Below are 56,968 nucleotides of genomic sequence, written 5' to 3'. Positions count from 1 at the left end.
GTCGAAGGGCGCTCGGCGGTGGAGGAGTCGATGATCAGCGGCGAGCCTCTCCCCGTCTCGGTGGAGCCCGGTTCCCTCGTGGTGGGCGGGAGCCTGAACACGACCGGGGGCTTCGTCATGCGCGCAACGCGAGTCGGGTCCGAGACCACGCTGGCCCGCATCGTCGCGATGGTCGCCGAGGCCCAGCGCTCGCGCGCGCCCGTCCAGCGCCTGGTGGACGATGCGGCGGCCTGGTTCGTCCCCGTGGTCATCTCCGTCGCCGCCTTCGCCTTCGTCGCCTGGATGGCCTTCGGGCCGGAGCCACGCTTCACCTACGCGCTCCTCGGGGCGGTCGCGGTCCTCATCATCGCCTGCCCCTGCGCCCTCGGCCTGGCGACGCCGATGTCGATCATGGTCGGGGTCGGTCGCGGCGCCCGGGACGGGGTGCTGGTCAAGAACGCCGAGGCCCTGGAGCGGTTGGAGAAGGTCGACACGCTCGTCATCGACAAGACCGGGACCCTAACCGAGGGCAGGCCCAAGGTCACCGGCGTGCTCCCGGCCCCCGGTTTCACGGACGCCGACGTGCTGCGCCTCGCCGCCGCGGTCGAACGCGCGAGCGAGCATCCCCTGGCCCTCGCCATCGTCCGGGCCGCGGACGCGCGCGTCGTCCCGGGCGCCGTGGCGTCCGACTTCGAGGCACCGACCGGCAAGGGGGCGCTCGGCACGGTCGAGGGGCGTCGCGTAGCCATCGGCAACGCGCGTTTCCTGGAGGAGCATGCGACGGACGTGGCGCTTCTCCAGGCGCGGGCCGAGAAGGTGCGGAGCCGAGGCGCGACGGCGGTCCTCGTCGCCGTGGGCGGGAAGCCGGCCGGCGTCATCGCCATCGAGGACCCCATCAAGACGAGCACGTTCGAGGCCCTCCGACGGCTTCGGGAGGAAGGGTTGCGCATCGTCATGTTGACCGGCGACAGCCGGACGACGGCCGAGTTCGTCGCCAAGGCGCTCGGCATCGACGAGGTCGAGGCCGAGATTCTTCCCGACCGCAAGGCGGAGGTGGTCAGGACGCTCCAGGGTCACGGCGCGGTCGTGGCGATGGCTGGTGACGGAGTCAACGACGCGCCGGCCCTAGCCGCGGCGGACGTGGGCATAGCGATGGGCGGCGGCGCCGACGTGGCCATCGAGAGCGCGGGCGTTACGCTGCTCCGCGGGGACCTGTTCGGCATCGTCAGGGCCCGGGGCCTGTCCCGGGCAACGATGCGCAACATCCGCCAGAACCTGTTCTTCGCCTTCATCTACAACGCGCTGGGCGTGCCGGTCGCCGCCGGACTGCTCTACCCGTTCCTCGGCATCCTTCTCTCGCCGGTCATCGCGGCGGCCGCGATGGCGCTCTCGTCGGTCAGCGTGATCGGCAACGCCCTGCGCCTGCGCGCGGCGCGGTTCGGCAGAGACGCGGCCGTGACCTGCGCATCGCCATCCTTCGCCGACGGACCTCGCCCAACCCGCGGCGTGCAGGCCCGGCGCAGTCGAAGCCGGGGACGTGCCCCCTCCCCCTCCGAGCAACCGCATGAGCCCGTGGAGACCGTGACCACGCACCCGCTCGCACTCGGCGTCGCGGACGCCTACCTCGCCCTGGTCGATGCCGTCGTCCCGGAGTTCGTCGAGGCCTTGTACCTCGTCGGTTCCGCCGCCATGGGCGACTTCCGGCCCCCGCTCAGCGACGTGAATTTCGTGGCGGTGTCCCTGGCTCGCCCGGGGCGGGGGGGAGCTGGCCGCCCTCGCCGAGGCCCACGCCGACCTCGCGCTCGGTTGGCCGGCCCCGGCGCTCGACGGCATCTACCTGACCTGGAACGACCTGCGGGCCGGCCCGCTTGCCGTCCCGAACAGCCCCTGCGTCCAGCGGGGGCGACTTTTCGAGTCCGGGTGCCACGACCAGCATCCGCTCACTTGGAGCGTCCTAAGGGCCAGCGCAGTCACCGTTCGCGGTCCACTCTGCGCGGGCACCGGGCTCTGGCGTGGTGCGGCCCATCTCGAACGATGGGCCCTGGCCAGCGCCAATGGATGCTGGGGCATATGGCTCGGACCCGATATGGCGGACGAGACACTCCTCGCGGCGGACGGGGTCGAACGGTTCGTCCTCGGTATGTGCCGGCTCCATTACGTACTCGCAACCGGGGTCGTACCCTCGAAGAGCAACGCCGGCCTGTATGGGTTGATCACCTTCCAGCCGGAGTGGCATCGCATCATCGACGAAGCCCTACGCGTCCGTAGGGAGCCCGAGGCGGCCGGCCTCTACGGGACGCTTGGAGAGCGCGGCCGCGACGCGTTGGCTGTTGTCCGCATCGTCGCGGACGATGCACGAACGCTCGTCGTCAGTCCTGGCGGTTCCAGACCGGGCTGAAGGGGCTGGTCCCCAAATCGCCCGGTCGGGAACGGCCGCGCTGCGGTTCGCGGTAGCCTACGCCGTCCAGAGCTTGGCCGTTACGCCAGGCATGCGGGCGGGCCGCGGAAAGGGAGCCAACGTGATCGGCCTTCGTTCTGCCGGACGCCCCTCCGGCGTTCCCGGGAGAGGCAGGCCTTAGCCTATTCGGAGGTATTCGGGCTAGGCGCGCTGCGCCCTTCTGCCCGAACAACCGCCAGAGCCTTGTCGCCAGGAGTACCCGTTGCTTACCCCGCCAATCATCCACGACCTGATCCATCAGACGTTGGGCCTCGACCACACCCGCACCCACTGGTGGGTGGACCTCGTCACCGTCCTGGTCCTCGTCGTGGCGCCTGGCTGGACCGCTTGGCTCGCTGCCCGGTCGGGCCTGCGCTGGGCCGCCGCCCGGTGGCATCGCACCCGCGGGATGGCGGCGCTTCCGCCACCCGCCGCGGCCATGGACGAGCCGGGACGGCCGAGCTCTCGTCCGGCCGTGGCGGCGCGGCTGGAGTCCTACGTCGTGCGTGCGACGTCGCGGCTGCAGGTCCGTCTCGTGCTCCTCTCCGTCCTGACGCTGCCGGCGGCCTGGCTCCTCCTTGAGATCCCCAAGCACATCATCAACCACGCCCTTGCCGATGACGCGGGCGACGGTCACCCGAAGATGGCCTTCGTCGGCCTCCATCTGGGCCGCATCGAGCTGCTGTTCGCGCTGTGCGCCAGCTACCTGGCCGTGCTCACGCTCAGCGGTCTCGCCAAGTACGCGGTCAGTCGGGTCCGGGGGCGCGTGAACGAGCGCCTCGTGCGCCGCCTCCGCCTCGCCGTCGTCCGTCGCGCGCGCGGCGAGCGCTCCCCCGAACGGGGGGCCACGCTAGCCGCCGTCGCGGTCCAGGAGATCGAGCCCATCGGCTACTTCGGCGGCAGCCTAGTGGTGGTGCCGCTCGTCCAAGGTGGCACGCTCGTGACCAGCATCGTGTTCCTCCTCCTGCAGAACGCCGCCCTGGCCATGGCAGCCCTGATCATGCTGCCGGTCCAGCTGAGTATCCTGCCGCGGTTGCAGGGGCGGTTGAACGCGAAGGTCCGGCAAAGGGTGCATGCCACGCGGGAGCTGGGGGCGCTCCTCACCGCTCCCGCGCTCGCGCGGCAGGCCGGCCGCGAGGCGTGCGAGCCCTCCGACCTGAGCCGGCAGATGCGGCAGGCCCGGAAGCTTGAGGGGGTGCGCATCGAGATCAACGACCTGAAGGGCCGGCTCAAGGGCCTCTACAACTACACCTCAAACCTCACCCCGTTCTTCTTCTTCTCGATCGGCGGCTACCTCGTCGTGCAGGGTCAGCTCTCGCTCGGCGCGCTCGTCGCAGCCCTGGCCGCCTACAAGGAGATCGCCCCGGCCATGCGCGAGCTGTTCGACTTCGCCCAGGCCTGGTCCGACGCGAGCGCGCGCTTCGAGGAGGTCACCAAGGCCCTCAGGCCGGCGGGGCATGGGGATCACGCGACGGAGAGGTCGGCGCGCGACCGGACCGTTCGGGCGGCCTGAGCGAAGCCGGCGAGCGCCGGAGCCTCGCGAGAAGGCGTCCGGCCCCGCGCGACGACGCCATCCCGCATGGCCGGGCGCCCCTGGGAGGCGGCACCTCCCTCACCCTCCGGCACGGCCGCTCCTACCGCAGCAGCGTCGCGCCGAGCTGTGCCAGCCCGCGCCCCAGGCCCGGCGCGATGCCGAGGCCCAGCGTCCCTGCCGTGCACAAGCCGAGCGCCCATGCGTAGCCGGAGCCGGATGCCGGCCCCTCGGCACGGTCCGGGTCCCTGAAGTACGTCTCCGCGATGACGGCCGCGTAGTAGAACAGCGCCACCGCCATGTTGGCGGCGGCCACCACGGCCAGCCAAGCGAAGCCGCCCTCGATGGCGGCCACGAGCAGGAAGACCTTGCCGGCGAAGCCCGCCAACGGCGGGACGCCCGCGAGCGACAGGAGGGCGAGCGCCAGCGCCGCCGCTGGCCCCGGCGCCCGCCGTCCGAGGCCGCGGATCGCGGCGAGGGCGTCGCTCCCGGTCATGCGCTCGACCTGCGCGACCACCGCGAACGCCGAGAGGTTCATCAGGAGATAGGCCGCGAGGTAATAGCCTATGGCCGGCAGGGCGTCCGGGGCCTGCCCGGCCACCGCAACCCCCATCAGCACGTAGCCGGCCTGGGCGATGCTCGAATAGGCCAGCAGGCGCTTCAGGCTCGCCTGGCGGAGGGCCACCAGGTTGCCGAAGGTCATCGTCGCGGCGGCCAGGAGCGCGAGCACGGTCGGCCAGGCGGCGAGGCCGTCCGGCATCGCTGCCAGCAGGAAGCGGATGAGGCCGGCGAAGGCTGCCACCTTCGGCACGACCGAGACGAAGCCCGAGGCGGGGGCCGTCCCGCCCTGGAACACGTCCGGGGCCCAGACGTGGAACGGCACCAGCGTCATCTCGAAGCCGTAGCCGACGAGGACCAAGCCGAAGGCCAGCGCCACCCAGGCCCGGTCGGCGCCGGCCAACCCCGCCCCAATGGCCCGCAGGTTCAGGCTGCCGGTGAGGCCGAACAGGAAGGTGAGGCCGTAGGCCATCACCGCCAGCGCGGCGGCGCCGTAGAGGAAGTACTTGAGCGTCGCCTCCTGGGCCGGTCCGTCGCTCCGCACGAGCAGGACGAGCAGGTAGGAGGGGAAGCTCACCATCTGCAGGAACAGGATGATGAGGCCGAGATCCGTCGCCGCCGTGAGCCCCATGCCACCGACGGTCGCCATGAGCAGCGCGACCGGGTGGTGCGGTTCCTGCTCGCTCCCGCGGAAGTGGGACCCGAGCGCGAGCAGGCTCACCAGGGCGCCGGCCTCGATGACCAACTGGTAGAAGCCCCGGAACGGATCGACGGCGTAGGTGCCGCAGAAGGCCTCGCGCGGCGGGGCCGTCAGCATCGGCGCGGTCAGGCCCATCGCGACGAGCAGGGCGAGGAGCGCGACGGCGGCGGGCAGGCGGCGCCACCGGCCCCGGACCCAGCCGGCAACCGGGACCAGCGCGAGGGCGCTTCCCGCCAGGACCATCTCGGGCGCGACGGCGCCGAGATCCATGCAGCCGCCCATCGTCTGCCCGCCGGTCATGGAAGGTGCGCCAGGGCTGCGGTCGTGCCGTCGAGCAGCGCGACGAGGACGGCCGGCAGGACGCCGATGCCGACCGCCAGGGCCGCGAGCGCCCCCGCCGCGCCCGCCTCGGCCGCCGTGAGGGGCGGCAGCGCCGGCATGTCGGGCGGCGCCCGACCCATCAGCAGGCCCGTCATCAACCGGAGGTAGACCGCGGTCGTCACGACGAGCGCGAGGACGGCGAGCGCGGCGACCCAGGCGGAGAGCTGCAGGGCGGCGCCGATGGCCTGGAACTCCGCGATGAAGCCGGACAGGCCCGGGAGCCCGAGCGAGCCGAAGGCGAGCAGGCCGAACAGCCCGCTGAAGGCCGGCATCGCGCCGATCAGGCCGCCGAAGCGGGCGAGTTCCCGCGTGCCGGCGCGGTGCTGGAGCATGCCCACGAGCAGGAACATGCCGCCGGTCAGGAAGCCGTGGCTGACCATCTGCACGGCGGCGCCGTTGAGCGCCAGCCGGCGCACGCCCTCGTTGCCGGCCAGCGCCGCCACCGCGACGCCGAGCGTGACGAAGCCCATATGGTTGACGGAGGTGTAGGCGACGAGCCGCTTCATGTCGGACTGCGCCAGCGCCGCCAGGGCGCCGTGAAGGAGCGAGGCGAGCGCCAGCGCGACGAGGAGCCAGCCGAACCGGGAGGCGGTTTCCGGCAGGACCGGCAGGAGGACGGCGAGCATGCCGTAGCCGCCCATCTTGAGCTGGAGACCGGCCAGCACGACGCTGCCCTCGGTCGGCGCCTCGACATGCGCGTCGGGCAACCAGTTGTGCAGCGGCACCACCGGGAGCTTCACCCCGAACCCGAGGAGGAGGGCCAGGAAGACGAGGCCGCCCGCGAGCGGGGTCCGGTCCAGCGGCCGCGCCTGGACGATGGCCGGAAGCGAGAAGGTGTGGGGCTCCATGGCGAGGTAGAGGGCGAGGAAACCGAGCAGCATGGCGAGGCTGCCGGCGCGGGTGTAGAGGAAGAACTTGAGCGCCGCGTACCGCCGCCGCTCCCCGCCCCAGATGCCGACGATGAAGTACATCGGTACCAGGCCGACCTCGAAGAACAGGTAGAACAGCAGCAGGTCCTGCGCCGCGAACAATCCGATCAGCCCGGTCGCGAGCAGGAGGAAGAGGAAGGCGTGGGCGTGCGCCCGGTCGTGCTCGCCCAGCACGTAGACCATCACCACCGTGAGCAGGAGGGCGGTGAGCAGGATCAGCGACAGGGAGAGGCCGCTGACGGCGACGTCGTACGCCGCCCCGACCGACGGGATCCACGGCAGGGTCGCCCGCCATTGCAGGCCTCCCCCTGGCTCGAATCCGGCCCAGAGCGCCAGCGCCGCGGCGAGCGTCAGGATCGCGCCGCCGAGAGCGACGTGACGCGCGAGACCCGGGCGGCCGCGCGGCAACGCCAGCACGACGAGGCCCGTCAGGAGGGGGAGGAAGATCGTCGCCGTGAGCATCGGGTCAACTCGGGTTCAGGGCCAGAGCAGGAGGGCGCCGGCCGCCAGGGCGGCCGTGGCCCAGGCGAACAGGCCGAGCGTGTAGAGGTAGAGGCGGCCGGCTTGGAGCGCGCGGAGCTGCTCGCCCCCGGCGGCCAGCCAAGCCGCGAGCCCGTCCCCCAGGCGTGCGAAGCCGCGCACCTCGATGCGACCGGCCGCCTCGCCGGCGCCCCAGGTCCACCCGGCGACGCGTCGGGCTGCCGCGTCGAGCGCGTCCTCAAGGGGTCCGAGGCGCCGGGCGAGCTGCGTCGTCCAGCGTGCCGGGGCCGCCGTGGCCGCCGAAAGCCCGGCGGCGAGCCGAGCCGGCCACGGGCCGAGCGCGGGTGATCCGCCCCTTCCCCTGGCAACCCCGATGCCGAGGCCGAGGAGGCCGGCCGCGATGCCGAGGTTCCGCCAGGAGACCTCCGCCCCGGGGTCGGCCTCGATCGGCAGGAGGGCGCCGAGGCTGCCGGCCAGCAGCCAGCCGAGTACCGCCGCGGCGAGCGCCAGCGCGAGCGTGCCCGCGCGCATCGTCCAGGCGGTCTTGCCGGTCCCGGCCCGGTCTCGGCGCCGGCCTAGGAAGGCTGCGGTCCCCGCGCGACCGATGTAGGTCCCGCCGAGAAGGACGAGCAGCACAACGAGCGCCCCCGCCCCCGGACCGTGTTGCGACGCGACGGCGAGGATGCCCTCCTCGCTCCAGAATCCGGAGAGCGGCGGAACGCCGGCGAGTGCGAGGGCCGCGACGAGGAAGGCGGCTCCCGCGAGGGGCAGGGCGCGGAAAAGGCCGCCCAGGCGGTCGAGCGCGCGCGTGCCCGCCCGCTCCTGCACGATGCCCGCCGCGAGGAACAGGGTTGACTTGAAGGCCGCATGCACCGCGAGGTGGAAGGCCGCGGCGCGGGCGCCGCCGAGGCCGAGCGCGACCATCATCTCTCCGAGTTGGGAGCAGGTGGACCAGGCGAGCACCCGCTTCAGGTCCGCCTCGGCGGTCGCGACGAGCGCCGCGAAGACCGCCGTGACCGCACCGACCCAGAACAGGGCAGCCATCGCGAGCGGGGCCGCGGCGAAGACCGCGTCGAGGCGAAGGACGAGGAACACGCCGGCGGCGACCATGGTGGCCGAATGCAGCAGGGCCGAGACCGGGGTGGGCCCGACCATTGCGTCGGGGAGCCACGCGGAGAACGGCAGCTGGGCGCTCTTGCCGAGCGCGGCGGCGAGCATGAGGAGCGCCATCGCGGTCACCGCGCCGGGAGCGACCCTGCCCGCCTCGACGGCCCCGGCGAGAGCGCCAATGTCCGTGGTCCCCGTGGCTGCGAGCGCCAGCAACCATCCGAGCAGGAGGCCGACGTCGCCGGCCCTCGTCATCAGGAACGCCTTGGAGGCTGCACCGGCGGCCCCCGGCGCGTCGTGCTCGAAGCCGATCAGCAGGAAGGACGCCAAACCGACCATCTCCCAGGCCGCGAACAGGAGCGCGAGGGAGTTCGCCAGGACGAGGGCCAGCATGGCCCCTACGAACAGGCCGAGTTCGGCGAAGAAGCGGGGCCGGTCCGGGCGGCCGCCCATGTAGCCGACCCCGTAGGTGGCGACGCATACGGCGACGCCGGCGACGACCATCGCGACGAACCGGGTGAGAGGGGTCGCCGCGAGCCCGACGGTCAGCCGGTAGTCCCCGCTCTCGAACCAGCTCACGGTCATCGTTGCCCCGGTCGGGACCAGCGCGAGCGCGACGAGGGAGAGGGCGACCCCGGCGACCACGAGTTCGCCGCCGCCCCATGGCAGGCGCCGGCCGGCGGCGAGGGCCGTGACTGCCGCGAGGAGCGGCAGGAGGGGGATGGCCAGGAGCGCCGTCATCCGTTCAGGTCGGTGTAGGCGTCGACCTCGACGGTCCGGCGCTGCCGGTAGAGCAGCAGTACGAGGGCGAGACCGATGGCCATCTCGATAGCCCCCACGGTGACGACCAGGATGGCGAGGACCTGCGCGGAGTAGTCGGTCGGCGCGGTGAAGCGCCAGAACGCGACGACGTTCAGGCCGATGGCGTTGAGGAGCACCTCGACCCCCATCAGGACCATGACCGCCGAGCGCTGGGCGACGACGGTGTAGACGCCGATGGCGAACAGGAGCGCGGCGACGACGAGATAGGCGGTCAGCGGCACGGTCATCCGACGTGGTCCTCGTGTCCGTGGTGGCTCCCGTGGTGCTCCGGTTCGGGCGCGCCGCCCGCTTCCGCGAGCGGAGCCAATCGGTCGTCCCGGATGGCCTCCGGCTTCGCGTCGACGGCGGCCTTTGCGGCGCGCGAGGGGTCGTCCGGGTGGGTCGAGGGCCGGGCAAGCAGCACGGCGCCGAAGATGCCGATCAGGATCAGGAAGCCTGCGCCCTCGAAAGCGACCATGTACTTGTCCATGAGAAGGTTGCCGACCCGCCGGGCCGAGTCGGGATCCGGTACCGCGTCGGTCACGGGCCAAGCCGGCCGCAGGAACAGCATGCCCACTAGGACGACCCCGGCGGCGGCTGCGAGCCAGGCCGCGAGGGGGCGCACGGGCGTCACCATGGACATGTCCATTCCGCCGTGGCCGCCATCCCCGTGCTGGTGGTCTGCGTGCCGGTGCTCCGCATGTCCGCCGTGGGCGCCGTGTGGCATGGCACCACCCCCGTGGTCGCGCGCGTGGCCGTGCCGTCCCTCGCCGTGCGGCATGGCATGGCCCTCGTGCCGGTTCCCGGCGTGGCTGCGGCCCTCGCCGCTCGCAGGGTCGTCCTGTCCCGCGCTTGTGGCCTCGTCGCGCGGCACCAGGCCCTTGCTGAACCAGCGCTCCAGCGGGGACAGCTCCATGCCGGCCATCATCGCCCCGCCGGGATCGTGCATGACCAGCACCATGAACAGGATCATGACGAGGAAGCCCCCGATGTACATCATGACCTGGAGCAGCCCGATCAGGTCGGCCGACAGCAGGATGAACAGGCCGGCGACGCCGATGAACGAGGCCATCAGGAAGATGCCGGAGCGGAACATACTCATCGTCGTCGCCATGCCGAGCGCGCCGGCGACGGCGACGAAGGAGCAGGCCCCGAAGGCAAGGATATCGAAGGCGGCCATCATGCGCCGGGCCCCACCCCGAGGAGGATCAGGCCGCCGACGAGGAGCACGTTGACGAGGCCGAGCGGGATCAGGATCTTCCAGGAGAGGGCCAGCGTCTCCGCCGTCGAGAGCGGGCGAACGAGGCGCCCGAGCCCGAGCATCAGCGCCATCAGGCCGTACGTCTTCGCGAGCATCCAGGCCCATCCCGGGAGCCAGGGACCCGAGGGACCTCCCAGATAGAGCACCGCCCCGACCGCGGCGACGACCAGGAGCACGCCGGCGAGCGCTACCCGCCAGACGAGCGCGGACCAGCCGCCAGCGACACCGAGCACGCCGCCGCCCAGCGAGGCCGCGAACGGCTCCAGGAACGGGGCGCGATACGACTGCATCAGCCCGGTGACGACGTAGAGCAGGAAGCCCAAGGGCTGCAGGACGACGAACCAGAGGCCGCGCTGCGCGTCGACCACCGCCACGGTCGACAACGAACGGGCCATCATGATCACGCCGACGTAGGCGAGCCCGAGCGGCACGACGTACGCCACGAGCTGGGCGACGATGCGGTAGCATGCCTCGACCCCCTCGGGGGTATTCGCGCCCCAGCCGGCGAGAGCCAGGCCCAGCACCACGAAATCCACGACGACGATGACGTAGAAGAGGCCGATGCCGAGGTCCCTCCCGATCAACCCGGGGCCGAGGGGCAGCACGACCATGGCGAGCGCGACGCCCGCGAGCGCCACGACCGGACCGGCCGGCAGCAGCCATCGGTCGGCGTTGGGCAGTTGGAGGTTGTGCCGCAGCTCGGTGTGCCGCGCCGGGCCGGCCTCCCGGTCGATGCGAACGAACGCGTGCTCGACCGCGAGCGTCAGGGCAGCCCCCCCGAGCAGGGCGCCCAGGACCGCCAAGGCCGCCGCTACTCCCATCGCAGCCCGCCCATGCCCCAGGCGTAGGCGATGCCAGCCGACAGGAGCGCGATGAAGACCAGCATGTCGAGGAAGGCGCTCATGCCGATGTCGGCGAAGACGACCGCCCACGGGTACATGAAGATCATCTCCATGTCGAAGGCGAGGAAGATCAGCGCGTAGACCGCGTAACCGAAGCGGAACTGCGCCCACGCGGGGGGAGCGCGGACGGTCCGCGTTGGCGCGCGCGCGAACGCGGCCACGGCCAGCAGCGCAAGGCCCATGGCCATGAGCAGCACGAGGGCCACGAACCCGAAATCACCCAGGACTGGGCTTTGCGCCGGCATCCGCTCCATTCCCTTCTCCTGCTGACCGCCCCCACCCGAGGCAGGGCCCCTCCGTGGCCTGGGACGCCTAGGCGACGTGGCCCGCATGTCGACGGCGTCAATCCTCCGCGAACGCCCGCCCCGCATGGTCGTCGACAGGCGGAGGAGGTTGGCGAAGGCGCTGAGCAGACCGACCGCGGGAAGCGCGGCTTCGGCCCCGCGGAGCGGGCCTTCCCCCCTCCTCCCCGACCTCGGCACCCCCGGGGGTGGACGAACTCTCGATGCGGCTCATCGTGGCGGCCCTGCTACGGGGTGGTCCGGGGATCCAGGCCGGCGTGGGAACGCACGGTCCGGCGGCTCGGGGAAGTGGTCGGGCGCTCGCGGCCGTGCCGCGGGCACCATCCTGCCTCAGACACCGTGGCAGGTGAGGCTCGCCAGCCGCAGGTATCGCCGGCTATTGAAAGATGAGCTGGGAGCCGACCGACGTGATGGCCGGGTCGTTCACGAAGGCGCCTGCCCGTCCGTCGTCCGCGTTGAACATGAAATCGTCCTGGGCCATCTGGCTCTTCGTCAGGCCTTCAAGGAAGATCGACCCGTTGCCCTGGTCCGTCTGCCAGCTGACCAGGAGGCCGGTGTGCCCATCGTCGTGCGCCGAGACCCCGTCGGCAACGGTGACTTGGCTCGGCAGGATGTCCCGGAACGCGATATGGTCGAAGGCGCCCGGGCCGGCGTCGAAGCCGCCGGTGACGACGTCGTTCCCGGTATCGGGTCCCACGATGAAGGCGTCGGCGCCGTCGCCGCCGTTCAGCTCGTCGTTCCCCTTGCCGCCGTCGAGCATGTCGTGGCCGGCGCCGGCGTAGAGCTTGTCGTTGCCGTCCTCGCCCATGAGGTTGTCGGCCTGATCGCCGCCGTACAACCGGTCCGAGCCGGCGCCGCCCCTGAGGTCGTCCTGGCCCGCACCGCCGTCGAGGACGTCGTCGCCGGCATCGCCGCGTAGATCGTCGTCCCCGGCAGCCCCGAACAGCAGGTCGTTCCCGCCTAGGCCAAAGTAGTAGTCCCGCTCGCCGGTGCCTTGGAATGTATCGGCTTGGCTGGAGCCTTCCCTTACGTTGAACTCGTCGAAGCGGAACGTGTTTGCGGAACCGGTGTCACTCCCCGGGTTCGGGGCGCCGAGGTTGAAGCCCTCGTCCTTCGCGTAGCTCAAGGCGGTGACGTGGTCCGCGTCCGCGCTCGTCGGCTGAATGAGCATCCTGTCGTCCGTGAACATGAAATCGTCCTGCGCGAGGTCCGTCTTCCGGACGCCCGCCAGCAGGACCGAGCCCTCGCCCCCGGTCACGTCCCAGCTGATCTTCACACCGGCGGAAGTGTCTTGGAACCTGAGGTCCTCGGGCGCGAGGTCCCGTACCGCGAGGTGGTCCAGGATGCCGGGACCGGCGGAGAAGTCGGTGATGACGTCGTTGCCGCTGTCGGGCGAGATGACGAAGGCATCGCCTCCCGGACCGCCTGTCAGGATGTCGTTGCCGGGACCGCCCTCAAGATCGCCGTGTCCGACGCCCTCGTTGAGATAGTCGTTCCCTTCGGCGCCACGCAATGCGTCCGCGGCCCCGCCGCCGATCAGGACGTCGTTTCCCTTGCCGCCGTCGAGGTGGTCCATGCCGGCGCCCCCCAGGAGGACGTCGTTGCCCTTGCCGCCCTGCAGGTCATCGTCTTGGCCTCGGCCGGCGAGATAGTCGCTCCCGCCTCGGCCGAAGGCGATGTCCATCCGGCCGGTGCCGGGGTAGGCGTCGGGATCTCGCTCTCCGATGAGCAATCGGTAGTCGCCGAAGTCCTCCTGAACGTTGTGGTCGTTCGCAGGGACTTGGTGGTGCGAGCGATGCGACATGAGGGGTCTCCTGCCGATGAGCCAAGAATCGGAAGCCAACCCGCCCGGGTTGCGCATCCGCCTATACCCCATCGGGGTAGGCAGGCTTCCAACACCCCGCCCGCGAAGCTGTTTCATCCCTACCGCGGCGCGGGGCGGTTTGACGCAGGCCCCGCCGTGCGCTCCGCGTCGGAACGGATTGCCACGGTCCCGCCGCTCCGGACGCCTTGACACCTGGTTCCAGGAAACGGGCAGGTGTTCGGAATACGTGTCCCGAACCCCCTCGGGGTATATCCCACTCCCGAGTGGGCCCTTCGTCGCGGCGGGGTGCTGACGGCGTCGACCACCGGGGTGGATGCCCGATCAGGTTGACCGCGGAAAGCTGGCCACCGGCCCAAGGCGGTAGTTGTCCGCATCCCCCGCGATTTGCCCGGATGCGCCTTACGAAGCAGCCGGGGCCAAGCGTAAGTCAGCGTCGTCGAGGGGACGGGGTGCCCGAGTCGGCTTTGGCCGGCGCGGCCGGCACGAACGCTCGTGATGTCTCACTAGGCCGGAGAGAGGGGCCGCGCGGCCTGGACATCACCTGGGCGCGCCGACCGGCCGTGCGATGGCCAGCACTCCCTTGAGGCCGGTTCCGAAGCGCGCGATGGTCTCGCGATGCCCCCGCAGCTCGCTGTACGGCAGGTAACGAAGATCCAGCTCGCTCACACGCGAGAAGGCAGGTCTGGCGAACTGCGCCCGGACGTCCTCCTCCCTGTTGTCGGGCGCGACGAGGAAGAGGTTGCGGGCCGTCCCGCCCTCGACGCCGAGCGCCAAGTCGAGCATCCGCACGATCCCGGAGTATATGCTCGTCGTATGCTCGACCTCGAAGGCCGCCGCCACGTCCCCGCTCGCCTTTTCGAGCCAGATCACGTCGATGAGCCGGACCGTTTCGGCCGTTCCGTTGGCGGTGAGCCGTTCGGGTAACCGGTCGAGGCAGCCGTCGGACAGCCTGCCGCCTGCGTAAGGACGGCCCCCGTCATTCGAGGCGACCCAGACGTCGAAACCGAGCGCGAGCCCGAGGTCCCGGAGCCAGCCCTGGATCTCGGTGTGGGTATGGTCGGCCTCGCTTGCGGCCTGGGCCGCCTTCGAGGCGGCGCCGGCCGCCTCCGCCCGCACGCGTTCGAGATCCTCCCGCCATCGCTCCAGCGCCCCGGTGGCATCCCGCTCGGGAAGCGGGTAGCGCCCCGACCCGACGTCGAACAGGAAGCCGGCTACGGCGCCGAGGTCGTTCGACAGGAGCGTCCGGTGGGCGGCGTTGAGGGCAAGGATGCCTTGGCGCATCGCGAGGTACTCGTCCCACCTGCCGAGCTTCACGTTGGCGCCCATGAGCGCGTTGAAGCCCTTGACGATGGCGGTGTTGAACGGGGAGGCCACGGTCGGATGCAGGAAGTACAGCAGGTTCGCCGCGGCCGGGCCAAGCCCTTTAATGCGCGACTGGTCGAGCGTTCGGATGGCCGCCAGGACCTGCGCCTCGGCGTTGCAGCAAAGGCAGGCGTCGAGGAAGCGCCCAAAGGCCAGCTGGTTGGCCCGATCCTCGTAGATGTCAGGGATGCGAAGCTTGGGCTTCCAGAGGAAGGCATGGTCGGCGCCCTTGAACACCTGGCGCTGCTCGGCGATGGAGGAGACGATGGTCTCCAGCGAGGAGCCGCGGTAGGCGTTGCCGAAGGTGTCGGACCGGATCTCGTCTATGACCGCCTGGATGCCGCGCCGGATCGAGCGGAAGTTCTTGATGCGCTCCTCCCACAGGAACCACGTTCTGTAGGAGGCGCCTGGGTCCTCGCGCCAGTGCCGGATGAGATTGACGATCCAGGCGTCGTTCACGTTCGTCATATTCGGGGGCTTGGTGGTCGTGGCTCCCGAATATGCCTGGTCGGGGTATCAGGCACCACAGGGCCGTGGACGCGCAGGCAGGGTTTCCGATGATGGCGGGAGGGTGTCGCAACCGTGCAACAGATGCGAGAGGCGTCGGTGATGGCGGGGCGCACGCGCCCAGGCGGCATGCCGATAGCAGCTCCCGGAGATCAGTGCCGCGGCTCATCCCGTGAAGCTTTTCCTAACCGGCGGTCCCGCACACATGAGAAGCGGACTGCCGTGGGCGAGTCCGCGGCGCAAGGTGACGGGCGCACTGCGGCCTGCGTCCGTTGCGCATCAAGGCCGGGGCCGACGGCGCGAGACCCGGGGGCCGCCCACGGCGACCGCCACGCAGGCGAGGCGGTCCCGCCGCGCCGATTGGTCCCGCCCATCCGCATGTTCTGGGCCCGGGCGCTGACGGTCCGGCACCGTGCCTGTACGTGCATCGTCGGCATGCGGGGATCTCGCCCCGCGCGGGCCGGCGGTGCGCTGGCCGTGGCGACGCCGTTCGAGGACGCTGCGCCGCCAGTGGTCCCAGCGGCACGCGGCACGAGCTGGTCGGCCTTCCTCGCAATTCCTCCACGCCCATGAAGGCGAGCGGGGAGCCTCTGGGATGCCGGAGAGCCTGGCGCAGCCCGGGGCCAGCCCGGCCCCGACAAGGATGGCGTCCGACGAACCGATGAACTCGCCGCGAAGCCTGGTGGATCCCTCCGGCGGACTGGCCGGCTCGGCTGTCCGGGCGCGGGGGCAGTGATATGTGCCATGAGGCCCGACGCGATTGCACCTGACACCTCCCAAGCCGGCCCGGGCAGGGCATCGGTCAGAAGGGCCGGCGGGACAACCGGGACGAGGCGGCGCGCAGGGAATGCCGCCGAGCGGCCGTGTCCTGAGCCGCCCCGGACGAGCGGTTCAGGCCGCCATCTTCCGACAGCTTTCCGCGCAGCGGCGGCACTGGTCGACGCAGTGCTGCATATCGCCCACCTGCTCGCAGCTCCGCGCGCAATCCTCGCACACGTCGGCGCACTCGCGGCAGGTGTGCTTATGATGGCTCGTGCCGAGGAGCATGAAGTGCGCCGAGGTGCGGCAGATCTCGGCGCAGGCGAGCATGAGGCGAAGATGCTCCGCCTCGACGTGCTTCCCGCCGGCGGGCAGGCAGTGGTTGGATGCCATGCCGAGGCAGGTCTGGTAGCAGCGCAGGCACTCGTCGATGCATGCCTGCATGTCCGGTCTCATCTGGTGCATTGTGTCGCTCGCATTGTTGGACGTTCGGCCAAGCCTTACTATGGCTGCGTGGGCCCGCCCGCGCGGAGCGGGCCCACGACGAAGAGGCAACATACCCAGGCAGGGTATGGTTCCAAAACCCTGGGCCGGCGGCCGCCCGTCCCATCAGAGGCGCAAGGCAGCATGTCGGGTTCCGAAAAGGACCACGGTGGGGTCACGGTCAACCACAAGCAGCAACTCCCCCGGCTGCGTCGCATCGAAGGGCAGGTGCGTGGCATCCAGCAAATGATCGAGACGGAGCGATACTGCGTCGACGTCGCGCACCAGATCGATGCCGTCATCGCCGCGTTGCGCCGAGTGCAGTCCGACATGATCCGCGACCATATGCACGGGTTGGTGCAAGCCTCCGTCGCGAGCAACCTCTCGCAGGAGGAGCGGCAGCGCCTGGCCGACGAGATCGGCAGCCTTATCGGCAGGATCGTGTAGCCGAGGGCAGGACTGTCGGATGTCAGGCGCTGCGAGCGCCCTGCCACGACCGGGTCGCCCCTCGTGCCGCATCCCGGCGTTGCGGCCCGGACGCATGCGCGGTCCCGAAGGCCGACCGGCGCCGCGGGACCGCGGGCGGCACAACCTGTACGCCCCCTGGCGTCCAAGCGCGATGCGGCCCTGGAACGGCCGCGGGCCTTGGGCCATGCATAGCGATGGTCGGCTCGGTCCTGGCAGGCCGACCAGCCGCCGCGGACTGGGGGGATCGGTCCCGGCACACCTCCAGGCGGCGGAAGCCGGCGCATGGCCGACAAGGCCCGCCCTGTCCCTCGCCCTCAAGAGTGGCGGTGAGGCAACACTTCGGCCCGATGAGAACCGCCCAAGGGATCACGGGTGAATAGCCTTTGACCCCGGTTCCCGACGGTTTTACCCCATTGGGGTATAATCTTGGAGGGGACAAATGAGGATGGCGACGCGGAGAGCGTTCCTGGGTGGCGCCGCGGCATCCGCGGTCGCACTGGCGGCGCAAGGAGCGGGCGCGAGGCGGGCGTTCGCGCTCGAACAGCGCAACGGCGTCGACTTCCTGCGAGGCCCCTACAACCTGGCATTCTTCTACCGGCACAACCTGGCCTACCGCATCGGGGCCGGCATGCACTTCTTCCACTCGAAGCAACACGACCTGCTGCAGTTGACGCGCTTCGAGGACCACGCCGCGGTCGACGCGCGCTTCGACCGGGAAGCTCTGGAGTGGCTGCTCAACCCGCCGGCGACCGAGCCGGAGATGCCGTACTACTCGTCCTATGTCGACCGGGCGATGCACACGCTGTTTCGGACCATCGACTGGACGCATATGCACCACGAGCAGACCTACGACGTGATGGCCTTTCGTGAGATCCCGTGGGCCGAGAAGAAGGCTTGGACAGACCGTGCGGTCAAGTATTACTTGACCATGCAGACCGAGGGTATCCCGCGTAGTCCGGCGCCACTGGAGCTGACGATGCGGCGCGCGGGCATCATGATGAAGCCCTACTTCAATTACTTCCGGAATTTTTATCCACTCGACCAAAGCCTATTCTACGTCGCGCACTGGTGGCACCCGGCGGTTTACGAGGCGCAGATGATCTCGGGCAACCAGGACCAGGAGGCCGCCATCAAGGGCGTGGAGGACGTCATGCATCGCGAGGTCATCCCGAACCGCCCGGGCCGGATGGTGCTCTCGCGCGAGATCATGCCGCGCTACTCTCGCATGAGCCCGGAGAGCGCGAACATCTTCGACAATCTGCACATGCTCCACGGCATCGCCTACTCGATCCTCGCCTACAAGGGCTGGTCCGTCGAGGAGAAGCGGGCCGAGATGTACCGCGTCATCCAGGCCATGGGGTACCAACCGGGGGACGAGGCTTACGCCCGCAAGTTCGGCGAGCCCCATCCAACATACGACCCGCGCACCTACCCGAACTGGGTGCGTTCGCCACAGGGCGCCATGGGCATGATCATGATGGACATGCTTATGGAGATGCTGCCCATGATGTACCCTGGGGGGCTATCCAAGGTGGAGAAGTCCGCCGTCATGCAGCAGATGATGAAGAACGGGCGGCTCGGCATTGAGCCGGGCGAGATCCCGGGCTCTCTGCACGACGCCATCATGCGTGTCGCGCCCGGGATGAGGATGATGCCCGGCGCGACCGAACCGGGCGAGACGCCGCGGATGATGACCGAGACGATGGAGGCGAACTGGCGACGGAAGGCCGAGCGCATGCCCGACATCGCTCCCATCGACATGGGCGTCGAGCCCTCGCTGGGCGCCGCCCGCATCGCCTCCCGCTGACCGCCCCGACGCCCGACAGGAACTCCGTCATGAAGCATCACGTGCGCCTGGCCGCCGGGGCCGCCGCGTTCGCCATCATTGCCTGCGACGCCCTCCCGGTGCGCGCCGCCGACCATACGAACCTCGAACAGGGCCTGCCCGTCGTCATCGAGGATGCCTACCCGATCAAGGAGAACGGACTGGAGATCCAGGGGTACCTCCGCTACGACAGGGCTCCCCGGAGTGACCCTGACGGCCGGAATCGCCTGTTCGTGGTCCCGCGCGTGGAGTGGGGCGCGACCAAGAACTTCCAACTGTCAGTCGAGACGCCATACGCGGTTGGCGATGCGAGCGAGACGAAGCAGGGTGCCGCCACGGTTCAGGGCCTCTACAACCTCAACACGGAAGGCCTCTATCTGCCGGCCTTCGCGGTGGCGGCCGGCGTGAGCCAACCCTATGGGTACCGCAACGGCGGGACCGAGACCGAGCTGAAGTTCCTCGCGACGAAGTCGCTGGGAACGCCGGACCCCGAAGGCACGTCGCCATTCTCCTACGTGCCGCGTCAGATCCACTTCAACGCGTCTTGGTTCCACAACTTCGACCCGCTCACGGGTCGCGATGCCGAGAGGACGGACCGCTACCGCGTCGGCGTCGCCTACAGCCAGCCCGTGACGAACGAGTTGGTCGTCGTCGCGGATGTCTACCGTGAGACGGACAGGGACCGCAGGCGCGCGTCGAACATGGCCGAGGTCGGTGTCCGCTACCTGCTGACGCCCCAAACCGTCCTCTCGGGCAGCGCCGGCGTCGGGTTCGGCGGCGACCGCAACCAGGATTTCCGGTTCGTGGCAGGCATCCAGCACACGCTGAGCTACCCGTTCAGCTTCGACCCGCCCCGATGAGCGGCCGCGCCGGTACGAGTTCCGCCCACCGCGGGACCTGCTCGGCCCTACGTACCGGGTCGCCTTCGCCCAACGCCGGAGCCATCGTGAAGAGGACGAAGGCGCCGACCCTGGCCATCACGCAAGCCAATTCCGATACCTGAAGAGCTGCGTCGCGGATGCGTCGCCAAGCCTCCCGAGAAGCTCGCCTCCGTGGAGCGGGAGGCCATCGCCGTAGCCTCGCGATGCAACAGGCCGAATGGGTGGGGCACTGAGCGGGCCGGCGCCTGACCCTGCATGTGCCGTGCGCTCCGGCAGCCGGATGCGGTCGATGGACATCACCCTGCCCAAAGGGCAAACGCCCATGAGGCGCCGCCCGGGACCTGCGTTTGGCAAGTCAAACGGACCAAGGCGTAGAACGCTGTGCCGTCACCGCTCGGGTCGGGAACCTGGTCGCGAGAGCGTCCTGGCAAGCGGTAGACGGATGATGACGGCCATTGGCCAGCAACTGCGAACGCCTTCGGGCGGCCCTCGCGCTCTGTTCGACCGATGATCTCCAGCGCCTCGTGCGTGACATTCCGTCAAGGTGCAGGCGCCCGGCATCGACGGCGGCATGATGGCAGCGTCTCAGCGCCTGGATGCCCGGACGACGGCCACTCTTGCGACGAGCACCGAATGCGAGCCGAGGCGCTTGACGCGCGCGAAGCCAGCTTCGGAAAGGATGTCGGGCCACGTTCCGTCCATGTGTTGTCGGAGGCGCGTCTCGCCGAGCATCATGGACGCGACCTTGACCAAGGCGCCTTCCTGCGCCCCACGCGCCGCATCAAGATCCGAGGCGAGCAGGCTTCCTTGCCGCCGCAGGACGCGCAACAACTCGCGCGCGATCCGAAGCTTTCCTTCCTGCGGCTCGCAATGCAGGGCCATCACCGAAGCCGCCTTGTCGAAGGAGGCGGGAGGGAACGGCATGCGACCGCGGGCCTCGTACGCGAACGCCTTCACGTTCGCGAGACCCGCCGCCGCCGCATCGGCCCGGGTCGCGGCGGCGCGCTCTGCATCCGCTTCCAAGCCGACGAACCCAGTGCCCGGAAACCTCCTCGCGAGCCCGAGCACGGGTTCGGCCTGTGGCCCCCTGACATAGAGGATGCGCTCGCCGGCCTCGGGAGCAAGGGCGGCTATAAGAGGCTCGGTGCAGGCCGGGTCCCGCATCAGGACGGGATAGGTCCGCTCGAAGCCGCGCCTGGCTATCCACCGGCGCGCGCCAAGGATGAGGTTCATTGTCGAAGAAACCGTTCAGGTCGACGCCAATGGCTACGTCGGCCCTGGGCGTGTCGGCCCCAGGGTGACGGCGGCCATTCCGACCATAGCCGCTTTCGGCCATGGGTGTACCACTACCGGGTAAGGGTACATGGCAGGCACTGCAAGCGGGGAACTCGGACCATGTCCTCCGCCCACCTCATGCGCTAAGGTCCACGGCCTCGGAAGTGGAAGAGGCCTTCGGGTGACGATCTCAATCGGTGAACTGTCGCGACGCTCGGGCGTGCGCATACCTACAATAAGGTACTATGAGCAGAATCGCCTCATTTCGGCCCCGGCTCGAACCGAGGGCCAGCAGCGACGCTACACTGAGGAGGATGTGGTTCGGTTGAGCTTCGTCCGACAGGCCAGAGAACTCGGATTGGAGGTCGATGCGATCCGCGAACTCCTCGAACTGGGAACAGGGCATAGTGGCTCGCCCGAGGAAGCTGCCAGGCTGGCCCTGCGCCACAGGGATGAAACGGACCGGCGGATCGCCCTGCTCACGGCACTCCGGTCCGAGCTTGGGCGTCTTGTGGCCGAATACGGCCGTGGACGTCTCCACGGAGGGCGTCTCCTTGAGGTGCTTGCGCAACCGGATATCGCGGATGGCGAACGCTGACCGTCTTGGCGCACGGGTATTCCGAAGGACCAGGGGCTCCTCCCCTGCCCCGGTGCTCCCAAGCGGGCAGCCCATCCCACCCGGTCCGCGCGGGGCACAACGCTCATCCTAGCAGCCGACCGGACCATCGAACACGTTCGTGGCCTTCGTGCCGCCGCAGGTGTACCGTTGCTCCGCGCCGAGCGCGATGAGCGCACTCGTTCATCAAGGAGCCCCCGATGTCCGGTGCAGTGCAGGGAAGCCTCGCGGGCCTCGTCTTGCTTGCACAAGGGTGTCAACGCCGATTGAAGTCTGACCCACTTTTGGCTTTGTCGCCGATCGTAACCTGACCCACCCCTCACGCAGGAACGGCTGGTTCCCGCACGGGCCGCGCCACCAGCCCGGCGCGCCGCTTGTCCTTCAGCCGGTAGCTCTCGCCCGTGATCGTCACCACGCTGGCGTGGTGCAGCACCCGGTCCAGCATCGCCGCCGTCAGCACCGCGTCGCCGGCAAACGCCTGGTCCCACGCCCCGAACGACAGGTTCGAGGTCAGGATCATCGCGCCCCGCTCGTAGCGCTTGGCCGCCACCTGGAAGAACAGGTTCGCCTGCTCGCGCGCAAACGGCAGGTAGCCGATCTCGTCGACGATCAGCAGCCGGTAGAGGTTCACCGCCCGGTGCATCGCCTCCTTCAGGCGCCCCTGGCGCTGTGCTGTCTCCAGCGTCAGGACCAGGTCCGCCGCACTGGTGAAGCGCACCTTCATCCCGCGCTGCGTCGCCAGGTAGCCGAGCGCGATCGCCAGATGCGTCTTGCCCACGCCGGACGGACCCAGGAACACCACGTTCTGCGCCCGCTCCACGAAGGCTAGGCTGGCCAGTTCCTGGATCTGCGCCCGCGGCGCCCCGGTGGCGAAGCCGAAGTCGTAGCCCTCCAGCGTCTTCACCGCCGGGAAGCCCGCCACCCGGGCGAACATCTCCCGCGCCCGGGTGCGCCGAGCCTCGCGCTCGGCCCGCAGCACCTCCTCCAGGAAGACGGCATAGGGCGTGTCGCGCTCGGATGCCGCCTGCGCGAGCGCGCCGTAGGCCGCGGGCACCGCCTGCAAGCGCAGCTCGGCGCAGAGTTCAGCCAGGCGGGCATGCTGCAGGTCGCTCATGCCGGTTCTCCCGTCATCAGGCCCGAGAGCCCGTCGTAGAGCGCCAGCGGGTGCTGCAGCCCGACCACCGGATGAGCGGGAGCCGGCACCGCCGGGGCCTGGATCTGGCGCACCGAGCGGCCGCCATAGGGCGGCGGCACCGGCTGCAACTGCGTCCGTTCCACTTCCAGGCGCTCGGCCGGCACCGCGCCGGTCGTGGCATGCACCCGCTGGTTGGCGACCGTGCGCAGCCAGCGACCCGCCGCCAGGTTGGCCGCCTCCCGGTCGAGCACCAGCCCCTCCTGGCCGAGCCGGCTGGCCAGCGGCACGTAGAAGCTGCCGCGCAGGTAGCGGATGAAGCGCTCGACCTTGCCCTTGGTCTGCGCCCGTCCGGGCTGGCACAGCCGGGGCCGGAAGCCGCAATGGCGGGCAAAGTCCAGGAAGCCGGCCTGGAAGCGGTGACGCCCGCGACCGTAGGCGTTCCGCTCCACCACCACGGTGCGCATGTTGTCGTAGAGTACCTCGCGCGGCACGCCCCCGAAGGCCAGGAAGGCGTTCTCGTGGGCGGCGATCAGCGTCTCGAGGCGCTCGTCGGTGACGAACTCGAGGTAGGCCGCCCGGCTCCAGCCCAGCGTCGCCACGAACACCGAGAGCCGGTCGGCGCCGCGCCGCATCACCGCCCAGTCGACCTGCATCTGCTCGCCCGGCGCGGTCTCGAAGCGCACCACCGGCTGCGGAACTGGCGCCGGCGTCAGGCCAGCGACGAACTCCTTGAGCATCGTGTAGCCGCCCGCATAGCCCCGCTCGCGCAACTCGACGAGCAGCACGCTGGCCGGGATCCGGTCCGGCGCTGCCGCAGCCAGGCGCTCCACCACGTAGCCCTTGAACGGATCGAGCTTGCCCGGTCGGGGCGGTCGCCCCTTGTAGCGCGCCGCCGCCTCGTCGCGCAGGTAGCGCCTCACCGTGTTGCGCGACAGACCCGTCGCGCGGGCAATCTCGCGGATGCCCTTCCCATGCCGATGCAACACCCGGATCTCCAACGCTGCCTCCTCACCCACCATCCGGGCCTCCTCCCGCAGAAGGAGCCCAGCCTACGGCCTGGGTCAGGATTCAATCGGCGACCGGGTCAGTTTCACATCGGCGGCTACAAGGGAGTATGGCGCCCGTCCCGGACCCCCGTGTTGACCTGCTCGTTCCCGGTCTCCTGGCGCACCAACTTGGTACCCTGTGTGCGAGCCGGAACCCGGGTTTCCTGCCATCGACCGGTGACGCCAAAAGCCTGCTGTTCGCTTATGCCATGCACCTGAAGCAGGAGGTGTTCTCGTCCAACCCTGCGGAGTAAGCCGAGCGTCTGTTCGTCCGAGCCGCACAAGCCGCGCGCGATGCCGCGCGCCAGGAGGTTCGCCCCTTTTCGGCGCTGCCGCCCAAGGATGCGGGCGAAGCTCTCGACCGCTGGTGCGCGCTCACGGTGAGGACATTTGTGCTCACGACGTTGAGCGAGCATGGCGATGACCACGCGGCGTACATGAGGCAGCTCGGACAGGCGCCGTGAGGTGCATGCGTGCCCCGCCCCGGCTACCAAGATACCTCGGCTTGTGCCCGGCGTACCGTCGCCTGGCGGCTCAAAGACGTGAAGCCCTCACAAACAGGCGGGAGCACCATGGGCCAACCAACTGCGGCGCTAGCAATGCAAGCCCTGCCGGAAAGAGTTAGGACGGTCCCTGCTGCGGAGGCCGTTGTCCTGCAACTCGGCAGCGAGCCGCTCAGCAGCCGCAACCAGACAGGGTCCCGAGCAATATGGGTGTAAACTAGCGAGTGGATGAGCGTTTTGGGTGAAAAACAGCTCCCGTTGCAGCCCAATTGGGTCAAACGGGAGCTGTTATGGGTACAGGCAGATCGTGCTCCTCATCACACGTCGAGATTGGCCACGTTGAGGGCATTCTCCTGGATGAACTCCCGGCGCGGCTCGACCACGTCGCCCATCAGCTTGACGAACAGGTCGTCGGCGTCGGTCGTGTCCTTGACCTTCACCTGGAGGAGCGAGCGCACGTCTCGGTCCAGCGTCGTCTCCCAGAGCTGCTGGGCGGTCATCTCGCCCAGCCCCTTGTAGCGCTGCAGCTGCAGGCCCTTGCGGCCGAGCGCCATCATGCCCTCGAACAGGGCGACCGGGCCGTAGAGCGTGGTCTGGTCGCCCCGGCGCACCAGGGTGACGGGGGCGCCGTAGATCTCGCTCAGGGTCTCGGCCCGCTCGTCGAGGCGGCGCGCCTCCTGCGAGGAGATCAGCGCCTCGTCGAGCACCGCGACTTGGCGCACGCCGCGTAAGGTCCGCGACAGCACGTAGCCGCCGTCCTTCGCCTCGCCCTCCCAGCCCTGCTCGATCTCGTCCGCGATGGCGTTGAGGCGCCGGGCGATCTCGTCGGCCACCACCTCGGCCTCGGCCGGGTTGCCGGCGACCGAGGGGCGGAGGGCGCCTGCGATCGCCGCCTGCTCGACCACGACGCGGTCGTAGCGCGAATGCATCCCGTGCAGGACCTGGCGCACGCCGCGCGCCTCATCGACCAGGGCCTTGAGCTGCGGCCCGCCGAACTCGGTGCCGGTGGCGAGCTTGAGCACCGCCCCTTCGACGCCGCCATCGATCAGATAGTCCTCGAGCGCCCGGTCGTCCTTGAGGTAGATCGCGGTCTTGCCCTTCTGCGCCTTGTAGAGCGGCGGCTGGGCGATGTAGAGGTGGCCGCGGTCGATCAGCTCCGGCATCTGGCGGAAGAAGAACGTCAGCAGCAGCGTGCGGATGTGCGAGCCGTCGACATCCGCGTCGGTCATGATGATGATGCGGTGGTAGCGCAGCTTGTCGGGGTTGAACTCCTCGCGGCCGATGCCGGTGCCGAGCGCGGTGATCAGCGTGCCGATCTCCTGGCTCGACAGCATCTTGTCGAAGCGCGCGCGCTCGACGTTGAGGATCTTGCCGCGCAAGGGCAGCACCGCCTGGAAGGTCCGGTCGCGGCCCTGCTTGGCCGAGCCGCCGGCCGAGTCGCCCTCGACCAGCAGGATCTCGCATTTCGACGGGTCGCGCTCCTGGCAATCGGCGAGCTTGCCGGGGAGCGAGGCAATGTCGAGCGCGCCCTTGCGGCGGGTCAGCTCGCGTGCCTTGCGGGCCGCCTCGCGCGCGGCGGCCGCCTCCGCCACCTTGCCGACGATGGTCTTGGCCTCCGAGGGATGCTCCTCGAGCCAGTTCGACAGGCCCTCGTTGAGGACGTTCTCGACCACCGGGCGCACCTCGGACGAGACCAGCTTGTCCTTGGTCTGCGACGAGAACTTGGGATCCGGCACCTTGACCGAGATGATCGCGGTCAGGCCCTCGCGGCAATCGTCGCCGGTGAGCGAGACCTTCTCGCGCTTGGCGATGCCGGAGGATTCGGCGTAGCCGGTGATCTGGCGCGTCAGCGCCGCCCGGAAGCCCGCCATGTGGGTGCCGCCGTCGCGCTGCGGGATGTTGTTGGTGAAGGGCAGCACCGTCTCGTGGTAGCTGTCGTTCCACCACAGGGCGACCTCGACGCCGATGCCGTCGCGGTCGGCGCGCACCACCACCGGCTGGCTCACCAGCGGGCTCTTGGTCCGGTCGAGGTAGCGCACGAAGGCCTCGACGCCGCCCTCGTAGACCAGCTCCTCGCGCTTGTGCTCGGCGTGGCGGGCATCGGTCAGCACGATGCGCACGCCGGAATTGAGGAAGGCGAGTTCGCGCAGGCGCTTCTCCAGCGTCGCGTAGTCGAACTCGACCATCGTGAAGGTGTCGGTCGAGGGCAGGAACGTCACCTCGGTGCCGCGCCGGTCGCCGGCCGGGCCGACGACGGCGAGGGGCGAGACCGCGTCGCCGTGGCGGAACTCCATCGCGTGCTCCTGGCCGGCGCGCCAGATGCGCAGGCGCAGCCAGGTCGAGAGGGCGTTCACCACCGAGACGCCGACGCCGTGCAGGCCGCCCGAGACCTTGTAGGAGTTCTGGTCGAACTTCCCGCCGGCGTGGAGCTGGGTCATGATGACCTCGGCCGCCGAGACGCCCTCCTCCGGGTGGATGTCGGTCGGGATGCCGCGGCCGTTGTCGGACACGGTGCACGAGCCGTCCGGGTTGAGGGTGACGGTGACGAGGGTCGCGTGGCCGGCGAGCGCCTCGTCGATGGCGTTGTCGACGACCTCGTACACCATGTGGTGCAGGCCCGAGCCGTCGTCGGTGTCGCCGATATACATGCCCGGCCGCTTGCGCACCGCGTCGAGGCCCTTGAGGACCTTGATCGAGTCGGCGCCGTAGGTGTCGGGGGTCAGATCGCGGGCGGGTTCGGCCATGTCGGTTCCTGGTGCGGGCGGGCGCGCGTCGCGGAGCTCGCGGCCTGCGCCGGCGCCGGTTCTCGATCCGGCGCCGTCTGGGTCTCGTGTCTCAAGGGTGCCGGGCCGTGGAGAGCACGGCCCCGTCGATCCTTGATGTAAGCATTCCGCCTTGAAATTGCATCGGTTTTCGGCGCCGCACGGGCGGTTTTCGGAGGACCGGCGGGCACTCTGTCCACCCCCGCCGGACCATACAGGAGGTTACGTTTCGCCGCACCCCGTTAAGGATCCGCGAATGCCCACCGTCAGCCCTTGAGCGTGCCCCGGCTCGCTTCCTCGAGCCGGGCGGACGCCGCCGGATCGAGGGCGAGGCGCACGCCGCCCAGGATCTCGTCGAGCTGCGCCACCGAGGTGGCGCTGGCGATCGGCGCGGTGAGCCCCGGCCGCGCGACGAGCCACGCGATGGCGACCTGGGCCGGGGTCGCGCCGTGCTCCCGGGCGACCTCGTCGAGGAGGTCGAGGAAGGCGAGCCCGCGCGGGTTGAGGTAGCCGGAGACCCGGGCCTCTCGGGCGCGTCCTGCGGCTGCGCCGGCCTGCCGGTACTTGCCGGTGAGGAAGCCCGCCGCGAGGGAGAAGTAGGAGATCACCCCGATCCCTTCCTCCCGGCACAGGGGCTCCAGCTCCGCCTCGTAGCCCGCCCGCTCGGCCAGGCTGTATTCGGGCTGCAGGCACTCGTAGCGCGGCAGGCCCTCCCGAGCCGCGACGGTCAGCGCCTCGCGCAGGCGGGCGGCGGAGTAGTTGGAGGCGCCGATCGCCCGCACCTTGCCGGCGCGGATCAGCCTTTCATAGGCCGCCAGCGTCTCCTCCAACGGCGTCTCGGCATCGTCGAGGTGGGACTGGTAGAGGTCGATCCGGTCGGTCTGGAGACGGCGGAGGGATTCCTCCACCGCCCGCTCGATGTACGGGGCCTTCAGGCCTTTCCGGCCCTCCCCCATATCCATGCCGACCTTGGTGGCGATCACCATGCGGTCGCGGGTGCCGCGGGCCTTGAGCCAGCGCCCGATCACGGCCTCCGACTCGCCGCCGTGATGGCCCGGCGCCCAGCGCGAATAGACGTCGGCGGTGTCGACGAAGGTGAAGCCCGCTTCCAGCAGCCGGTCGAGCAGCGCGAAGGAGGTCGCCTCGTCGGCGGTCCAGCCGAACACGTTGCCGCCGAAGCAGAACGGCGGGACCGAGAGGCCGGAGCGGCCGAGGGGACGCAGGTCCATGGCGGGAATCCCTACTGGAGGCGAAAAGCCTACTGAAGAAACGGGTTCGACAGCCGCTCCTGGCCGATCGTGCTCGTCGGGCCGTGGCCGGGGATGAAGGCGACGTCGTCGCCGAGCGGCAGGAGCTTGGTCTTGATGGACGAGATCAGGGCGGCGTGGTCGCCCCCCGGCAGGTCGGTGCGGCCGACGGAGCCCCGGAACAGCACGTCGCCCACTTGCGCGTAGCGCGCGTCCCGGCTGACCAGCACGACGCTGCCGGGGGAATGGCCGGGGCAGTGCAGCACGTCGAAGGTGAGGTCGCCGACCGTCACCGTGTCGCCCTCGGCGAGCCAGCGGTCGGGGGTGATGACCTTGGCGCCGTCGATGCCGTAGGCGGCCCCGGTCTCGGGCAGGCTGTCGAGGAGCGGCTTGTCGGCGATGTGCGGCCCCTCGACCGGCACGGTGAGCGCATCGCGCAGGTCCGCCGCGCCGCCGGCATGGTCGATATGGCCGTGGGTGAGCAGGATCTTCTCGACCGTGACCCCGGCCTTCGCGATCGCCGCCCGGATCCGGTCCAGGTCGCCGCCCGGATCGATCACGGCGGCCCGCTTCGTCGCCTCGCACCACAGGAGGGTGCAGTTCTGCTGGAACGGTGTGACCGGGATGATCGCGGCGCGGGGCGTGCTCGGCATGATCGGCCTTGGATGAGACGAAGGTGGCCCCTTGTAGCGTGGAAGCGGGCGGTGCGGCACCCCGGGGCCACGGCCCTCACTCCAGCCACCACCCCTCCCCCGCCACGAAGGCCCTTGGTCCCGGCGGCCCGCCCCGATGAAGCCTGCTCACCCCGCGCCAGTCCCGGTCGCGGAACGCAGGCCCGAGGCGGGCGGCCTCCTCGGGCCTGCGGGCGCCCGCGCAGGGCACGAAGCTCACCGGTGACAGGAAGCGGGCCGGCCACGCGCCGTCCTCGTCCGCGGGACGGGTTGCCAGCAGCATCCCGCCCCCGCCCCGGTCGGCGGTGAGCGGCACCAGCAGGCGGCCGCCGGGATCGAGCGCGTCGAGCCAGACCGGCAGCGGTGCCGTGGCGCCGGCTGCCACCGTCACGAGGTCGGCCGCAGGAAGCGGCGCTTCCGCCCCGGAGCGCGGGTGCACCCCCACCTGCTCGTAGCCGGAGAGCGCGGCGCGGGCGGCCGCGGCGAGGTCCGGCTCGACTTCGTAGGCGTCGACCCGGCCGGCAGGCCCGACGAGTTCGGCCAGGATGGCGGTGTAGTAACCGCCGCCCGCCCCGACCTGCACCACCCGCTCGCCCGCTCGCAGGCGGGCCGCCGCGAGGCAGAGCGCGTGCAGGCTCGGCTCGCCGTTGTTGAGGCCGGCCTCCGGTCGCAGGGACACCAGCACGTCGCGGTAGAGCCCGGCCGGGTCCGCGACCGTCCCGGCGCCGTCCGCGCCGAACACCGTCCAGGGGCCGGGGCCGCAGAACGCCTCCCTGGGGACCCGCGCGAAGGCGCGGATCAGCGCCGCATCGTCGGTGCCGGCCCGGGCGGCGATGCGGGCCGCGTAGGCGGCGCGGTGCTGCGCGAGGTCCGGCATCCTGGCTCGTCTTCGTCCCGATACTGGGCGAACCGGCCCGGGCCCGGGCCGGTTCCCGTCGCGCGATCGTGCGCGGGAGCCCCTGGCGGGCCGGCCGGCCCCGCGCTACCGTCCCGATCGTGAGGTGGGAGCGCCCCGCCCGATACGAGATGACCAGACCTGATGCGACCGATCTGTCCGGCGCCCGTGCGGGCCGGACCGGGCGCCTGAGGACCGCCGAGACGACGGCCCGAACGCGGCCCGGCCTCCCCCCCTCGCGGGTGTCTCCTCCCGGAGGACACGCGATGACGAGTTCGTTCCCCCTCTCCCACGGCTTCTCCGCCGCCCGCCCCGCCGTGCGGCGGATCGGCATCCAGGACCTCAAGGCCGCCCTGTCGCGGGGCGTCGACGACTTCCTGGCGATGCCGACCCACGTGCTGTTCGTGGTGCTGATCTACCCGATCGCCGGCGTGGTCATCGCGGCCGCGACCTTCGAGCAGGACCTGATCCCGATCCTGTTTCCCCTCGCCGCGGGCTTCGCGCTGCTCGGGCCCTTCGCGGCGCTCGGCCTCTACGAGCTGAGCCGGCGGCGGGAATGGGGCCTGCCCGCCGCCTGGACCGACGCCTACGCGCCCCTCCGCGGCCGCTCCGCCAAGGCGGTGACGGCGGTCGGCGTGGTGCTGGCGCTGATCTTCCTCGCCTGGCTCGCTGCCGCGATGGGGCTGTACTGGGCACTCTACGGCAGCGTCACCGAGCCCTCGCTGCTCGCCTTCCTCGACGACGTGCTGACCACGCCGCGGGGCTGGGTCCTGATCCTCACCGGCAACCTCGTGGGTGCGGCCTTCTCGCTCCTGGCGCTCGCGGTGGGCGCGGTCTCGATCCCGCTCATCATCGACAAGGACGCGGATGCCGGCACCGCGATCGAGACCTCGCTGGCGCTGATGCGCGAGAACCCCGGCACGATGCTCGCCTGGGGCGCCATCGTGGCGGGACTGCTCGTCATCGGCATGCTGTCGCTGTTCGTCGGCCTCGCGGTGGTGCTGCCGGTGCTCGGCCATGCCACCTGGCACCTCTACCGCCGGGCGGTGGCGTGAGCGGCCACCCGGTCATCGCCGCGGTCACTCTATGAGCGCCGCGTAGGTGAGCACCCGCAGCTCGCGCCGGATCGGCCAGGTCGAGGACGGCATGAGCTGCGTCAGCAGGATCACGAACAGGTCCTCGGCGGGGTCGATCCAGAACGCCGTCGAGGCCGCCCCGCCCCAGGCGACCTCGCCCGGGGTGCCGAGGATCTGGGCCTTGGCCGGATCCAGCATCACCGAGACGCCGAGGCCGAAGCCGATGCCGCTGTAGCTCGATTCCGAGAAGCGCGGCTGGCCCATATCGGCGAGGTCGCCGCGCAGGTGGTTGGCGGTCATCAGCGCCACGGTCTTGCGGCCGAGGAGCCGCACGCCGTCGAGCGCGCCCCCGCCGAGCATGAAGCGGCAGAACCGGGCGTAGTCGGACGCCGTCGAGACCAGGCCGCCGCCGCCCGAGGGTACGCTGCGGGGCTTCGCGTAGCGGCCCTCGCGGGCATCGTCGATCAGCGTCAGCCGGCCGCCCTCGCCCAGCGCGTAGTTCGAGGCGAATCGGGCGATCTTCTCTGGCGGCACGTGGAAGTCGGTGTCGACCATGCCCAGCGGCCGGATGATCCGCTCGCGCAGGAAGGCGTCGAAGGGCTGACCCGATATGACCGCCACGAGATGGCCGAGCACGTCGGTGGCGATGCTGTAGTTCCACTCCGCCCCGGGCTGCGCCAGCAGCGGCAGGCCGGCGGCCTTCGCCACCACGTCGGCGAGAGAGGTCTCGGCGGTCTGGAAGTCGACGCCCTCCTCCCGGTACATCCGGTCGACCAGCGTCGCGTCCATGAAGCCGTAGGTGAGGCCGGACGTGTGGGTGAGGAGGTCGCGGAAGGTGATGTCGCGTTCCGCCGGCACCGTCTCGGGCTTGGCCCGGCTGCCGCCGACGAGCACCCGCATGTTCCGGAACTCCGGCAGGAAGCGGGTGATGGGATCGTCGAGCTGGAACCTGCCCTCCTCGTACAGCATCAGGATCGCCACCGAGGTCAGCGGCTTCGTCATCGAGTAGATGCGCACGATGGTGTCGTCGTCCATCGGCAGGCCGCGGGCGAGGTCGCGCAGGCCCGCCGAGCGGGAGAACACCACCTGCCCGCGGCGGGCCACGGTCACCGACAGGCCCGGCAGCTTGCCGGCCTCGACGTAGCCCCGCATCCACGGGACGATCCGCTCCAGCCGCTCCGAAGAGAGGCCGACCGCCTCCGGGGTTCCGATCTCAGCCTGCATGCGGTGCCTCCTGACGTCCAAAGCTGCATCTATCGCACTTTCAACGCATCTAAAGGCTTGGCTCGGGCCGAGCCAGGATGGGGTCGCGGCTGCGATGACGGCGAGCAGCCTGCATGCTACGTGCCCTTGCAAGGGCTGCGTGCTTACGGTCTCGCCGATTCTGTGCGTGTCCGCCGCGTAGCCATTCGGCCGCAGGAGCATCAGATCGTGCCCTGAGCCGAAGAGCGGTTAAGAAACGTGATCCTGCAACAAGGGAGTTTGATATGAGACGTGGGCTTGTAATTAGCAATTGTCAAATCCAGCCTATCAAGCACATGATGAGCATGTATTCTGATGACATCGTCTTCGATGGGTTCGGAGTCCATCTTCTCCCGCACGACAACAAAGATCATATCAACAATCTTGTATCTAATATTGATAAATATGATGTTGTTCTGACTGTTCCTCTGTCGGACCAGTACGAAGAAATTTCATCGGAAAAAATAGGTAATTACGTAAAAAGCACCAAATTAGTTCGTATCGCAAACATGTATTTTTCTGGCCTCCATCCTGATTTGACGTATATCGGCGGACTATCAAAGAGAGTCGATGGGCCGCTCGGCGATTATCACAGCAAGCTCGCGTTGCTGGCATATTTGCGCGGATACAATGTGGCCGAGGCCTTCAGGCTTTATACAGAGAAAGTATATAAGATAATCGGTTATTTTGATGTTGCGGAAAAATCGATCGAAGAACTTAAGCTGCGTGAGCAAAATATAGACGTGCAATTTTCGGATATTTTACAGGAAAATTATCGCGAACATCCTACCTTTTTCTCTGTTAATCATCCAACATCTTTTATGTTTGATTTATACTGCCAAAGAATTTCCGCTTGGTTGGAGCATAATTTAGATATTAAGCAAAGCGGCTTCCATAAAGGTGCGCTATTTTCGATGAACTATCTCGCTGGTTCGGCGATATTTCCAGTATATCCTGAAATAAGTATGCATTTGAATCTTAAATATCCTGGATCATATAATTTCAAGCCGGGTACTGTGGGAGATGATCCTGTCAGTACATATAATCTTTACCAAATGATTAGTCGGGAGTTTGATGCCTTCGATGCTGTTGGAAGGGACGATTTGGGCTCAAGTCACCAAGGGCGGCTTGTATTGCATGATTATGGTACTATCGATTTTTTGAGTTTGATCTAGTTTCTGTCCTGCTGTTTCTCAGCCGAGCGATGCGTATCATTGGGTTGATATAGATTTGACATTCACCAATGTACCGAAATAGTGATACGTTGGCGATCTATGTTCGTGCCAATCGTGGTCGTACTCGGGTGGTCGAGAACAGCAGGCCCAAGATCGGGTTGAAGATCGCATCTGAGCGTGCATCGTCGGCCGTGGTACGGTGCACCATAGGTCTATCGGATTGTGGCTTGAGGACGCCTCGGTTCACAGGCCTACCGTCCCGCGGTAATCGGCCCCGGCATTGCCGAGTCGGCCGTTGACCGTGCTGGCAGCCGGTGCAATGCCGAGCCCCAACAATGCCCTGGGAGCCACGCCGCCGATGTCACTGCCCGAGAGCCTCCGCCACGCCCTCGCCCTCCCGGTGATCGCCTCGCCGATGTTCATCGTCTCGGGGCCGGAGCTGGTCATCGCCCAGTGCGTGAACGGTATCGTCGGCTCGTTCCCGGCCCTCAACGCCCGGCCCAAGGAGGCGCTGGACGAGTGGCTGACCCGGATCACTGCGGCGCTCGAAGAAGCCAAGGCGACGGATCCCGACCGGATCGTCGCGCCGTACGCCGTCAACCAGATCATCCACGCCTCGAACGACCGGCTGGAGCACGACCTGATGGTCTGTGGGAAGCATAGGGTGCCGATCATCATCACGTCGCTGCGCGCCCCCGACGCGGTGGTCTCGGCGGTGCATGGCTGGGGCGGACTCGTCTTCCACGACGTGACCACCGTGCGCCACGCCGAGAAGGCGCTGGAGGCTGGCGTCGACGGGCTGATCCTGGTGTGCGCCGGAGCCGGGGGACATGCCGGCACGCTCTCGCCCTTCGCCCTCGTTGGCGAGGTGCGGCGCTTCTACGACGGGCCGCTGATCCTGTCCGGCGCGATCACCACCGGCGACGCGATCCTCGCCGCCCAGGCGATGGGGGCGGACCTCGCCTATATGGGCACCCGCTTCATCGCCACGCAGGAGGCCAATGCCGCGCCGGCCTACAAGGAGATGATCGTCGGCACGACGGCCGCCGACGTCCTCTACACCCCCTACTTCACCGGCGTGCCCGGCAACTACCTCAAGCCCAGCGTGACCGCCGCCGGCCTCGACCCCAATGCGCTCCCGGAGGTCGACAAGACCAAGATGAATTTCGGCTCGGGCACCACCAAGGCCTGGCGCGACATCTGGGGCGCCGGCCAGGGCGTCGGCACCATCGACGACGCGCCACCGACCGCCGTGGTGATCGACCGGCTGAAGGCCGAATACGCGGCGGCGCGGGCGCGGCTTTGATAGCGCCCTCCCGCACGCCCCACCCCTGCATCCAGCGCTTGTCCGTCCGGCACGGCCCTCGCATCCTGGCGCGCGCAATCCCCCGACGTAATGCGTGAGGCCTGAGCGATGACCACCAACCTCTCCGTGAACGGCAACCGGCTCTGGGACACCCTGATGGTATCGGCCGGCATCGGCACCGGGCCCCGGGGGGGCCTGCGGCGCCTGACCCTGACCGAGCCGGACCGGGTGATGCGCGACCAGCTCAAGGCCTGGGCGGCCGAAGGCGGTTATCCCCTCACCATCGACGGGCTCGGCAACATGGTGCTGCGGCGCGATGGGCTCGAACCCGACCTGCCGCCGGTGGTGATCGGCAGCCACCTCGACACGCAATGGGCCGGCGGGCGCTTCGACGGCATCCTCGGCGTGCTCGCGGGGCTGGAGGTCTTACGGACCCTCGACGACCTCGGGATCGCGACGCGCCGCAGCATCGAGGTGGTGAACTGGACCAACGAGGAGGGCGCGCGCTTCTCGCCGCCGATGCTGTGCTCGCTGGCCTGGTCCGGCCAGGCGACGCCGGACTGGGTCGAGAACCGGCGCGACCGCGACGGGATCCGCTTCGGCGACGCCCTCGACGGCATCGGCTATCGCGGACCCGAACCCGTCGGCGGCCGCACCATCGACGCCTATTTCGAGCTGCATATCGAGCAGGGCCCGGCCCTCGACCGGGCGGGCGTGCCGGTCGGCATCGTCACCGGCGGCTATCCGAGCTGCGGCATGCGCATCGCCGTCGAGGGCGCCACCGCCCATACCGGCCCGACCCCGATGAGCGAGCGCCACAACGCGCTCGTCGGCGCCGCCATGGTGGCGGTGGCGGTCAACGATATCGGCTGGGCGCATGCCGACACCGACGCCAAGGCCACCGCCGCCCGGCTCGACCTGGTGCCGAACCTGCCCGGCACCCTGTCGGAATACGCCGAGCTGTTCATCGACATGCGGGCGCCGAAGCTGGAGACCCTCGAGACCATGAAGGCGTCCTTGCGCGCCGCCCTGCCCGACTGCGCCGCCCGCTCGCTCACGCAGATCTCCATCGCCGAGGAATGGGGCTTCGGCGTCTTCTCCTTCGATGACGGGCTGATCGGCCTCCTGCGCGAGACCGCGGACCGCCTCGGCGTCCCGACCATGGACCTGCGCTCCCAGGCCGGCCACGACGCCTACCACGTCGCCCGGGTCGCCCCGGCCTGCATGATCTTCACCCCCTGCCGGGACGGCATCACCCACAACGAGGCCGAGGACATCGCCCTGGAGCCGACCCTGCCGGGCGTGAATCTCCTGCTCCACGCAGCCCTGGCGCGGGCCAACCGGTAGGCGCGGTCGGGCGGTCGCGAGACCGCCCGAATCCGCTTGCGCGGCTTTGCGCATTCGCGTGCCTTGCATCAGAAAGTTGATGCGAGCTCCCCGATGCGTGACCTCGACCGGGCCGACCTCGACAGGGTCTTGGCCGACATCGTGGCGATCCGAAGCCAGGTCGCCGCCGGTACCGCCTTCCAGGGCTGCGGCCCCTCCGCGCTCGCCCTCACGGGCGCCCCGGCTCTCGCCACCGCGAGCCTGCAGGCACTCGTCCTCGACGATCCGACCGCCCGGCCCTCACCTTTCTCTCCGGCTGGATCGCCACCGCGCTCCTCTTCGTGGCGGTGATCGGGGCCGAGATGCGGGCGCGCCGCCGGCACCATCCGGGCCTCGCCGACGCGATGATCCTCAACGCCGTCGAGGCGTTCCTGCCGCCCGGAGTCGCCGGGGCGTTGCTGCTCCCGGTGCTGGCGCGCCTTGCTCCGGAGTCGCTGTAATCTCAGCCGCCACCTCCAGGTGCTGGAGGAGGCCGGCCTGGTGGAGCACCCGCCTGCACTGCGCATCGCCCTCGACCACTCGGCCCGGGACGCGATCCTGGCCGCAGCCCGCACGGCCGGGCCCGACACCACCTGTGAGGAGTTCGGCCGCCTCGTCGCCCCCGACGGCGCCCCGGAGGTCGACCTCGTGATCCGCAACAGCGGCGAGCAGCGCCTCTCCGATTTCCTGCTCTGGGAGAGCGCCTGTGCCGAATTGCACTTCACGCCCTGCCCCTGGCCGGATTTCCGCGAGGCGGAGCTTGCCGCGGCGATGACGGCGTTCCGTGGCCGGCAGCGCCGGTTCGGCGGGCTGCCGGCGGCGGGAGGGGGTGGAACGGTCCGTGGTGGCCGTTCCTCGCCCTCTCCGCTCGGTTCGCGTAAGGATGGCGTATGGAGCCAGCGGCGGGCGCGTGCTCCTCATATCATCGCCTCCACCAAGCACGAAGATGCCCGAGGAACTCTTCTCAGCTCCGCCGCACCACGCGCCTCACCGTGCGGCGCGGCTCCGCGCCCCACTGGTACTTGTAAGCCTCCTCTCCGCGCAGGAAGTGAAACTCGCCCGCCCCCGCTGCCGCCGCTGCCTCGATCAGGCACGCGAACGCCAACGTGCCGAAACTCTGCCCGCTCACGCTCAGATCGACGGCGTTGATGTAGGAGTACCATTGCCGGGTGTCCGCCAACCCGTATACCACCGCCACGATCGCCCCGTCATGGCGCACAACCGACATCCGCAGCAGCCCGGCGCTCGCCAGCGCCGGCGCTGCCCCCCGGTGGAACGCCAGCACGCGGGGATCCCAGAGCACCCCGGGCTGGCCGACACGCTCCCACCGGGTCCGGTGAAGCTCAAACAGAGTCTCCACTACCTCCCCGACCTGCTCGGCGGCCACCAGCTCCTCCTCGACCCCGCCCAGACGCCCGGCCCGGTGGCGGTCGTGCACCACCTTGCGGCGCTGCGTCCGCGTTAGCGCCGCGAGCGGCGAGCCCTCCCGTGGCAGCCGCAGCACCGGGCAGGTCTCCGTTTCCTCGTCGATCGCCACCCACCCGCTGGGCACCGAGCCGAGCAGGGGCGAGTCGACCCGCAGGTCGGGCAGCAGCACCTCGTCCCAGCACTCAGACGAGCCGAGGATCTCTCCCCATAGCCGCTCCATATCCGTGCCCGGCAGCGCCAGCGCGTCGCAGTAGTCGCTGTGCCCGGCCCCGACCGGCACGAGCCGGCGCACCCCGCCGTCCTGCCATACGAACAGCGGCAGCGCCGCCACGAGCCCGCTGGGATCGCGCACCTCCGCATCAAGGCGCATCCCGCCGCCCAGGTGCGTCCACCAGGCCTCCAGCCAGGCCGGAGACTGGAACGGCGTGGCGCGTGGGTCACCCCGCCACAGCGCCCAGTGCTCCTCCCGCGTCACGACGACCGCCTCAGGTGGAAGCCGGCTCCATCCCAGATCGAGAACGGCCGCTCGTCGGCCCGCAGCACCTCGAAGCCGTACGCCTCGGCCAACGCCCGCGCCTCGGCGACGTCCCGCGCCGGCTCGCCGCGGTAGGACCAGTTGAACACCAGTAGGTCGCCGCCGCCCGCCAGTACCCGCGCCGCCTCCGCCACGAAGTTCCCGACGGCCCCCGCGTGAACCACGAAGGGCAGGCTGTCGGCCGCGATCAGCAGGTCCACCTCGCCGGCACCGATGGGCAGGCGGCCCGCCCCGCCCTGCTCGAACCGCAGGTTGCTGCGCGCACCCGTCCGCCGCCGGGCTTCGGCAACCATGCGGACCGACAGGTCCAAACCCAGAATCTCCTGTGCCTCCCCAGCCAGTGCGATTGCCACCCGCCCGACCCCACAGCCGAAGTCCAGCACACGCCGCCCCGCGGGCGAGGACCAGGCCCGGATCACCTCCACGAGTTCCGCGGTCGCCGCGGCGAGCTCGTCGGGGTCGCCCAGCGAGTAGAAGGCCACCCCCGCCTCCGGCGCTTCCTCGGCCAGGCGGTCGAATAGCGCCGCGGTCGCGGCGAGGACATCGTCGACGCCCGGCCATAGCCCCGAGCGCACCAGCCGGCTGAGCGCCCCCAAGCGCCCGCGGTGGCGCGCGGCCAGCTGCGCCACCGCGGTGAGCCGCGGCTCCTCGGGGCGCGCGGCAGCCTCCCGCGCAAGCCACTCGACGTCGATCTCCATCCCCGCAAGCAGCAGGCGGGAGAGGGCGACCTGCGGCGAGATCTCGCCGCGGGTGCACTGCTCGAGGATCTCGCGCTCGCTCATGCCGCCAGCCTCGCGTAGAGCCCTAGGTAGGTGGCGGCAGTGCGGCTCAGGGGGAAGCGCTCGCACGCTGCGCGCCGGCACGCGGCCGGGTCGATCTCCCCGACCCGCGCGATCGCGGCGGCCATCTCTTGGACCGTATCAACGATCAGGCCCGTGACCCCGTGCTCGACGATCTCGGGCAGCGCGCCGGCGCGGAAGGCGACCACCGGGGTGCCGCTCGCCAGCGCCTCCATGGCGACCAACGAGGAGGTTTCGGGCACAGTGGAGGGGATCAGCACGCAGCGCGCCTCGGCGAGCAGGCGCCGCTTGGCCGGCCCCTCGGCTGGCCCGACGAAGCGGCGACGCGCGTCGAGCCTCGGGACGACCTCCTCGGCGAAGTAGCGGCGGTGGGCTGGGTACGGGAATACCCGCCCGGCCGCGAGCAGGCGGGCACCAGCCAGGCGTGAGGCATCGAGCGCGTGGTGGAATCCCTTCTCTGGGGCGACGCGGCCGAGAACCAGCGCGTACGAGCGACGAGTCGGGCCGGGACGGTAGGCGTCCGTGTCGACACCATTGGGTATCGGTGGCAGTAGGCGGACGCCGGGTGGGGCGCGCCGCGCTTGGTCCGCCGAGACGGGATTGAGCCAGGTCGACGGGCGATCTGGGCCGAGCGCCTCGGGCGGGTACCAGCTGATGGGCAGGTGCAGGGTGACGAGGGTGGGCACGCCGGGAGGCGGCATGTAGCTGGCGTAGTCGACGCCGTGGAAGTGGACGAGGTCCGCTTGTCCCGAGCGAACCTCGTCGGCGAGGGTTGCGCGCACGCGGTTGTGGACAGCGGCTCGGCACGCTTCATCAATGTCGCCGTCGGTGGCCGGCACGGCGAGCAGTTCGCCGGCGGTGGTGGAGCCCTGCTGCGCGACCACGCGGGAGCGGTGTCCGGCGCGGATGAGCGCGCGGTCGAGCTGCGCCAGCACCTGCTCGGCGCCCCCCGTGGGGTCGGCGGTGACGGGTGCGAAGGGGTAGGCGACGCTCACGACGGTCAGGCCCACAATGCGAGTTCCTCCCGTGCCGACGGTGCGACGGGCAGCAACCTGGGGCGGTGAGAGCCAGAAGCAACCGCTCCTCGTCGGGCCAGGATCATCGAAACGCCCGCGTGATCCCGACGCCGCCCGATGCTCGTCGCTCGCATGGGCGTCAAACTGCCTCGGGCGCTCAAACCCGCAGCCCCATGACCAGGGCACCCGGGTACATGTGTCTAGAATACAATCCGTTCCCGACAGGCCAGGCGGGTCGACCACGGTTGACGTACCCGACGCGAGATCCGCGCGTGCCGGAGGCGGTCGGGAAGCCCTGTCGCTCATTCAAATGGCCGGAAAACGCTCGCCTGACTGGCTCCTCATGATCCTGGCCGGTCCATTACGTCCTGCCCCAATGGACCTGTCCAGGTTCCGACCGGTCTCGGTCCATATCAATGGCATCTTGGGACTGAAACGCAGCATCGATCGGGCCTCAGACCTATCTGGACCAGGCGCATGTCCGAGCGAATCGCCCGGCGCGTCGCGGGAGAGAACGTCTCCCGACGGCGCGCCCGCCTCACGCCCCGCTCAATACCCCTGCGCACTCCCCGTATTCCGCCGCGGATCGTTGGCCCCGTAGTAGCGAAACGTCCCGACCGGCTTGCCGCCGAGGGTCGGTGCGCCGATCAGGATCGCCGCGAGGTGGTTGGCCGGCTGGGCCGGGCCGAAGCTGTGGCCCATCCCTTCCAGGATCTTGCGGGTGTCCGGCGAGAGGGCGAAGCGCTCGACATTGGTCACGTCGGGCATCCACTGGTGGTGGAAGCGCGGCGCGTCGGCGGCCTCCTGCACGTTCATCCCGTAATCGATCACGTTGAGGATGCTGTGCAGCACCACCGTGATGATCCGGCTGCCGCCGGGCGTCCCGGTGACGAAGACGGGCTTGCCGTCCTTGGTGACGATGGTCGGGCTCATCGAGCTCAAGGGCGTCTTGCCGGGCGCGACGGCGTTCGCCTCGCCCTGAAGCAGGCCGTAGATGTTCGGCACGCCGACCTTGGCGGTGAAGTCGTCCATCTCGTTGTTGAGGAGGACGCCCGTTCCCTCCGCGACGATCCGCACGCCGAACCAGTCGTTGAGCGTGTAGGTCACCGAGACGGCGTTGCCCTGAGAGTCGACGATCGAGTAGTGGGTGGTGTTGCTGCCCTCGTGCGGGGCTGAGCCGGGCTTGAGCTCGGCCGAGATGCCGGCCTTCTGCGGGTCGATCACCGCCCGGATCTTGGCCGCATAGGCCTTGTCGGTCAGCCGCTCGACCGGGTTCTTCACGAAGTCCGGATCGCCCAGGTAGCTGTTGCGGTCGAGATAGGCATGGCGCATCGCCTCGATTTCGTAATGGACCGCCTGCGCCGAGCCCCAGCCGAGCTTGGTCAGGTCGTAGCCCTCGAGGATGTTCAGCATCTCGCAGATCACCACCCCGCCCGAGCTCGGCGGCGGGGCCGAGATCACCCGGTAGCCGCGGTAGTCGCACTCGATCGGCGGCAGCTCGCGGGTGACGTAGCGGTCGAGGTCGGCCTGGACGATGAGGCCGTCATGCCCCCGGCTCGACGCCGTCAGCGCGTCGCCGACCGCGCCCTTGTAGAACCCGTCCCTCCCCCGCTCGCTGACCGCCCGCAGCGTCCCGGCGAGGTCTTTCTGGACGAGCCTGTCGCCCACGCGATAGGGCCGCCCCTGGTTCAGGAAGATCCGGGCCGAGGCGGGATCCTTCCCGAAATCCTCCGTGGCGGTCCCGAGCATGTCGACGTCGCCCTGGTCGAGGGTGAAGCCCTCTTCCGCCAGCTTGATCGCCGGGGCGATCAGCTCGGCGCGGGGCCGCGTGCCGTACCGGGCGCGCGCGTCCTCGAGGCCCGCCACGGTGCCGGGCACCCCGACCGCCAGGAAGCTCTTCGTGCTCAGGCCCTTGACGACGTTCCCGTCCCTGTCGAGGAACATGTCGCGGCTGGCGGCGAGCGGCGCCTTCTCGCGGAAATCCAGGAAGGTCCGGCTACCGTCGGCGCGCTGGATCGTCATGAAGCCGCCGCCGCCGAGGTTCCCGGCGGCCGGATAGACCACCGCCAGGGCGTAGCCGACCGCGACCGCCGCATCGACGGCGTTGCCGCCCTGCTTCAGCACGTCGACGCCGACCTGCGTCGCGTAGTGCTGCGCCGTGACGACCATGCCGTGCTCGGCGGCGACCGGCGCCCGCGAGGCGGCGAGGGCGGCGTCCCGCGGGACCGCCACGACGAGGAACGCGGTGAGAAGACCGATGCCGACCGAGGCGATCCTGTGGCCCATGAGCGTCCTGCCCTGTTCGTGAGTCGCCGCCACGGTACACGACAGCCATGCGCGGCTGTACCGCGGGAGCCGACTTTCCTCTCGCGCTCTATCCCCTCGCGCCGATCGTGCTCTAGCTTGCGGGGGCCAAGACGCACAGGGAGGCCCTCCATGTCGATGACCCGTCGCACCCTCATGGCCGGAGGCGTCCTCGCCGGCCCGTTCCTCACCAGCGCCCCGGGCCTCGCCGGCGGCGGAGCGGCGCCCGCCGCCGAGCTTCCGGGCGTCTACCGCTACGGCCTCGGCGAGGCGACGGTGACGGCCCTGCACGAGGGCGGGGTGAAGCGCCCCCTCGATGCCGGCTTCGTGCGCAACGCGCCCCTCTCCGAGGTGCAGGCAGCGCTCGCCCAGGCCTTCCTGCCGACCGAGACCCTGCCGATCACCTTCACGCCGCTCCTCCTCACCCTCGGGGGCAAGCGGGTGCTGGTCGATGCGGGCTTCGCCGATCAAGGCCCGCCCGGCACCGGCGGGACGTTGCGCGGCCTGGCGCTCGCCGGGATCGACCCGGGCGCGGTCGACGCGGTGGTGATCAGCCACTTCCACCCCGACCACATCCTCGGCCTCAAGCGCAAGGACGGCACGCCGACCTTCCCGAACGCGCACGTGCTGGTGCCGGAGCCCGAATGGCGCTTCTGGATGGATGACGGCCGCCTCGCCAACCCGCCAGAGGCCCTGAAGGCCACGCTCGGCGCCGTGCAGAAGACCTTCGGTGGCGGCCTGAAGGTCGAGCGCTATGCGTGGGACAAGGAGGTGCTGCCGGGCCTCACCGCTCTGGGCACGCCCGGCCACACTCCGGGCCATACCTCGTTCCGGCTCGATTCCGGCGGCCGCCGGCTCCTGATCGCCTCCGACATCACCAACCACCCGGCCCTGTTCGTGCGCCATCCCGACTGGTCGGCTTTGTTCGACATGGATGCCGACCAGGCGCGCGCCACCCGCCACAGGATGCTGGCGCTGATCGCCGACGAGCGGTTGCCGGTGGCGTTCTACCACGCCCCCTTCCCGGCCGCCGGCCACGTCGCCCGGTCGGGCGGGGCCTACGAGTTCGTGCCGCTGCAATGGGGCCTGGGCTTCGCCTGAGCGCGGCCCCGCATGGCCGGTCCTGAGCGCCGCCTCGACCTCGACCGCGTCAACACCCTGGTCCAGACCCTGGCGATCCTCGGCGCCGGGGCCTGGGGCATCTACACCTTCATCTACGAGGCGCGGATCAAGCCGGGCCTGGCGCCGCCGGCGGTGTCGGTGACCACCGGCCTCGCCAAGGCCGGCGAGCGCGACGGCCACGTCGCCATCCGCTCGACCGTCACCCGCCGCAATGTCGGCGAGACCGGCGTGCGGGTTCTCGGCCTCGTCTACACGGTCACGGGCATCCGGGCGCGGTTCGGGGCCGACGCGGCCCCGACCGACCGATCCGGTCCGGCGGGCAGCCTGGCGGCGGCCCGCGGCTACACCCTCGACGAGCCCGGCACCGTGATCCTGCGCCAGGGCAAGCTCTTCGCCGGCGCGGCCGACGGGGCCGAGCCCTCGGACCTCAATCCCGGCGAGGCGGTCTCGCGCGACTCGATCTTCTACGCCGACGCCAAGGCCTACGACTTCGTCCGGTTCGAGGTCAGCTTCGTCTACACCAAGGAAGACGATCCGCCGGTACGGCTGCGCTTCGAGACCGAGGCCTCGGGCCGCCTCGCCCTCCGGCCGCAGGGCGATTGCCGGGCCGAGGCCTGCGACCGGCTCCGGACCACGGATTTCGCGACCGAATTCTCGCTCTGGTGAGGCGGGGTCAGGCCGGCGTCCCGCCCGTCTCCGCGACGAGCCAGGCCAGGGTCGCCGGTTCGGCCCCCACCGGCAGGGTCAGGATCACGGGCGTCTCGTAGGGGTGGCGGCGCTTCAGCGCCGCGATGAGCGGCTCGGCCAGGGCCTCGCGCGACTTGATCAGCGCCACCACCTCCTCGCCGCGCTCGACCACGCCCTTCCAGGCATAGACCGAGCGCATCCCGGGCAGGACGTTCAGGCAGGCGGCGAGGCGCTCGCGCACCAGGACCTCGCCGAGTGCGAGCGCCGTGTCGGCGTCCGGGAAGGTGGTGTAGACGAGAAGCGGACGCTCCATGCTATGGCTCTCCCGACGCGGCCGGCGACGGGCCGGCGGCTCTCCGCGCCCCTGGATACGCGGGGAGACCCCGGGCTCCAAGCGCGGCAAGACCTCTCCTTCGGCGGTCGGGACACCCCACATGGCGCGGCGCTTCAACCAGATCGCCTTCATCGCGAGCCCGACGCCCGACGCACGCGAGGCGGCCGAGCTCCTGATGCAGCGCTACGACCACGTGCCGCCCGAGGAGGCGGACGTGGTGGTGGGCCTCGGCGGCGACGGGCTGATGCTGCAGGCGCTGCACCGCTTCATGGGCACGGGCAAGCCGATCTACGGCATGAACCGCGGCACCGTCGGCTTCCTGATGAACGAGTTCCACCTCGACGACCTGATCGAGCGGCTGGAGGTGGCCCAGCGCAGCGTTGTCCACCCGCTCCTGATGATCGTCACCGACGTCGGCGGCCTCACCCACACGGCGCGGGCGGTCAACGAGGTCTACATGCTGCGCCAGACCCACCAGACCGCCAAGCTGAAGATCTCGATCGACGGCCAGGTCCGCCTGCCCGAACTGATCGCCGACGGGGTGCTGGCGGCGACGCCGGTGGGCTCCACCGCCTACAACCTCTCGGTCGGCGGGCCGATCCTGCCGATCTCGTCCCAGCTCATCGCCCTCACCCCGATCTCGGCCTTCCGGCCGCGGCGCCAGGGCAGCGTGCTGCTGCCCAACCACGCCCGCATCCGCATCGAGGTGAAGGACCCGGAATACCGCCCCGTGGCGGCGGTGGCCGACCATACCGAGTTCCGCCGCGTCGCCCGGGTCGAGACCCAGCTCGACCGCTCGACCGACCTCGTGATGCTGCACGATCCCGGCCAGGGCATGGATGAGCGCATCCTGCGCGAGCAGTTCGGCTGATCCCCGACCTTAGGGCATCGGGGCGCACTGGAAGGCGGCTCAGGTTCGCATAGATCCGTCACCGGGCCCGGCGTCAGGGCCTCGCCACGGAGCCGCCCGGATGCCCGACCGCCTGTCCTCGCCCCTGCCCTGGGGATGCGCCCGATGAGCGAGGCGGCCCTGAGGGAGGACGATTACCGCAACCTCGCCGAGTCGCTGCCGCAGCTCGCCTGGATCGCCGAGGCCGACGGTGCCATCGTCTGGTACAATCAGCGCTGGTACGACTACACCGGCACCACCTTCGACGCGATGCAGGGCTGGGGCTGGCGCGCCGTCCATCACCCGGACCATCTCGAGCGGGTCGAGGCGCGCTTCCGCCGTGCCTTCGCCAACGGCGAGCCGTGGGAGGACACCTTCCCGCTGAAAGGGGCCGACGGGGTCTTCCGCTGGTTCCTGTCCCGGGCCCGGCCGTTCCGCGACGCGTCCGGGCAGATCGTGCGCTGGTACGGCACCAACACCGACATCACCCGCCGGCGCGCCGCCGAGGAGCGCCTGCGCCACGCCCAGGACCGCTTCCGCGCCCTCGTCGACAGCGCCGCGGCGATCATCTGGTCGACGGATGCCACCGGCGAGCTGACGATCGGGCAGTGGCGCTGGACCGCCTATACCGGCCAGAGCGACGAGGAGGCCCAAGGGTGGGGCTGGGTCGAGGCGGTGCATCCGGACGACCAAGGCCGCGCCGCCGACGCCTGGTCCCGCGCCGTGGAGACGCGCACGCCCTTCGAGATCGAGTACCGGATGCGCCGGCGCGACGGCGCCTGGCGCCACATGGAGGTGCGCGCCGCTCCGGTCACCGCGGAGGACGGCAGCGTGCGCGAGTGGGTCGGCATGCATGTCGACATCACCGACCGCAAGGAGGCCGAGGCCGAGATCGATCGCGCCCGCCACGCCGCGGAGGCAGCCAACCGCGCCAAGAGCCAGTTCATCGCCAATATGAGCCACGAGCTGCGCACCCCGCTCTCGGCGGTGATCGGCTATTCGGAGATGCTGGCCGAGGAGCTGGAAGACCTCGGCCAGGCCGAGCTGCTGCCGGACCTGCGCAAGATCGAGTCCTCGGCCCGGCACCTGCTCGGCCTCATCAACGACGTCCTCGACATCTCGAAGATCGAGGCCGGCCGCATGACGGTGGCGGCGGAGGATTTCGCCGTCCGGGACATGATCGGCGACGTGGTGGCGGCGACCGAATCGCTGACGGCCAAGAAGCGCAACCGCCTGGTGCTCGACGTCCCGGACGATATCGGCGCGATGAGCCAGGACCAGGGCAAGGTGCGCCAGTGCCTCGTCAACCTGCTCGGCAACGCGGCAAAGTTCACGGAAGGCGGCACCATCACCCTCTCAGCCCGGCGCGACCACCAGGACGGGGCCGACTGGCTGACCTTCGCGGTGACCGACACCGGCATCGGGCTCACGCAGGAGCAGTGCGGGCGCCTGTTCGAGCGCTTCGCCCAGGCCGACGAATCGACCACCCGGCAGTTCGGCGGCACCGGGCTCGGCCTCGCCATCACCCGCGCCTTCTGCCGGCGCATGGGCGGCGACATCACCGTGACCTCGACCTACGGCGAGGGCGCGACCTTCACTATCCAGCTGCCGGCGGTGCTGACGGCGCAGGACGACGAACCGACGCCGGAGGAGATGCGGGCGCTCGCCGAGGCGAAGCAGGAGGCTGCGCGCCACGATACGGTTCTCCTCGTCGACGATGACCCGGCGGCCCGCGAGCTGCTCTCCCGCTTCCTCGAGCGCGAAGGCTTTCGCGTGCGCACCGCCAGCGACGGCAAGGCGGGCCTGGCGCTCGCCCGGGCGCTCAAGCCCCGGGCGATCCTCCTCGACATCGAGATGCCCAGGATGGACGGCTGGTCGGTGCTGCACGCCATCCGCAGCGACGCGGAGCTCGCCGCGACCCCGGTGATCATGACCTCGGTGGTCAACGAGCAGGGCCTCGGCCGGGCGCTCGGCGCCACCGATTACCTGGTTAAGCCGATCGACTGGGACCACCTCAAGGGGCTGATGGAGCGCTACCGCCCGTCCGACGCCCCGGGCACGGTGCTGCTGGTCGACGACGATTCCGACGCCCGCGAGCGCCTGCGCCGGAGCCTGGCCCGGGACGGCTGGACCGTGCACGAGGCGGAGAACGGCGCCGTCGGACTCGAGCGCCTCGACGAGGGCCGGCCCTCCCTGATCCTCCTCGACCTGATGATGCCGGTGATGGACGGGTTCGACTTCCTCACCCGGCTCCGGGCCCGGCCGGACGGCGCGGACGTGCCGGTGGTGGTGCTGACCGCCAAGGACATCACCCCGGCCGAGAAGGAGCGCCTTGGCCGCGACACCGAGCGGGTGATCGTCAAGGGCAGCCTGTCCCTGAACGAGATCGGCCGCCTCCTGCGGAACATGTACGCCGAGCGGGTGCCGGACGCGGTGCCGGCCTCGTTGCAGGGGCTGATCGACGAGTTGGCGGCGCGGACGGGGCCGGAGGGGGGGTGAGGCCGGCGCTCCGGTCCCCGGCGCCCGGCCCCGCCCGGGTGCCAGTCGAGTCGCTCGCCGAAGCTGCCGCCCGCCGCGGCGACCTCGGCGCTGCGCGAGTTCCCTGAAGTCGACTTCGCTGGCCTCGGCATCTGCCGCCCTGCACCGGTGCGCCGGGCGCGAGATCCGGCCGCCCCGTCCCGGCCCGATCCGTGCGTATGAGGCATTAAATCCTGCTCATAATTTTGTCATAATCTGATCTTTACTGGTTCTCCTCCATAATACTAAGAATGGAGTGGGGGATGTCCAATTATCAATATGTGGCCGGAAGCGATCTCGACACCGTCACTGGAACGGACCAGGACGACGTCTTCGATTTCGTCTCCGCGCCGTACCGCGTTGTCCTGCAGGCGCAGGGCGGTAACGACGTCATCTTCGGCGGCGGTGGCAACGACGAGCTCTCCGGCGGAGCGGGGCGCGACACGCTTCTGGGCGGCCTCGGCAACGATGTCGTCGATGGCGGGGCCGACGACGACCTCATCACGGATGGCGGCGCCTCGCCGATCCATACCGGCAACGACACGGTCTACGGCGGCGCCGGCAACGACACGGTCTGGTACGGCAACGACCTCGATGCCTCGACGATCTACGGTAACCGCGGCAACGACCTCCTGACCGGAGGCCTCGGCAACGACGTCATCTACGGCGACGACGGCAAGGATTCGAGCCTGACCGACGGCAACGACTCGATCCGGGGCGGCAAGGGCAACGACACGATCTACGGCGGCGGCGGCAACGACACCATCCGGGGCAGCCTCGGCGAAGGCTCGGACTGGGTCTATGGCGGCGACGGCGACGACGTCATCGGTTACGACAGCGACGCGTCGACGGTGGTGCTGTTCGGCGACGCCGGCAACGACCAGATCACCGGCGGCCTGGCCAGCGACCTCCTCTACGGCGGCGACGGCAACGACACGATCGTGGGTGGCTACGGCAACGACACGCTGACCGGCAATGCCGGCAACGACGTGCTGACCGGCGGCGCTGGGGCCGACCGCTTTGTGTTCGCGGCCGGCGAGGGACGGGACCTCATCCGCGACTTCTCCTACGCCCAGGGCGACCGCATCGCCCTGAACGGGCAGGCCTACAGCGTGTCGACGAGCGCTGCCGGCTACGCGCTGCTGGACCTCGGCGGCGGCAACGCGATCGAGTTGCAAGGCGTCACGGCCACGCAGGTGAACGACCGCTTCTTCGTCTGAACGGATCGGGGGCGGACCCGGATTCGCTCCGGAGCAGGCTCCTCGGAGCGCATATGACAGAGCGGGGCCGCGGTCGTCGGCCGCGACCCCGCCGGGGTCCCGCTCGAGCGCTCGGCGGGCAAGCCGTCGCGATCGGCCACCGCGCACCGGCACGACGACTCCTCGCCCGGTCCGGCGTCAGCCTCGTCCCCGGCCCGGCCCGGTCCCCTCGTCCCACACGCTCCAGCGGAACACCTCGGTACCGGCGCCATCCACGATGCGCACGGCCTCGGCCGCCGGCCCCGAGCGCTGCGGCACCCGGGCGCGGCGGAACAGGCGCAGCGCCCGCTCGCGGGCGGCGTCGAGGCCGGCGGTGCGGATCGAGGCACGCTGGACCGGCGCATCCTCGGGGCCGATGATCTCGATGTGGTAGGTTTCGCGCAGCAAGGCTCTGGGGGCTCCCGATCGGCCCCCTCAATAGGGGAGCGGAGCCGCCGCGCGCCAGAGGTGAGCCGCCGCATTCCGGGATCGTCCCCCGGCCGAGGCCCAGGAACGGGAGCGATCAGGTCTTCAGCACCGGCTCGTTGACGTCGCCGCCGCCGCGCTGGTCGAGATAGGCTGGCTGGAACATGCACATCCGCACCGCGTCGCGGTACTTGCCGTTGACGAAGAACTCGTCGCGCAGGATGCCCTCGGTCTCGAAGCCGCAGGCCTCGTAGATGCCGAAGGCGCGCCGGTTGTCCTTGTCGACGTGCAGGTAGAGCTTGTGGATGTTCAGCACCTTGAAGGCGTAGTCCATCGCGATCTGGGTCGCCCGCTTGGCGTAGCCGCGACCCTGGAAGGACGGGTGGATCGCGATCTGGAACTCGCAGGAGCGGTGCAGGTGGTTGATCTCCACCAGCTCGACCAGGCCGGCGCGCTCGTTCTCCGGGGTGGCGATGATGAAGCGCCGCTCGGTCTGGTTGTGGATGTTGCGCTCGTAGAGCTGCGCCAGCTCGGCGAAGGATTCGTAGGCCTCCTCGAACCAGTAGCGCATGATGCTGTCGTTGTTGTTGAGCTGGTGCACGAAGAGCAGGTCCTCGCGTTCCAGCGGTCGCAGCTTGATGGTCGGGCCCATGGTCGTTCGAGAGGTACCAGTTGGAGGCCCCGACCCTACTCCTCCGGCGGCCCCCCGTCACCCGCCGACAGGGCGGCGACGGCGGCGGCGAGGCGGTCCCAGCCTTCCGCGAGGCGCGTAACCTCGACAATCAGCCGGTCGAGGGACGCCGCCGCCTCGGCGCCCTCCGGGGTCGTCCGCGCCTCGTCGGAGACCGGATTCTCCCGCAGGGCCGCGAGCTGGTTGCGCAGCTGGCCCCGCAGGGCGGCGAGGCGCTGGCGTCCGGCCTCTCCCGGCAGCGGCCCATCCACCGCCTCGTCCTGCGCATCCTCTTCCACCAGCCGCAGCCAGCGTCGTCCGGTCTCGGGCATGGCAGCCTCCGTCATCCGGGGCCCTCGTGGGGCATGCAGAACCTCGCGGGGCGGTACAGAACCCTCGCGGGGTGGTGCAGAACCCTCGCAGGGCTTGACGGTCGATGCTGCGCGCCAGGAGCGAACAAGACATTAACGAAACCTTGAGAATGCCGCTCACGCGCGGACGTCCCCGATGAAAAATTCCCGTGCCGGTCGCAAACGGGACAGTCTTCCATGGCAGGCTCCCGCGCGAAAACCGCCACATTGCGGTGGCAGGCATCGCTGAGCTGACGATGGAGCGACGGGGAATGGCCTTGCGGGGACGGACGATCCTGTGCGTGGCTGCTCTCCCGGCTGCCCTCCTCGCGGGTGCCCTCCCCGCCCGCGCGGCGCCCAAGCACCTCGCCCCGGTGCCGCCGGCCACGGTCGCCCTGATGGCGGCGCGCGCCATGGCGCCCTCGGCGCCGGTGCTGCTGCGGGCCTACAAGCAGGAATCCGAGATCGAGGTGTGGAAGCGGGCGGCGGATGGCCGCTTCGTCCACCTCAAGACCTTCCCGATCTGCCGCTGGTCGGGCCAGCTCGGGCCCAAGACCCGCACCGGCGACCGCCAGGCGCCGGAGGGGTTCTACGCGGTCGCGGCCCGCCAGCTGAACCCGAACTCGGCCTATTACCTCTCCTTCGACGTCGGCTATCCCAACGCCTACGACCGGGCCCATGGCGGCACCGGCTCGGCCCTGATGGTGCACGGCACCTGCTCGTCGGCCGGCTGCTTCGCGATGACCGACCGGCAGGTCGGCGAGATCTACGCGCTGGTGCGCGACGCGCTCGCCGGCGGGCAGGCGGCGTTCCAGTTCCAGGCCTTCCCGTTCCGGATGACCGCCCGTGCGATGGCGCGCCACCGCACCGACCGGCACATCGCCTTCTGGCGCCAGCTCAAGGAAGGATCGGACCGGTTCGAGGCGACGGGGCGCGAGCCGCTGGTCGGCGTCGAGGGCGGGCGCTACGTCTTCACCCCCTATCCCGACCCGGCGGTCGAGGCCCTGGCGGTGGCCCGGCGCAACGAGGAGGAGGCGCGCATCCAGGCCCTGGTCGAGGGCGGCGTCGAGGCGGTGCGCACCACCTACGCCGATGGTGGCCAGCACCCGAGCTTCACCGCGATGCTTCGCCGCTCCTCGGCCCTCAGCGTTGCCACAGGCGTCATGGCCGGCCCAGCCACCGTGACGAGCGCCACCGCCTACGCGGCCGCCGGCACCCCGGCGGCGAGCCCCTTCGCGGCCTTCATCGTGCCGGCCGGGCTCGGCGAGGTCAGCCGGCCCGAGGCCCTGGCGATGGCCGGCCGCGAGGTGGTGGTGATCCCCGCCCGCCGGCGCCCGCCTGCGCCGATCCACCCGATCCAGGTCGCGGCGGCCTTCGTGCCGCTGCCGGTGATCGAGACCGAGCCGTCGCCGTTCTCGCGCCTGCGTCTCGCGGAGGAGCCGTCCCGGCTCACCCTCGCGGCCTCGCCCGAGCCGGGCAGGCCCCGGTTCCTGACGGCACGGTTTGCGGCGTTGCCGTAGGGCGTTGGTCTTGTGAGATGGATCCCGCTGCCGTCGCGATGCCGATAATAAGCTGCGCCTGATTCTCGATCGCTGTGCTCGGCCAATGTAAAATCCTCCGCGTCATTCCTGGGCCGAGAAGGCGGAGCCTGGAATGACGCGGAGGGTGTGATTGTCATCGATTGTCTTGCGAAGGCGGCAGTTCTTTCTACCAGTACAGCTGCGCCCGCCCGATGAACGCATCCGCATCGATCGTCCGCCTGTTGAAGTTCAGGCTCGCCGGCGAGGGCGAGGTGTGCGAGCGGACGTAGTCGAACACGAAGCGGATGTTGCGGTCCGGGTACCAGTTGATGCCGGCGGTGAAGTCGTGCTCGATGCCGCCGCGGATAGCGCGGTCCTCGAGGTCGATGGCGCTGTAGCGCAGGCCCAGCTCGAACACGCCGGTGCCGCCGCGGCTGACGCGCTGCGCCTCCTCGACCTGCACGCCACCGAACACCGCGTACTCGGTCGCGTAGTTCGGGGCGATCACGTAGCGCCGCCCCTTGCCGTTGAGGAGCAGGCCCGCCTGGATGTAGCCGCCTTGGAAGCTCAAGGACGGCGCGCCGCCGAAGCGGCCGATCTCCGTCAGGATGTACTCGGCTTGAAGCCTGAACGGCCCGGTCTGCCACGCCGCTTCCAGGCCGACGCGGCCGATGCTCGCCGCGTCGCGGATGCTGCCGGTGTTCACGAATTGCCGCGCGAACAGGAACGCCTCGGAGCGGCTCGACAGGGTGAGCGCGCTGCCGTCGTTCGGCAGCGAGCGGTAGCTGCCGGCGAGCCCGACATGCAGGACGTCGTACCCGTCCTGGCTGAGGTAGGGCGCGTAGGTGACGCGGGTGGTCGAGGCGATGCCCTGGTCGCCGATGGCGGCGTTGTTGATGTTGCCGCCGAACACGCTCGTCACCGCGGTCCAGCGCTCGCCGTGGGTGCCGATGGCGAAGCCGAAGTTGCGGGCCGGCGCGAAGGCGTCGGCGAGCGAGCGCTCGGTGAACAGGGTGTTGTTGTCGGAGATCAGCTGGTCGAGGCTGAACGGCTCCTTCATGTTGCCGATCGCGACGATGACATCCTTGAAGCCCTTGTAGGCGACGACCGCGTCGTTGATCGGCCGGTTCGGCTCGGCGAAATCGTACTGGAAGGCCAGTTCGAGCTCCTTGCCGAGGGTCAGGTAGCTCTCGATCCAGGAGCGGCGCACGGCGATCGGCGTGTCGAACACCGTGCCGAAGCCGCGCTGCTGCACCCGCCCGGTGCCGAAATCGAGCTGCAGCCGCCCGCCGATCCGCAGGGTCGCGGCGTCATCGGGGAATTTCAGGGTGATGCCCTTCTCGTCGATGGTCAGGCGCTCGCCGAAGGGACCCGGCGGGCCCTCGATGGCGACGGCGGGTAGGCTCAAGGATGCGAGCAGGAGGGCGGCGAGCGGCCAGGAACGGAGTTGCGGCATGACCGGATCCTCGCGACAGATGCCCGGATACCTGCCCGTTCTCACGTGACGGTGCTGCGACCTTCGACGGTTCCGGCGCTGATCGTCGACCGATGTGGCGGCGGTGCCACGCTTACGCAGGGTCGAACCGTTGCGTCACCTCCGGGTTGTGTCGGGGACGATCGAGGAACCTGCATGCCCTCCGCCATCGACCGCCGCACCTGCCTGTCCGGCCTCGCCGCCCTCGCCCTGGCGACGGGACACGCCCGAGCCCAGACCGGCCAAACCCAGACCGGACAGGCCGGCCGCTCCGACACCCTCCTGGTGATGGAGAAGGGCGACCACGCATTGAGCTTCTACGAACTCGCCAGCGGCCGGCGCACCGGCCGGGTCGAGCTGCCGGGGGAGTACCCGCATGAATTCGTCGTCGACCGGGCCGGCGCGCGCGCCTACGCCGCCCTCTACGGCGCCAAGTCCTCGACCACGCCGGGGCCGGGGGGCGACGCGGTCTACGTCGTCGATCTGGCGGCGCGGCGCCTTGCCCGCACCATCGCCTGCGGGCCGTTCCGGCGCCTGCACGGCGTGCGCCTCGATGCCAAGGACCGGCTGTTCGTGCTGAGCGAGGACCGCGACGTGCTCCTCGGCTTCGACGCGCCGGAGCGGGCCGAGCGGCCGGACCGGGCGGTGGCGACCGGCGGCATCAAGGGCCACCTCTTCTCCCTGTCGCGGGACGGCGAGACGGCTTACGTCGCCAACATCCTGTCCAACACCGTGAGCCGGGTTCGACCCTTCGCACCGGCAGAGGCGCCGCGCATCGCCGCGACCGGGCTGTGGCCGGAGGGCAACGCGCTCTCCCCCGACGAGGCGACCCTCTACGTCGCCAACCGCCGCAGCGCGACGCTCACGACTCTCGCCACCGAGGCGATGACGGTGACCCGCACCGTGCCGACGCGCGGCGATGTGGTGAGAGTCGATTGCGGCCCGGAGGGCGACCTGATCCTGGCGAACTACGCCGAGAAGAGCCTGTCGCTCCTCGATCCCGCCCTGAAGGAGATGGCGGCCGTGCCGCTCGAGGCCGCGCCGGTGGCGCTCGCCCGCCACCCGTCGAGCCCGCTCGCCTTCGCGGCTCTGGACGACGACCGGATCGCGGTCGTCGACCTCGAGGGGCGCCGCGTCCAGGGCCACCTCGCCACCGGGCGCGAGCCGGACGTGATGGTGGTGCTGCCTGGATAGCGCCAGGGTCCGGTGCGGGACCCTGGTTCGGATCACGCCGCCCGCATCGGCCGCTTCGGCGGCTCGAACACCGTGGCGTAGTGGGTGCGGCACCAGCGCTTGCCGGTGAGCACCCGGCAGCCGCAGACGCGCTTCGACTCGATCGCCGTGCCGTCGCCGTCGGACCAGAGCGGGAAGGTGCAGTCGAGCAGGCCGGCCTTGAGGAACAGCACCCCGTCGCCGCCATCGGCCGCGACCGCCGGTACCCGGCGGGAGGTCGGCAGCGCGACGATGCTGCCGCCCTCGGCCGTCTCGGCCGGAGAAGGGACCGACGCCACGGGGGCGGACATCGTGGGCGCGGGGGCCGTCTCGGGAGCGGTCACCGCGACGACCGGCGTGACCGGACGGGCGGGCGCCTCGACCGCGCGGGACACCGGAGCCTGCGCCCGCGCCGCTGCGGGCTGGACCGCCGCCGGCGGCCGGGCCACCGGGGCCGCCTTCGCGGCGGGTGCCGGCTTGCGGGACGGCGCCGTGTTGGCGGCGAGGAACGCCCGGGTGGCCTCCTCGAGGGCGCGCGCGCTCATCACCGGTGCCTCGGCGCGGGGCGCCGGCGGTGCGAGCACCGGCTTGGCGGCCGGCTTCTCCGAGGTCTTCTCGACCGCCTTGGCGACCGGCGCGGCCTCGGGCTTGGCAGCCTCGGGCTTGGCCGAAGCAGGCTTGGCCGGCGCCGCCGCCTTGGTCGCCATCTTGGCGGGGGCGGGCCTGGCGGCGACGGGGGCGGTGTCCGCGGTCAGGATGCGGGAAGGCAGGATCCTGGGGGCCGCCGCCTTGGGGGCCTCGGGCCTGGTCAGGTCGGCCTTGGTCAAGTCGACCTTGGTGGGCTCGACCTTGGCGACGGCCTGTACCGGCTCGACCTTCACGGGCTCGACCCGGGTGACCGGCTCGACCTTGGCCGCCGCGGCCTTCTCCGCGGCCTTGGCCTGCTGCCGCGCCAGGGCGGCCTGCGCCACGCGGCCGATCACATCGGCGACCGTCGTGCCGATCACGCCGGCGATCTCCGCCGGGTCACGTCCCTCGATCCACAGCGCGACCGCCTTCTCGGTCGCCTCAGCCGTCCACACCGCGTCGTTCATTTCCAAAGGGGCTCTGTTCCAGGTCGATTCGGAAAGGGGGGATATACGGTGAATCGGGTCACCAAGTCCCTTCTCTTGACGCAAGGGTGGGCTGCGACCGATCGCCTGCCCGCCCCTTGCAGGGCCACGCTCTCGCCTCAAACCGGCGTGCGGGCCGATTCGGTGCCCGGATTCGCGTCGGCCGCGGGGTGGCGCGCCGCATCTTTCGCCTTCAGCGCCTGCGCCGCCCGGGCATAGCCCCCGTCCTCGCCGTCCACGAAATGGACGTGGTCGCGCAAGGCCGCGACCGGAGTGATGCAGGTGGTGAGCGCGGCGGCCTGGCGGTGCAGGCCGAACCGCACGAGCCCCGCCGCCTCGGCCGCCACCAGCCGCGCCTCGATCCGCGCCGCGAGGTCGGGGCTGCCATCGACGGTCATGCGCAGGCCATCGTCGTATTTCCGGAAATCCGCGTTCGCCACCAGCTCGTCGAGGTAGCGCGGCGCGGAGAACCCGCCGACGCGCAAGCCTAGGCGGAAGATCAGATGGGCGATGACCGTCGCGCCGAGGAGGTGAAGACGACGCAGGCCGAGGGAGCCCCAGAGGGGACCACGCGCCCGCACCTCGTGGGCGAAGCCGGCCGGCGGCCAGTGCAGGGCAGGCCCGCCCGGCGGCAGGGGATGGCCGCGGGTCGGCGCCTCGGCGGCGAGGCGCACCACGTCGGCGATCGTCGCCCGCGCGGCGGCCCGGTCGGCGCCCTCGGCCGCGACCACCAGGATCGACAGGATCAGGCCGTGGCGCGCCTTGGCCGGTTCGAACCGGCAGGTCAGCCCGGTGAGGTCAGGCTGCGTGCCCGTGGGCGCCGCTGCGACGGCGTAGAGGCCCTGCTTGAGGGCGCGTTCGGCGAAGGCGAGGCCGCCGCCCATGAACATTGCGTAGGCGACGTCCGGCGAGGGCGCGTAGCGCGCCACCTCGACCGCGTGACCGGCCTCGCGGATCGCCGCCACCGGCACCAGGGCGGCGCGCAGGGTCAGCCCCATCGCGTCCCGGGCCCAGGCCACCGTCGCGGCGAGCGCGTCCTTCGCCGCCTCCGCCTCGTCGGGCGCCACGAGCACGCTCGCCCCGTCGCCCCCGAACACGAACGGCACCTCCCGCCGCCCCAACGCGTTGCGCAGGGCCGCGATCACCGCCGCGCCGACGAAGTTCACCGCCCGGTAGCGCCCTGCCGCGATGGCCCCGGTCGAATCCACGACGTCGGTGACCGCCACCCACCACTCCGCCGGGACGGCGCGGTAATGCGCGTCGTCGAGGATGCTGAGGAAGTCGGTCGCCGGGGTGAGGTCGGCGTAGCGGAAGCCGTCGGCGGGCTCCGGGGGCGTGAGTGGTTCCATCCGTGCCAAACGTTCGACGATGAGGCGCCGGTTCCTCGGAGGACGGGCGTGGCGGGGTCGGGCAAGGAGGGTGCGACGGGTTTCGCACCCGTTCGTCCAGAGCGGTGCGCCGAGACAAGACAACTCGGGATCCCCTCTCCCGTGTGGGAGAGGGGATCTCGCGCCAAGTCTTGGTCCGGGGTTTGCTGCAGAC

General features: G+C 70.3%; 46 protein-coding genes and 3 pseudogenes (1 of these 49 only partly in view). 20 read left to right on the top strand and 29 right to left on the bottom strand.

All coding sequences use genetic code 11. From position 1 onward, the window contains the following. The 3 genes and pseudogenes from MFF64_RS15025 to MFF64_RS15015 form a co-directional block, all read left to right on the top strand. Positions 1-1,416: pseudogene (locus MFF64_RS15025) on the top strand (heavy metal translocating P-type ATPase); its annotated part reaches 936 nt to the left of the window's first position; the annotation flags it as partial. A gap of 649 nt (positions 1,417-2,065) precedes the next feature. Continuing rightward, positions 2,066-2,377 carry an aminoglycoside adenylyltransferase domain-containing protein gene (locus MFF64_RS15020; protein WP_245524439.1) on the top strand — a complete coding sequence of 104 codons (312 nt, stop codon included), beginning with the start codon at positions 2,066-2,068 and terminating at the stop codon, positions 2,375-2,377. 262 nt (positions 2,378-2,639) lie between these two features. Beyond that, positions 2,640-3,929 carry a multidrug ABC transporter ATPase gene (locus tag MFF64_RS15015; RefSeq protein WP_135417463.1) on the top strand — a complete coding sequence of 430 codons (1,290 nt, stop codon included), beginning with the start codon at positions 2,640-2,642 and terminating at the stop codon, positions 3,927-3,929. A 121-nt stretch (positions 3,930-4,050) separates the two neighbouring features. Here the strand turns inward: MFF64_RS15015 and MFF64_RS15010 are convergent, their stop codons facing one another. The 10 genes from MFF64_RS15010 to MFF64_RS14965 all read right to left on the bottom strand — a co-directional run bounded on the left by MFF64_RS15010 (position 4,051) and on the right by MFF64_RS14965 (position 16,286). After that, entirely contained in the window at positions 4,051-5,505 is a 1,455-nt protein-coding gene (locus MFF64_RS15010) for an NADH-quinone oxidoreductase subunit N (RefSeq protein ID WP_091887283.1), read from the bottom strand. Beyond that, on the bottom strand, positions 5,502-6,977 hold the full coding sequence (locus MFF64_RS15005; protein ID WP_135417462.1) for a complex I subunit 4 family protein: 1,476 nt from the start codon (positions 6,975-6,977) through the stop codon (positions 5,502-5,504). Before MFF64_RS15005 ends, MFF64_RS15010 begins: the two co-directional genes overlap by 4 nt. Before the next feature lie 15 nt (positions 6,978-6,992). After that, positions 6,993-8,843, bottom strand: coding sequence for an NADH-quinone oxidoreductase subunit 5 family protein (locus MFF64_RS15000; RefSeq protein WP_135417461.1), 1,851 nt, complete (start codon positions 8,841-8,843; stop codon positions 6,993-6,995). Continuing rightward, positions 8,840-9,151, bottom strand: a complete 312-nt coding sequence (nuoK, locus tag MFF64_RS14995; protein WP_060850433.1) for an NADH-quinone oxidoreductase subunit NuoK — start codon at positions 9,149-9,151, stop codon at positions 8,840-8,842. Before nuoK ends, MFF64_RS15000 begins: the two co-directional genes overlap by 4 nt. Next, positions 9,148-10,086, bottom strand: coding sequence for an NADH-quinone oxidoreductase subunit J (locus MFF64_RS14990; protein ID WP_091887277.1), 939 nt, complete (start codon positions 10,084-10,086; stop codon positions 9,148-9,150). Before MFF64_RS14990 ends, nuoK begins: the two co-directional genes overlap by 4 nt. Beyond that, entirely contained in the window at positions 10,083-10,967 is an 885-nt protein-coding gene (locus MFF64_RS14985; RefSeq protein WP_238191352.1) for an NADH-quinone oxidoreductase subunit H, read from the bottom strand. The genes MFF64_RS14990 and MFF64_RS14985 overlap by 4 nt, the downstream gene beginning before the upstream one ends. 8 nt (positions 10,968-10,975) lie before the next feature. Next, on the bottom strand, positions 10,976-11,320 hold the full coding sequence (locus MFF64_RS14980; protein ID WP_091887272.1) for an NADH-quinone oxidoreductase subunit A: 345 nt from the start codon (positions 11,318-11,320) through the stop codon (positions 10,976-10,978). 424 nt (positions 11,321-11,744) lie between these two features. Continuing rightward, the gene (locus tag MFF64_RS14975; protein WP_135417460.1) at positions 11,745-13,172 is read right to left on the bottom strand and encodes a calcium-binding protein; all 1,428 of its coding nucleotides are present in this window, start codon (positions 13,170-13,172) and stop codon (positions 11,745-11,747) included. A gap of 558 nt (positions 13,173-13,730) precedes the next feature. Beyond that, a complete protein-coding gene (locus MFF64_RS14970; protein WP_135417459.1) occupies positions 13,731-15,023 on the bottom strand; it encodes a type II restriction enzyme NmeDI-related protein in 1,293 nt (430 codons plus the stop codon). Positions 15,024-15,953: 930 nt separating this feature from the next. Next, positions 15,954-16,286, bottom strand: coding sequence for a four-helix bundle copper-binding protein (locus tag MFF64_RS14965; protein WP_091887265.1), 333 nt, complete (start codon positions 16,284-16,286; stop codon positions 15,954-15,956). A 162-nt stretch (positions 16,287-16,448) separates the two neighbouring features. Between MFF64_RS14965 and MFF64_RS14960 the strand changes: the two genes are divergently transcribed. The 3 genes from MFF64_RS14960 (at position 16,449) to MFF64_RS14950 (ending at position 19,457) form a co-directional block, all read left to right on the top strand. Beyond that, entirely contained in the window at positions 16,449-16,751 is a 303-nt protein-coding gene (locus MFF64_RS14960) for a metal-sensitive transcriptional regulator (protein ID WP_091887263.1), read from the top strand. Positions 16,752-17,217: 466 nt separating this feature from the next. Then, on the top strand, positions 17,218-18,579 hold the full coding sequence (locus tag MFF64_RS14955; protein WP_135417458.1) for a hypothetical protein: 1,362 nt from the start codon (positions 17,218-17,220) through the stop codon (positions 18,577-18,579). 29 nt (positions 18,580-18,608) lie between these two features. Next, positions 18,609-19,457 carry a transporter gene (locus MFF64_RS14950; protein ID WP_135417457.1) on the top strand — a complete coding sequence of 283 codons (849 nt, stop codon included), beginning with the start codon at positions 18,609-18,611 and terminating at the stop codon, positions 19,455-19,457. Between the two features lie 606 nt (positions 19,458-20,063). Here MFF64_RS14950 and MFF64_RS14945 read toward each other — a convergent pair. Beyond that, the gene (locus MFF64_RS14945) at positions 20,064-20,711 is read right to left on the bottom strand and encodes a methyltransferase domain-containing protein (protein WP_091887261.1); all 648 of its coding nucleotides are present in this window, start codon (positions 20,709-20,711) and stop codon (positions 20,064-20,066) included. A gap of 130 nt (positions 20,712-20,841) precedes the next feature. On the opposite strand from MFF64_RS14945, the gene MFF64_RS14940 reads away from it, so the two are divergent. After that, positions 20,842-21,351 carry a MerR family transcriptional regulator gene (locus tag MFF64_RS14940; protein ID WP_238191350.1) on the top strand — a complete coding sequence of 170 codons (510 nt, stop codon included), beginning with the start codon at positions 20,842-20,844 and terminating at the stop codon, positions 21,349-21,351. A 337-nt stretch (positions 21,352-21,688) separates the two neighbouring features. On the opposite strand, the gene istB is transcribed toward MFF64_RS14940, so the two are convergent. The 6 genes from istB to MFF64_RS14910 all read right to left on the bottom strand — a co-directional run bounded on the left by istB (position 21,689) and on the right by MFF64_RS14910 (position 29,610). Further along, positions 21,689-22,483, bottom strand: coding sequence for an IS21-like element helper ATPase IstB (gene istB, locus MFF64_RS14935; RefSeq protein WP_099952834.1), 795 nt, complete (start codon positions 22,481-22,483; stop codon positions 21,689-21,691). Continuing rightward, entirely contained in the window at positions 22,480-23,523 is a 1,044-nt protein-coding gene (gene istA / locus MFF64_RS14930; RefSeq protein ID WP_099901120.1) for an IS21 family transposase, read from the bottom strand. Before istA ends, istB begins: the two co-directional genes overlap by 4 nt. A gap of 847 nt (positions 23,524-24,370) precedes the next feature. Further along, a complete protein-coding gene (gene gyrB / locus MFF64_RS14925) occupies positions 24,371-26,797 on the bottom strand; it encodes a DNA topoisomerase (ATP-hydrolyzing) subunit B (protein ID WP_099899840.1) in 2,427 nt (808 codons plus the stop codon). Between the two features lie 284 nt (positions 26,798-27,081). Further along, positions 27,082-28,044: an aldo/keto reductase gene (locus tag MFF64_RS14920; RefSeq protein ID WP_238191349.1), complete on the bottom strand. Its 963-nt coding sequence runs from the start codon at positions 28,042-28,044 to the stop codon at positions 27,082-27,084. 29 nt (positions 28,045-28,073) lie between these two features. Next, on the bottom strand, positions 28,074-28,715 hold the full coding sequence (locus tag MFF64_RS14915) for an MBL fold metallo-hydrolase (protein ID WP_099899842.1): 642 nt from the start codon (positions 28,713-28,715) through the stop codon (positions 28,074-28,076). A gap of 76 nt (positions 28,716-28,791) precedes the next feature. Continuing rightward, entirely contained in the window at positions 28,792-29,610 is an 819-nt protein-coding gene (locus MFF64_RS14910) for a protein-L-isoaspartate O-methyltransferase family protein (protein WP_099899844.1), read from the bottom strand. A gap of 284 nt (positions 29,611-29,894) precedes the next feature. Here MFF64_RS14910 and MFF64_RS14905 point away from each other — a divergent pair, with 284 nt between their 5' ends. After that, positions 29,895-30,683 carry a DUF2189 domain-containing protein gene (locus MFF64_RS14905; RefSeq protein ID WP_099899846.1) on the top strand — a complete coding sequence of 263 codons (789 nt, stop codon included), beginning with the start codon at positions 29,895-29,897 and terminating at the stop codon, positions 30,681-30,683. 24 nt (positions 30,684-30,707) lie between these two features. Here MFF64_RS14905 and MFF64_RS14900 read toward each other — a convergent pair whose 3' ends face one another. Continuing rightward, a complete protein-coding gene (locus tag MFF64_RS14900; RefSeq protein ID WP_099899848.1) occupies positions 30,708-31,928 on the bottom strand; it encodes a serine hydrolase domain-containing protein in 1,221 nt (406 codons plus the stop codon). 113 nt (positions 31,929-32,041) lie between these two features. On the opposite strand from MFF64_RS14900, the gene MFF64_RS14895 reads away from it, so the two are divergent. The 5 genes and pseudogenes from MFF64_RS14895 to MFF64_RS14875 all read left to right on the top strand — a co-directional run. Continuing rightward, positions 32,042-33,121, top strand: a complete 1,080-nt coding sequence (locus MFF64_RS14895; RefSeq protein WP_238191347.1) for a WcbI family polysaccharide biosynthesis putative acetyltransferase — start codon at positions 32,042-32,044, stop codon at positions 33,119-33,121. A gap of 358 nt (positions 33,122-33,479) precedes the next feature. Then, entirely contained in the window at positions 33,480-34,427 is a 948-nt protein-coding gene (locus tag MFF64_RS14890; RefSeq protein ID WP_099900341.1) for an NAD(P)H-dependent flavin oxidoreductase, read from the top strand. 108 nt (positions 34,428-34,535) lie between these two features. Next, positions 34,536-35,774 carry a Zn-dependent hydrolase gene (locus tag MFF64_RS14885; protein ID WP_238191344.1) on the top strand — a complete coding sequence of 413 codons (1,239 nt, stop codon included), beginning with the start codon at positions 34,536-34,538 and terminating at the stop codon, positions 35,772-35,774. Positions 35,775-35,867: 93 nt separating this feature from the next. Then, positions 35,868-36,250, top strand: a pseudogene (locus MFF64_RS14880) (hypothetical protein); the annotation flags it as partial. A gap of 22 nt (positions 36,251-36,272) precedes the next feature. Then, positions 36,273-36,611 (top strand): annotated as a pseudogene (locus tag MFF64_RS14875) (undecaprenyl diphosphate synthase family protein); the annotation flags it as partial. 145 nt (positions 36,612-36,756) lie between these two features. Here MFF64_RS14875 and MFF64_RS14870 read toward each other — a convergent pair. The 4 genes from MFF64_RS14870 to ggt all read right to left on the bottom strand — a co-directional run bounded on the left by MFF64_RS14870 (position 36,757) and on the right by ggt (position 41,857). Beyond that, the gene (locus MFF64_RS14870; protein ID WP_238191342.1) at positions 36,757-37,695 is read right to left on the bottom strand and encodes a GNAT family N-acetyltransferase; all 939 of its coding nucleotides are present in this window, start codon (positions 37,693-37,695) and stop codon (positions 36,757-36,759) included. Next, a complete protein-coding gene (locus MFF64_RS14865) occupies positions 37,692-38,537 on the bottom strand; it encodes a class I SAM-dependent methyltransferase (protein ID WP_099901452.1) in 846 nt (281 codons plus the stop codon). Before MFF64_RS14865 ends, MFF64_RS14870 begins: the two co-directional genes overlap by 4 nt. Further along, positions 38,534-39,565 carry a glycosyltransferase gene (locus MFF64_RS14860; protein ID WP_238191340.1) on the bottom strand — a complete coding sequence of 344 codons (1,032 nt, stop codon included), beginning with the start codon at positions 39,563-39,565 and terminating at the stop codon, positions 38,534-38,536. The genes MFF64_RS14865 and MFF64_RS14860 overlap by 4 nt, the downstream gene beginning before the upstream one ends. Before the next feature lie 555 nt (positions 39,566-40,120). Then, complete coding sequence (gene ggt, locus MFF64_RS14855; protein ID WP_238191339.1) at positions 40,121-41,857, bottom strand: gamma-glutamyltransferase; 1,737 nt, start codon at positions 41,855-41,857, stop codon at positions 40,121-40,123. Between the two features lie 150 nt (positions 41,858-42,007). Here ggt and MFF64_RS14850 point away from each other — a divergent pair, with 150 nt between their 5' ends. Together MFF64_RS14850 and MFF64_RS14845 are read left to right on the top strand one after the other, a co-directional pair. Next, positions 42,008-42,976 carry an MBL fold metallo-hydrolase gene (locus MFF64_RS14850; protein ID WP_099899539.1) on the top strand — a complete coding sequence of 323 codons (969 nt, stop codon included), beginning with the start codon at positions 42,008-42,010 and terminating at the stop codon, positions 42,974-42,976. A 12-nt stretch (positions 42,977-42,988) separates the two neighbouring features. After that, a complete protein-coding gene (locus MFF64_RS14845; protein WP_099899541.1) occupies positions 42,989-43,663 on the top strand; it encodes a hypothetical protein in 675 nt (224 codons plus the stop codon). Positions 43,664-43,670: 7 nt separating this feature from the next. Here the strand turns inward: MFF64_RS14845 and cutA are convergent, their stop codons facing one another. Continuing rightward, positions 43,671-43,997, bottom strand: a complete 327-nt coding sequence (gene cutA / locus MFF64_RS14840) for a divalent-cation tolerance protein CutA (RefSeq protein ID WP_099899543.1) — start codon at positions 43,995-43,997, stop codon at positions 43,671-43,673. A 121-nt stretch (positions 43,998-44,118) separates the two neighbouring features. Between cutA and MFF64_RS14835 the strand changes: the two genes are divergently transcribed. The 3 genes from MFF64_RS14835 (at position 44,119) to MFF64_RS14825 (ending at position 48,644) form a co-directional block, all read left to right on the top strand. Beyond that, positions 44,119-44,889, top strand: coding sequence for an NAD kinase (locus tag MFF64_RS14835; RefSeq protein ID WP_238191337.1), 771 nt, complete (start codon positions 44,119-44,121; stop codon positions 44,887-44,889). 144 nt (positions 44,890-45,033) lie between these two features. After that, positions 45,034-47,406 carry a hybrid sensor histidine kinase/response regulator gene (locus MFF64_RS14830; RefSeq protein ID WP_099899553.1) on the top strand — a complete coding sequence of 791 codons (2,373 nt, stop codon included), beginning with the start codon at positions 45,034-45,036 and terminating at the stop codon, positions 47,404-47,406. 281 nt (positions 47,407-47,687) lie between these two features. Beyond that, entirely contained in the window at positions 47,688-48,644 is a 957-nt protein-coding gene (locus MFF64_RS14825) for a calcium-binding protein (protein WP_165795512.1), read from the top strand. 177 nt (positions 48,645-48,821) lie between these two features. On the opposite strand, the gene MFF64_RS14820 is transcribed toward MFF64_RS14825, so the two are convergent. The 3 genes from MFF64_RS14820 to MFF64_RS14810 all read right to left on the bottom strand — a co-directional run bounded on the left by MFF64_RS14820 (position 48,822) and on the right by MFF64_RS14810 (position 50,105). After that, complete coding sequence (locus MFF64_RS14820) at positions 48,822-49,067, bottom strand: hypothetical protein (protein WP_048445919.1); 246 nt, start codon at positions 49,065-49,067, stop codon at positions 48,822-48,824. 118 nt (positions 49,068-49,185) lie between these two features. After that, a complete protein-coding gene (gene speG / locus MFF64_RS14815) occupies positions 49,186-49,740 on the bottom strand; it encodes a spermidine N1-acetyltransferase (RefSeq protein ID WP_099899549.1) in 555 nt (184 codons plus the stop codon). Between the two features lie 35 nt (positions 49,741-49,775). After that, positions 49,776-50,105 (bottom strand): hypothetical protein, encoded by a 330-nt coding sequence (locus tag MFF64_RS14810; RefSeq protein ID WP_099899551.1) that lies wholly within the window; start codon positions 50,103-50,105, stop codon positions 49,776-49,778. Between the two features lie 275 nt (positions 50,106-50,380). Between MFF64_RS14810 and MFF64_RS14805 the strand changes: the two genes are divergently transcribed. Beyond that, a complete protein-coding gene (locus MFF64_RS14805) occupies positions 50,381-51,628 on the top strand; it encodes a L,D-transpeptidase family protein (protein ID WP_238191335.1) in 1,248 nt (415 codons plus the stop codon). Between the two features lie 187 nt (positions 51,629-51,815). Here MFF64_RS14805 and MFF64_RS14800 read toward each other — a convergent pair whose 3' ends face one another. Then, positions 51,816-53,084: an OprO/OprP family phosphate-selective porin gene (locus tag MFF64_RS14800; protein ID WP_099905744.1), complete on the bottom strand. Its 1,269-nt coding sequence runs from the start codon at positions 53,082-53,084 to the stop codon at positions 51,816-51,818. Positions 53,085-53,258: 174 nt separating this feature from the next. Here MFF64_RS14800 and MFF64_RS14795 point away from each other — a divergent pair, with 174 nt between their 5' ends. After that, the gene (locus MFF64_RS14795; RefSeq protein WP_099905742.1) at positions 53,259-54,296 is read left to right on the top strand and encodes a YVTN family beta-propeller repeat protein; all 1,038 of its coding nucleotides are present in this window, start codon (positions 53,259-53,261) and stop codon (positions 54,294-54,296) included. Between the two features lie 32 nt (positions 54,297-54,328). Here MFF64_RS14795 and MFF64_RS14790 read toward each other — a convergent pair whose 3' ends face one another. Both MFF64_RS14790 and MFF64_RS14785 read right to left on the bottom strand, forming a co-directional pair. Then, a complete protein-coding gene (locus MFF64_RS14790; RefSeq protein ID WP_099905740.1) occupies positions 54,329-55,408 on the bottom strand; it encodes a hypothetical protein in 1,080 nt (359 codons plus the stop codon). A gap of 137 nt (positions 55,409-55,545) precedes the next feature. Beyond that, entirely contained in the window at positions 55,546-56,775 is a 1,230-nt protein-coding gene (locus MFF64_RS14785) for a DUF3095 domain-containing protein (RefSeq protein WP_099905738.1), read from the bottom strand. Positions 56,776-56,968: the final 193 nt, after the last annotated feature.

The sequence above is a fragment of the Methylobacterium frigidaeris genome (genome assembly GCF_022179185.1).
Lineage (GTDB): Bacteria > Pseudomonadota > Alphaproteobacteria > Rhizobiales > Beijerinckiaceae > Methylobacterium > Methylobacterium frigidaeris.
This window is presented reverse-complemented; position numbering and strand designations above follow the sequence as displayed.

Coding starts and splice junctions, on each gene's coding strand:
- MFF64_RS14800 (WP_099905744.1), bottom strand. CDS start 53,084: ATGCCGCAACTCCGTTCCTGGCCGCTCGCCGCCCTCCTGCTCGCATCC.
- MFF64_RS14790 (WP_099905740.1), bottom strand. CDS start 55,408: ATGAACGACGCGGTGTGGACGGCTGAGGCGACCGAGAAGGCGGTCGCG.
- MFF64_RS14785 (WP_099905738.1), bottom strand. CDS start 56,775: ATGGAACCACTCACGCCCCCGGAGCCCGCCGACGGCTTCCGCTACGCC.
- MFF64_RS14920 (WP_238191349.1), bottom strand. CDS start 28,044: ATGGACCTGCGTCCCCTCGGCCGCTCCGGCCTCTCGGTCCCGCCGTTC.
- MFF64_RS15005 (WP_135417462.1), bottom strand. CDS start 6,977: ATGCTCACGGCGACGATCTTCCTCCCCCTCCTGACGGGCCTCGTCGTG.
- MFF64_RS14955 (WP_135417458.1), top strand. CDS start 17,218: ATGGCGACGCGGAGAGCGTTCCTGGGTGGCGCCGCGGCATCCGCGGTC.
- MFF64_RS14915 (WP_099899842.1), bottom strand. CDS start 28,715: ATGCCGAGCACGCCCCGCGCCGCGATCATCCCGGTCACACCGTTCCAG.
- MFF64_RS14950 (WP_135417457.1), top strand. CDS start 18,609: ATGAAGCATCACGTGCGCCTGGCCGCCGGGGCCGCCGCGTTCGCCATC.
- MFF64_RS14805 (WP_238191335.1), top strand. CDS start 50,381: ATGGCCTTGCGGGGACGGACGATCCTGTGCGTGGCTGCTCTCCCGGCT.
- MFF64_RS14885 (WP_238191344.1), top strand. CDS start 34,536: ATGACCACCAACCTCTCCGTGAACGGCAACCGGCTCTGGGACACCCTG.
- cutA (WP_099899543.1), bottom strand. CDS start 43,997: ATGGAGCGTCCGCTTCTCGTCTACACCACCTTCCCGGACGCCGACACG.
- MFF64_RS14910 (WP_099899844.1), bottom strand. CDS start 29,610: ATGCCGGACCTCGCGCAGCACCGCGCCGCCTACGCGGCCCGCATCGCC.
- MFF64_RS14845 (WP_099899541.1), top strand. CDS start 42,989: ATGGCCGGTCCTGAGCGCCGCCTCGACCTCGACCGCGTCAACACCCTG.
- MFF64_RS14890 (WP_099900341.1), top strand. CDS start 33,480: ATGTCACTGCCCGAGAGCCTCCGCCACGCCCTCGCCCTCCCGGTGATC.
- ggt (WP_238191339.1), bottom strand. CDS start 41,857: ATGGGCCACAGGATCGCCTCGGTCGGCATCGGTCTTCTCACCGCGTTC.
- MFF64_RS14900 (WP_099899848.1), bottom strand. CDS start 31,928: ATGCAGGCTGAGATCGGAACCCCGGAGGCGGTCGGCCTCTCTTCGGAG.
- MFF64_RS14825 (WP_165795512.1), top strand. CDS start 47,688: ATGTCCAATTATCAATATGTGGCCGGAAGCGATCTCGACACCGTCACT.
- MFF64_RS14940 (WP_238191350.1), top strand. CDS start 20,842: ATGGCAGGCACTGCAAGCGGGGAACTCGGACCATGTCCTCCGCCCACC.
- MFF64_RS14975 (WP_135417460.1), bottom strand. CDS start 13,172: ATGTCGCATCGCTCGCACCACCAAGTCCCTGCGAACGACCACAACGTT.
- MFF64_RS15010 (WP_091887283.1), bottom strand. CDS start 5,505: ATGACCGGCGGGCAGACGATGGGCGGCTGCATGGATCTCGGCGCCGTC.
- MFF64_RS14965 (WP_091887265.1), bottom strand. CDS start 16,286: ATGCACCAGATGAGACCGGACATGCAGGCATGCATCGACGAGTGCCTG.
- MFF64_RS14850 (WP_099899539.1), top strand. CDS start 42,008: ATGTCGATGACCCGTCGCACCCTCATGGCCGGAGGCGTCCTCGCCGGC.
- MFF64_RS14830 (WP_099899553.1), top strand. CDS start 45,034: ATGAGCGAGGCGGCCCTGAGGGAGGACGATTACCGCAACCTCGCCGAG.
- MFF64_RS15020 (WP_245524439.1), top strand. CDS start 2,066: ATGGCGGACGAGACACTCCTCGCGGCGGACGGGGTCGAACGGTTCGTC.
- speG (WP_099899549.1), bottom strand. CDS start 49,740: ATGGGCCCGACCATCAAGCTGCGACCGCTGGAACGCGAGGACCTGCTC.
- MFF64_RS14945 (WP_091887261.1), bottom strand. CDS start 20,711: ATGAACCTCATCCTTGGCGCGCGCCGGTGGATAGCCAGGCGCGGCTTC.
- MFF64_RS14960 (WP_091887263.1), top strand. CDS start 16,449: ATGTCGGGTTCCGAAAAGGACCACGGTGGGGTCACGGTCAACCACAAG.
- gyrB (WP_099899840.1), bottom strand. CDS start 26,797: ATGGCCGAACCCGCCCGCGATCTGACCCCCGACACCTACGGCGCCGAC.
- nuoK (WP_060850433.1), bottom strand. CDS start 9,151: ATGACCGTGCCGCTGACCGCCTATCTCGTCGTCGCCGCGCTCCTGTTC.
- istA (WP_099901120.1), bottom strand. CDS start 23,523: ATGGTGGGTGAGGAGGCAGCGTTGGAGATCCGGGTGTTGCATCGGCAT.
- istB (WP_099952834.1), bottom strand. CDS start 22,483: ATGAGCGACCTGCAGCATGCCCGCCTGGCTGAACTCTGCGCCGAGCTG.
- MFF64_RS14980 (WP_091887272.1), bottom strand. CDS start 11,320: ATGGAGCGGATGCCGGCGCAAAGCCCAGTCCTGGGTGATTTCGGGTTC.
- MFF64_RS14835 (WP_238191337.1), top strand. CDS start 44,119: ATGGCGCGGCGCTTCAACCAGATCGCCTTCATCGCGAGCCCGACGCCC.
- MFF64_RS14810 (WP_099899551.1), bottom strand. CDS start 50,105: ATGACGGAGGCTGCCATGCCCGAGACCGGACGACGCTGGCTGCGGCTG.
- MFF64_RS14970 (WP_135417459.1), bottom strand. CDS start 15,023: ATGACGAACGTGAACGACGCCTGGATCGTCAATCTCATCCGGCACTGG.
- MFF64_RS14795 (WP_099905742.1), top strand. CDS start 53,259: ATGCCCTCCGCCATCGACCGCCGCACCTGCCTGTCCGGCCTCGCCGCC.
- MFF64_RS14895 (WP_238191347.1), top strand. CDS start 32,042: ATGCTACGTGCCCTTGCAAGGGCTGCGTGCTTACGGTCTCGCCGATTC.
- MFF64_RS14990 (WP_091887277.1), bottom strand. CDS start 10,086: ATGATGGCCGCCTTCGATATCCTTGCCTTCGGGGCCTGCTCCTTCGTC.
- MFF64_RS14905 (WP_099899846.1), top strand. CDS start 29,895: ATGACGAGTTCGTTCCCCCTCTCCCACGGCTTCTCCGCCGCCCGCCCC.
- MFF64_RS15000 (WP_135417461.1), bottom strand. CDS start 8,843: ATGACGGCGCTCCTGGCCATCCCCCTCCTGCCGCTCCTCGCGGCAGTC.
- MFF64_RS14865 (WP_099901452.1), bottom strand. CDS start 38,537: ATGAGCGAGCGCGAGATCCTCGAGCAGTGCACCCGCGGCGAGATCTCG.